Annotated in this window: 55 protein-coding genes (1 of these 55 running past the window's edge); 50 read left to right on the top strand and 5 right to left on the bottom strand. The window is 37.9% G+C overall.

What is annotated here, in order from left to right; translation table 11 throughout:
- Positions 1–494 precede the first annotated feature (494 nt).
- Positions 495–635, bottom strand: a complete 141-nt coding sequence (locus KI343_RS11975; RefSeq protein ID WP_212926657.1) for a hypothetical protein — start codon at positions 633–635, stop codon at positions 495–497.
- Between the two features lie 575 nt (positions 636–1,210).
- Here KI343_RS11975 and KI343_RS11980 point away from each other — a divergent pair.
- The 10 genes from KI343_RS11980 to KI343_RS12025 all read left to right on the top strand — a co-directional run bounded on the left by KI343_RS11980 (position 1,211) and on the right by KI343_RS12025 (position 11,822).
- Positions 1,211–2,467: an ABC transporter substrate-binding protein gene (locus KI343_RS11980; protein WP_212926745.1), complete on the top strand. Its 1,257-nt coding sequence runs from the start codon at positions 1,211–1,213 to the stop codon at positions 2,465–2,467.
- A gap of 117 nt (positions 2,468–2,584) precedes the next feature.
- Positions 2,585–3,445 (top strand): carbohydrate ABC transporter permease, encoded by an 861-nt coding sequence (locus tag KI343_RS11985; protein ID WP_212926658.1) that lies wholly within the window; start codon positions 2,585–2,587, stop codon positions 3,443–3,445.
- Positions 3,445–4,263 (top strand): carbohydrate ABC transporter permease, encoded by an 819-nt coding sequence (locus KI343_RS11990; protein ID WP_212926659.1) that lies wholly within the window; start codon positions 3,445–3,447, stop codon positions 4,261–4,263. The genes KI343_RS11985 and KI343_RS11990 overlap by 1 nt, the downstream gene beginning before the upstream one ends.
- Before the next feature lie 41 nt (positions 4,264–4,304).
- The gene (locus KI343_RS11995; protein ID WP_212926660.1) at positions 4,305–5,357 is read left to right on the top strand and encodes a LacI family DNA-binding transcriptional regulator; all 1,053 of its coding nucleotides are present in this window, start codon (positions 4,305–4,307) and stop codon (positions 5,355–5,357) included.
- Between the two features lie 45 nt (positions 5,358–5,402).
- Positions 5,403–6,110: a ThuA domain-containing protein gene (locus KI343_RS12000; RefSeq protein ID WP_212926661.1), complete on the top strand. Its 708-nt coding sequence runs from the start codon at positions 5,403–5,405 to the stop codon at positions 6,108–6,110.
- 27 nt (positions 6,111–6,137) lie between these two features.
- Positions 6,138–7,166, top strand: coding sequence for a Gfo/Idh/MocA family protein (locus KI343_RS12005; protein WP_374705436.1), 1,029 nt, complete (start codon positions 6,138–6,140; stop codon positions 7,164–7,166).
- 6 nt (positions 7,167–7,172) lie between these two features.
- Complete coding sequence (locus KI343_RS12010; protein WP_212926662.1) at positions 7,173–8,210, top strand: Gfo/Idh/MocA family protein; 1,038 nt, start codon at positions 7,173–7,175, stop codon at positions 8,208–8,210.
- A gap of 129 nt (positions 8,211–8,339) precedes the next feature.
- Positions 8,340–9,308: a sugar phosphate isomerase/epimerase family protein gene (locus KI343_RS12015; protein WP_212926663.1), complete on the top strand. Its 969-nt coding sequence runs from the start codon at positions 8,340–8,342 to the stop codon at positions 9,306–9,308.
- A 150-nt stretch (positions 9,309–9,458) separates the two neighbouring features.
- A complete protein-coding gene (locus tag KI343_RS12020; protein ID WP_212926664.1) occupies positions 9,459–10,142 on the top strand; it encodes a YesL family protein in 684 nt (227 codons plus the stop codon).
- Positions 10,143–10,166: 24 nt separating this feature from the next.
- The gene (locus tag KI343_RS12025; protein ID WP_212926665.1) at positions 10,167–11,822 is read left to right on the top strand and encodes a glycoside hydrolase family 13 protein; all 1,656 of its coding nucleotides are present in this window, start codon (positions 10,167–10,169) and stop codon (positions 11,820–11,822) included.
- A 138-nt stretch (positions 11,823–11,960) separates the two neighbouring features.
- Here KI343_RS12025 and KI343_RS12030 read toward each other — a convergent pair whose 3' ends face one another.
- Positions 11,961–12,188 carry a hypothetical protein gene (locus KI343_RS12030; RefSeq protein ID WP_212926666.1) on the bottom strand — a complete coding sequence of 76 codons (228 nt, stop codon included), beginning with the start codon at positions 12,186–12,188 and terminating at the stop codon, positions 11,961–11,963.
- Between the two features lie 222 nt (positions 12,189–12,410).
- On the opposite strand from KI343_RS12030, the gene motA reads away from it, so the two are divergent.
- The 9 genes from motA to KI343_RS12075 all read left to right on the top strand — a co-directional run bounded on the left by motA (position 12,411) and on the right by KI343_RS12075 (position 21,395).
- Positions 12,411–13,196, top strand: a complete 786-nt coding sequence (gene motA / locus KI343_RS12035; RefSeq protein ID WP_212926667.1) for a flagellar motor stator protein MotA — start codon at positions 12,411–12,413, stop codon at positions 13,194–13,196.
- Positions 13,189–13,995 (top strand): flagellar motor protein MotB, encoded by an 807-nt coding sequence (gene motB, locus KI343_RS12040; protein ID WP_212926668.1) that lies wholly within the window; start codon positions 13,189–13,191, stop codon positions 13,993–13,995. The genes motA and motB overlap by 8 nt, the downstream gene beginning before the upstream one ends.
- 39 nt (positions 13,996–14,034) lie before the next feature.
- Positions 14,035–16,095 carry a chemotaxis protein CheA gene (locus KI343_RS12045; protein ID WP_212926669.1) on the top strand — a complete coding sequence of 687 codons (2,061 nt, stop codon included), beginning with the start codon at positions 14,035–14,037 and terminating at the stop codon, positions 16,093–16,095.
- A 28-nt stretch (positions 16,096–16,123) separates the two neighbouring features.
- On the top strand, positions 16,124–16,591 hold the full coding sequence (locus tag KI343_RS12050; RefSeq protein ID WP_212926670.1) for a chemotaxis protein CheW: 468 nt from the start codon (positions 16,124–16,126) through the stop codon (positions 16,589–16,591).
- A 331-nt stretch (positions 16,592–16,922) separates the two neighbouring features.
- Positions 16,923–17,660, top strand: a complete 738-nt coding sequence (locus tag KI343_RS12055) for a Cof-type HAD-IIB family hydrolase (RefSeq protein ID WP_212926671.1) — start codon at positions 16,923–16,925, stop codon at positions 17,658–17,660.
- 383 nt (positions 17,661–18,043) lie between these two features.
- The gene (locus KI343_RS12060; protein WP_212926672.1) at positions 18,044–18,226 is read left to right on the top strand and encodes a cold-shock protein; all 183 of its coding nucleotides are present in this window, start codon (positions 18,044–18,046) and stop codon (positions 18,224–18,226) included.
- 323 nt (positions 18,227–18,549) lie between these two features.
- Entirely contained in the window at positions 18,550–20,070 is a 1,521-nt protein-coding gene (gene adh / locus KI343_RS12065) for an aldehyde dehydrogenase (protein ID WP_212926673.1), read from the top strand.
- Positions 20,071–20,355: 285 nt separating this feature from the next.
- Complete coding sequence (locus tag KI343_RS12070) at positions 20,356–20,721, top strand: DUF779 domain-containing protein (protein WP_212926674.1); 366 nt, start codon at positions 20,356–20,358, stop codon at positions 20,719–20,721.
- A 218-nt stretch (positions 20,722–20,939) separates the two neighbouring features.
- Positions 20,940–21,395, top strand: a complete 456-nt coding sequence (locus KI343_RS12075; protein WP_212926675.1) for an IDEAL domain-containing protein — start codon at positions 20,940–20,942, stop codon at positions 21,393–21,395.
- Positions 21,396–21,691: 296 nt separating this feature from the next.
- Here the strand turns inward: KI343_RS12075 and KI343_RS12080 are convergent, their stop codons facing one another.
- Together KI343_RS12080 and KI343_RS12085 are read right to left on the bottom strand one after the other, a co-directional pair.
- The gene (locus KI343_RS12080; RefSeq protein ID WP_212926676.1) at positions 21,692–23,683 is read right to left on the bottom strand and encodes a penicillin-binding transpeptidase domain-containing protein; all 1,992 of its coding nucleotides are present in this window, start codon (positions 23,681–23,683) and stop codon (positions 21,692–21,694) included.
- A gap of 274 nt (positions 23,684–23,957) precedes the next feature.
- Positions 23,958–24,920 carry an LCP family glycopolymer transferase gene (locus KI343_RS12085; protein WP_306432571.1) on the bottom strand — a complete coding sequence of 321 codons (963 nt, stop codon included), beginning with the start codon at positions 24,918–24,920 and terminating at the stop codon, positions 23,958–23,960.
- Positions 24,921–25,466: 546 nt separating this feature from the next.
- On the opposite strand from KI343_RS12085, the gene KI343_RS12090 reads away from it, so the two are divergent.
- Positions 25,467–25,622 (top strand): hypothetical protein, encoded by a 156-nt coding sequence (locus tag KI343_RS12090; protein WP_212926678.1) that lies wholly within the window; start codon positions 25,467–25,469, stop codon positions 25,620–25,622.
- A gap of 150 nt (positions 25,623–25,772) precedes the next feature.
- On the opposite strand, the gene KI343_RS12095 is transcribed toward KI343_RS12090, so the two are convergent.
- On the bottom strand, positions 25,773–26,435 hold the full coding sequence (locus KI343_RS12095; protein WP_212926679.1) for a YigZ family protein: 663 nt from the start codon (positions 26,433–26,435) through the stop codon (positions 25,773–25,775).
- A gap of 128 nt (positions 26,436–26,563) precedes the next feature.
- On the opposite strand from KI343_RS12095, the gene KI343_RS12100 reads away from it, so the two are divergent.
- From KI343_RS12100 to uvrA, 30 genes are all read left to right on the top strand, one after another.
- Complete coding sequence (locus KI343_RS12100; protein ID WP_280530135.1) at positions 26,564–27,697, top strand: sensor histidine kinase; 1,134 nt, start codon at positions 26,564–26,566, stop codon at positions 27,695–27,697.
- Positions 27,698–28,262: 565 nt separating this feature from the next.
- Positions 28,263–28,955, top strand: a complete 693-nt coding sequence (locus tag KI343_RS12105; protein WP_212926680.1) for a response regulator — start codon at positions 28,263–28,265, stop codon at positions 28,953–28,955.
- 320 nt (positions 28,956–29,275) lie between these two features.
- Entirely contained in the window at positions 29,276–30,118 is an 843-nt protein-coding gene (locus KI343_RS12110; RefSeq protein WP_212926681.1) for a DegV family protein, read from the top strand.
- 143 nt (positions 30,119–30,261) lie between these two features.
- A complete protein-coding gene (locus KI343_RS12115) occupies positions 30,262–31,677 on the top strand; it encodes an ATP-dependent helicase ComFA (RefSeq protein WP_244856901.1) in 1,416 nt (471 codons plus the stop codon).
- Positions 31,674–32,348, top strand: a complete 675-nt coding sequence (locus KI343_RS12120) for a ComFC family protein (RefSeq protein ID WP_212926682.1) — start codon at positions 31,674–31,676, stop codon at positions 32,346–32,348. The genes KI343_RS12115 and KI343_RS12120 overlap by 4 nt, the downstream gene beginning before the upstream one ends.
- A 295-nt stretch (positions 32,349–32,643) precedes the next feature.
- Positions 32,644–33,246, top strand: coding sequence for a hypothetical protein (locus KI343_RS12125; RefSeq protein ID WP_212926683.1), 603 nt, complete (start codon positions 32,644–32,646; stop codon positions 33,244–33,246).
- Positions 33,247–33,769: 523 nt separating this feature from the next.
- A complete protein-coding gene (locus KI343_RS12130) occupies positions 33,770–34,192 on the top strand; it encodes a TIGR03826 family flagellar region protein (RefSeq protein ID WP_212926684.1) in 423 nt (140 codons plus the stop codon).
- Between the two features lie 65 nt (positions 34,193–34,257).
- Positions 34,258–34,521, top strand: coding sequence for a flagellar biosynthesis anti-sigma factor FlgM (gene flgM, locus KI343_RS12135; protein WP_212926685.1), 264 nt, complete (start codon positions 34,258–34,260; stop codon positions 34,519–34,521).
- Between the two features lie 28 nt (positions 34,522–34,549).
- Positions 34,550–35,032, top strand: a complete 483-nt coding sequence (locus KI343_RS12140) for a flagellar protein FlgN (protein WP_212926686.1) — start codon at positions 34,550–34,552, stop codon at positions 35,030–35,032.
- A 20-nt stretch (positions 35,033–35,052) separates the two neighbouring features.
- Positions 35,053–36,525, top strand: coding sequence for a flagellar hook-associated protein FlgK (flgK, locus tag KI343_RS12145; RefSeq protein ID WP_212926687.1), 1,473 nt, complete (start codon positions 35,053–35,055; stop codon positions 36,523–36,525).
- 9 nt (positions 36,526–36,534) lie between these two features.
- Positions 36,535–37,416, top strand: coding sequence for a flagellar hook-associated protein FlgL (gene flgL / locus KI343_RS12150; protein WP_212926688.1), 882 nt, complete (start codon positions 36,535–36,537; stop codon positions 37,414–37,416).
- Positions 37,417–37,591: 175 nt separating this feature from the next.
- On the top strand, positions 37,592–38,155 hold the full coding sequence (locus tag KI343_RS12155) for a DUF6470 family protein (protein WP_212926689.1): 564 nt from the start codon (positions 37,592–37,594) through the stop codon (positions 38,153–38,155).
- A 17-nt stretch (positions 38,156–38,172) separates the two neighbouring features.
- On the top strand, positions 38,173–38,619 hold the full coding sequence (gene fliW, locus KI343_RS12160) for a flagellar assembly protein FliW (RefSeq protein WP_212926690.1): 447 nt from the start codon (positions 38,173–38,175) through the stop codon (positions 38,617–38,619).
- Positions 38,619–38,843, top strand: coding sequence for a carbon storage regulator CsrA (gene csrA, locus KI343_RS12165; protein ID WP_212926691.1), 225 nt, complete (start codon positions 38,619–38,621; stop codon positions 38,841–38,843). The genes fliW and csrA overlap by 1 nt, the downstream gene beginning before the upstream one ends.
- 106 nt (positions 38,844–38,949) lie before the next feature.
- Positions 38,950–39,309: a flagellar protein FlaG gene (flaG, locus tag KI343_RS12170; protein ID WP_212926692.1), complete on the top strand. Its 360-nt coding sequence runs from the start codon at positions 38,950–38,952 to the stop codon at positions 39,307–39,309.
- Between the two features lie 12 nt (positions 39,310–39,321).
- On the top strand, positions 39,322–40,878 hold the full coding sequence (fliD, locus tag KI343_RS12175; RefSeq protein WP_212926693.1) for a flagellar filament capping protein FliD: 1,557 nt from the start codon (positions 39,322–39,324) through the stop codon (positions 40,876–40,878).
- Between the two features lie 22 nt (positions 40,879–40,900).
- Complete coding sequence (fliS, locus tag KI343_RS12180) at positions 40,901–41,302, top strand: flagellar export chaperone FliS (RefSeq protein ID WP_212926694.1); 402 nt, start codon at positions 40,901–40,903, stop codon at positions 41,300–41,302.
- Positions 41,302–41,655 (top strand): flagellar protein FliT, encoded by a 354-nt coding sequence (gene fliT, locus KI343_RS12185; protein WP_212926695.1) that lies wholly within the window; start codon positions 41,302–41,304, stop codon positions 41,653–41,655. Before fliS ends, fliT begins: the two co-directional genes overlap by 1 nt.
- 412 nt (positions 41,656–42,067) lie before the next feature.
- Positions 42,068–42,619, top strand: coding sequence for a ribosome hibernation-promoting factor, HPF/YfiA family (hpf, locus tag KI343_RS12190; protein WP_212926696.1), 552 nt, complete (start codon positions 42,068–42,070; stop codon positions 42,617–42,619).
- Between the two features lie 418 nt (positions 42,620–43,037).
- A complete protein-coding gene (locus tag KI343_RS12195) occupies positions 43,038–43,187 on the top strand; it encodes a hypothetical protein (RefSeq protein WP_212926697.1) in 150 nt (49 codons plus the stop codon).
- 296 nt (positions 43,188–43,483) lie between these two features.
- Positions 43,484–46,000, top strand: a complete 2,517-nt coding sequence (gene secA / locus KI343_RS12200; protein ID WP_212926698.1) for a preprotein translocase subunit SecA — start codon at positions 43,484–43,486, stop codon at positions 45,998–46,000.
- Positions 46,001–46,122: 122 nt separating this feature from the next.
- Positions 46,123–47,224, top strand: a protein-coding gene (gene prfB / locus KI343_RS12205) for a peptide chain release factor 2 (RefSeq protein ID WP_212926699.1) whose coding sequence is annotated in 2 segments (ribosomal slippage) — positions 46,123–46,194 and positions 46,196–47,224 — 1,101 coding nt in all. Because the reading frame shifts where the segments join, the coding sequence is not laid out codon by codon here.
- 96 nt (positions 47,225–47,320) lie between these two features.
- Positions 47,321–47,632, top strand: coding sequence for a c-type cytochrome (locus KI343_RS12210; RefSeq protein WP_212926700.1), 312 nt, complete (start codon positions 47,321–47,323; stop codon positions 47,630–47,632).
- 672 nt (positions 47,633–48,304) lie between these two features.
- Complete coding sequence (gene ftsE, locus KI343_RS12215) at positions 48,305–48,991, top strand: cell division ATP-binding protein FtsE (protein ID WP_212926701.1); 687 nt, start codon at positions 48,305–48,307, stop codon at positions 48,989–48,991.
- Positions 48,981–49,874 (top strand): permease-like cell division protein FtsX, encoded by an 894-nt coding sequence (ftsX, locus tag KI343_RS12220; RefSeq protein ID WP_212926702.1) that lies wholly within the window; start codon positions 48,981–48,983, stop codon positions 49,872–49,874. The genes ftsE and ftsX overlap by 11 nt, the downstream gene beginning before the upstream one ends.
- A gap of 93 nt (positions 49,875–49,967) precedes the next feature.
- Positions 49,968–51,494 (top strand): murein hydrolase activator EnvC family protein, encoded by a 1,527-nt coding sequence (locus tag KI343_RS12225; protein WP_212926703.1) that lies wholly within the window; start codon positions 49,968–49,970, stop codon positions 51,492–51,494.
- A gap of 372 nt (positions 51,495–51,866) precedes the next feature.
- The gene (locus KI343_RS12230) at positions 51,867–53,342 is read left to right on the top strand and encodes a S41 family peptidase (protein ID WP_212926749.1); all 1,476 of its coding nucleotides are present in this window, start codon (positions 51,867–51,869) and stop codon (positions 53,340–53,342) included.
- A 161-nt stretch (positions 53,343–53,503) separates the two neighbouring features.
- Positions 53,504–54,700: a PDZ domain-containing protein gene (locus tag KI343_RS12235; RefSeq protein WP_244856902.1), complete on the top strand. Its 1,197-nt coding sequence runs from the start codon at positions 53,504–53,506 to the stop codon at positions 54,698–54,700.
- 292 nt (positions 54,701–54,992) lie between these two features.
- Positions 54,993–56,975 carry an excinuclease ABC subunit UvrB gene (uvrB, locus tag KI343_RS12240; protein ID WP_212926705.1) on the top strand — a complete coding sequence of 661 codons (1,983 nt, stop codon included), beginning with the start codon at positions 54,993–54,995 and terminating at the stop codon, positions 56,973–56,975.
- 7 nt (positions 56,976–56,982) lie between these two features.
- A protein-coding gene (gene uvrA / locus KI343_RS12245; RefSeq protein ID WP_212926706.1) for an excinuclease ABC subunit UvrA crosses the window boundary here: on the top strand, positions 56,983–57,671 show its start. Its footprint extends 2,185 nt past the window's final position; the window shows 689 of its 2,874 coding nt (coding positions 1–689); it begins with the start codon at positions 56,983–56,985; the stop codon falls past the right edge of the window.

The raw sequence follows: 57,671 nt of genomic DNA on the forward strand, positions 1-57,671 counted from the left end.
TGGTTCATAGGCCAAGACCCAACTATGGAAAAAAGCGTTGGCCTTACCACCAAGGCTACCATGCCCACTACTCCATGTAAAACCGGTGCACTTCCTGGGAATTTACACATACTTATTGACAGTACCTTAAAGTCGCTCCAAACTAGAAAAAAGCGCTCCACTTCAGGCTAAAGTCGCTCCAAAAAAGAGAAAAGCGCTCCATCCGGAGGGAAAGGCGCTCCAAAAAGGAGAAAAGCGCTCCGTCCAGAGTGGAAGCCGCTCCGAAATAGAAAGAAGCGCTCCGTCCAGAGTGGAAGCCGCTCCGAAATAGAAAGAAGCGCTCCGTCCAGAGTGGAAGCCGCTCCAAAAAGAAGAAAAGCGCTCCACCCCAGTTCAAAGCCGCTCCAAAATAGAAAAAAGCGCTCCGCCCCAGGCCAAAGCCGCTCCAAAATTAAGAAACACGCTCCATCTCTGCCAGAAGTCGCCCCAAGAGAAACTCACTCCAACCGACTATTCTATTCTTCTTTTTCTTCAGCTTCTTCTGCAAGTCTACTTGCAATCCATCGTTTAGCTGTCTCTTCATCAATCTCATATTCTTTTCCTGCCCGTAGTAATTCACCGTGATAGGCTGTTTGAACGTTCATTTTTACTTTCATTATGATTCTCCTTTGGTAAAGTTGTCTACTTATATCATATCATACTGGAATTGTTCAATTATATATTTTGGTTTTGACCCGAAATATTAAAATAAAATCCAATGGAAAAAGCAAAGGAACCTATACTATACTTTTATCCATTGGATAAGGTGAAGTAAATTTATCGTCTCTGTTTTAAAATAGTAAATCCATAAGCGGGTAATAAATCTTTTTAATTCTTTAATAAATATAGAAAGTAGTGGTCTAACTATGTATCAAAACGTATAAAAGTAGCAAGTTGCAAGAAAACATTTGCATATATAGCGCAACAAAAATTAGGAATAAAGAGGCTTATATAATATTGTTTTATCAATCTTTTAAGAAGTTTATTAAAAAACACTTGTCCTATTTTAAAATAAATGCTACTATTAATCATGAAATCAATGCAAACGTTTGCTTAAAAAGTTGCATGCATTTCATAGTAATAGTTTTATATTTTTTATGTATGTTGAAAGCGCTTTATTAGGCTTTCGAAAATTACACAGGGGGTGCAGGGGTTGAATAAATCATTTTTGAAAAAAGGGTTTATTGCAAGTATGTTAACAGGGGTATTGGTTTTGGGAGCGTGTTCATCAGGAGACGGTAATGATGAAGCGGCAGATGGACAGACTGTCGTAGATATTTTTCAATTCAAAGTGGAGTTCAAGGATCAATTTGAGCAAATTGTACAGGACTTTGAAGAAGAAAATCCGGATATTAAAATTAATGTGCAGACTGTAGGCGGTGGAAATGATTATGGGGCAGCATTGAAATCCTCCTTCGCAGCAGGAAATGAACCAGATATCTTTAATGTAGGAGGTCCTTCAGATGTTGATGAATACCGTGACTACTTAGCGGATTTATCAGATACAGAAGCGGCTTCCCAAGCTTTGGAAGGTACATTGGATGGAGTAGAGCAGCAGAATGGCGAAATCCTTGGACTGCCATATAATCAGGAAGGTTACGGATACATTTACAATAAAGAGATATTTGAACAGGCTGGGGTAGACGCTGAAAGTATTTCAACGTATGAAGATTTAGAAGAAGCATTTGCGACGATAGATAGCCAGAAAGAAGAGTTAGGAATTGATGCAGTCATTGCACTTCCTGCAAAAGAGTTGTGGGTTATGGGTAATCACTTAGGAAACACTTTTTTTGCATCTGATTTTGATAACAGTATTGTCGAAGCTTATGAGGCAGATACAATTCCACTGGAAAGGAGTCAAGAATTAAAGCGGATGCTGGATTTACAAAATGAGTATTCCGTTCAGCCGGTACTCAGTTTAGATTATTCACAGCAAGTAGAGCAACTATTTTCCACAGGACGTGTAGCAGTAATTCAGCAAGGTAACTGGGTATACCCGACAATTGAGCAAATGGATGCAGAGTTTGCAGAAAATAATATTGGCATGATTCCGATCCCAGTTGATGGATTAGAAGGACATCTTCCAGTAGGTGTACCAAATTACTGGGGTGTGAATAAACAGTCCGATGAGGAAGTACAAGAGGCAGCAAAACAGTTCCTGGATTGGATGTATACATCGGATACTGGAAAAGATTTCGTTTTAAACGAATTTAAATTTATTCCGGCATATGATGGATACGATGAAGAACAGATTGCTGATCCGCTTTCTAAGGAAGTTTACAAATACTCTCAGGAAGGAAACACTATTGGCTGGGTATTTTTAGGAACACCTAACGGATGGCAAGAACATGTTTTAGGCGCAGAAATGCAGCGTTATTTAAGTGGGGATGCTTCGTGGGATGAAGCGATGGAAAGTGCCATTTCACAATGGGAAAGCGCCAGAAAATAAGTCATAGAAAAGGAGATGCTTTAAAGAGCAGAAAATATTTCTTTAGAGCAACTCCTTCTATTCTAAAAACGACCTTATTTACAGTTTATAAGATGAAGAGAGCATGGTGATGCAGGTATGAAAAACAAAAGTCTATCCTTTTGGCTATTTATGACGCCAACGTTAGTAGCATTGGCATTAGTCGTATTTGTTCCTTTTGTATATGGTTTTATTTATTCCTTCTCAGATTGGAATGGATTGCACGCCACCGAATTTTTAGGGTTGGATCATTATGTGAATTTGATTCAAAGCGAAAATTTTCTAAGTGCGATATGGTTTACAATTAAATTTGCTGTTGTATCCATTGTACTGGTTAATGTAATTGGGCTTGGGCTTGCGTTATTAGTAACGCAGCATTTAAAGGTCAGTAATTTATTCCGGACTGTATTCTTTATGCCAAACTTAATTGGTGGATTGATTTTAGGTTTCATTTGGCAATTTATCTTTGTTAGTGCATTTGACAGTGCAGGTCGTTTGCTTGGCTGGGAATTCTTGCAAGGGTGGCTGGCTGATCCGACAACGGGCTTTTGGGGCTTGGTCATTCTAAATGCGTGGCAATATAGCGGTTATATTATGATTATTTACATTGCATACTTAGAGGCGGTTCCTAAAGAATTAATAGAAGCGGCAGATATTGATGGAGCGAATCCTTTTCAACGTTTTTGGAAGGTGACATTTCCGCTTGTTGCTCCGGCATTTACCATTAGCATGTTTTTAACTCTGTCGAATGCATTTAAAATGTATGACCAAAACCTTGCTTTAACAGGCGGTGGACCTTTTAAATCAACGGAAATGATTGCCATGGATATTTATAACACGGCCTTTAGTGAAAATAATATGGCCTTTGCCCAGGCAAAAGCAGTTGTCTTCTTTATACTTGTTGCGGCAGTAGCATTAACACAAGTTTACTATAACAAAAAAAGGGAGGTTGATTTATAATGAAGCAAAAGAAGCGGAATCGTCTAATATTAACGATAACAGGAATCTTTTTAACTTTGTTATGGATATCTCCTTTCTATTTAATGTTTACAAACGCATTTAAAATGAAGAGCGATATATTTACCAATATTATCGGTTTACCGAAAGAATGGACATTTGAAAATTTCCAGCAGGCATTTATTGATCTAGATTTTGTTAACTCTTTTATGAATTCGGTTATTGTTTCTGTTTTAAGTGTTGGATTATTGATTATTTTCTCATCGATGGCTGGTTATGCATTGGCGCGTAATACAAGTAAATTAAGTGGAGTCATCTTTTTAATATTTGTCGCGGCCATGCTGATACCGTTCCAATCGGTTATGATTCCGCTTGTTTCTATCTTTGGACAAGCTGACATGCTTAATCGCTCAGGACTAATCTTTATGTATTTAGGATTTGGAGCAAGTTTATCCATATTCCTATATCATGGTGCGATGACAGGGATCTCAAAATCCTTGGATGAAGCAGCAATTATCGACGGTGCCAACCGTTGGCAATTATTCTGGAAAATTATCTTCCCTATGTTGAAACCAATTTCTGTTACAGTAATGATTTTAAACTTGATTTGGATTTGGAATGATTATCTTCTACCGTCACTTGTATTAAATGCGGAAGAAGCAACGATTCCGCTTAAAATGTTCTTTTTCTTTGGTCAATATACAAAACAATGGCATTTAGCGCTAGCTGGACTAGCTATTGCTGTTATCCCGGTTATTATCATATATTTCTTTGCGCAAAAGCATATTATCAAAGGGGTGTCAGAAGGTGCTGTTAAATAGTGACATCGAAGCATCCTATTAAAAGAAAGGGAGGCTTTCTGATGGCAATTACCATTAAAGATGTAGCAAAAGCTGCAAAGGTATCACCTTCAACCGTTTCGAGAGTGATATCTGACAGCAACCATATTAGTGAAAAAACAAAGAAAAAAGTTCGTGAGGTAATGGAGGAGCTTGGTTATCATATTAACTTAAATGCAAGAGGACTTGTCCAGCAATCGACAAAAACGCTTGGTATTGTATTAAAATATTCGGAAAATGTTGCATGGAAATGGGTGAATCCTTTTGTATCAGAAGTTTTACAGGGAATTGGCTCTCACTGTCATGAACATGGTTACAGTATCATGATTACAACAGGAAATACTGAAGAAGAAATCTACGCGGATACTGTCAAAATGGTTCAAGGAAAACAAGTTGATGGGATAATTGTTCTCTATGCAAAAGAGGGGGATAGGGTAGTGCCATTCCTTCTTGAAGCAGAAATTCCGTTTGCGGTAATCGGAAAACCAGTTGACCGTATCAATGAGGTCATGTATGTGGATAACGACAATGTCCAGGCTGCCAAAGATGCGACGGAGTTTTTATTGAGTAAGCATCATCAAAAAATTGGATTTATTGGGGACAATCCAACTTTCCAAGTTATTCAGGACCGTGTAGATGGATACTTTAAAGCGCTGGAATGGAAAGGCTTTCCGAGAGATGAGGGCTACGTTAAGTTTATCCGGGACCCAGAAGATGAAGGTGCTGTATTAGATGAATTTCTTAAGATGAAAAATCCGCCGACAGCACTTATCATTTCTTCCCCGCTACAAGGTGTCGGTATTTTAAAAAGCATGCAGGAAAACCATTTACATGTACCAGAAGATATGAGCCTAATCGTTTTTAATAAAACATTAATTACGGATCTTTCTATTCCGAAGCTCACAGCAGTTGATACACAGACATATCAGCTGGGGTATGAAGCGTCCAGAGGCGTAGTCGAGTTGATTAATAATCCGGATACCTTTAAGCGGAGTGTGATTATCCCGACAAAGATTGAATTAGGTGAATCACATCGCAGTCTAAAGTCTGCTAAACCGGAATTCGTGAAAAAATAAATTAGCCATAGGTTAAAAATCGGAAATAGGTAAGGAGCATGCACAATGAATATAGTAGTATGGAATGAAAATCGTCACGAAAAAACAAATGAAACAGTAGCATCCATTTATCCAAATGGAATCCACGGAGCAATCGCCGGCTTTTTAACAGAAACGGGGCATGATGTTACCACAGCAACTTTAGATGAACCGGAACATGGATTATCCGAAGAATTATTAAATAATACAGATGTACTTGTCTGGTGGGGACATATGGCACATGATGAAGTACAGGATGACATCGTAGAAAGAGTAAAACAGCGCGTGTTAGACGGTATGGGGTTAATCGTTCTTCATTCCGGGCACTTTTCAAAAATCTTTAAATCCTTGATGGGGACAGGCTGTGATTTGAAATGGCGTGAATCCGATGATACAGAACGTGTATGGAATGTTGATCCAACGCATCCAATTGCCAAAGGAATCAGTGAGTATTTTGAAATTGAAAAAGAGGAAATGTACGGGGAACATTTTGATATCCCAACGCCAGAAGAATTAATCTTTGTCAGCTGGTTTACTGGCGGAGAAGTATTCCGCAGCGGAGCTACCTTTAAGCGTGGTCGAGGAAGAATATTCTATTTCCGTCCTGGCCATGAAACGTACCCGACCTATCATCAGGCAGAGGTGCAGCAAGTCATTAAAAATGCAGTGGAATGGGCGAAAAATCAAGATACACCAAAACATACGTATGGCAATGTAGAGCCAATTGAAAAATAAGAATAATAGATAGAGAGGGAGATAATTATGACTTTAAATATTGCAGTTATCGGATGCGGAAGTATTGCAAAGCATCGCCATTTACCAGAATATGCACAGAACGAACAGGTGAATATTGCAGCCGTTTGTGACATTGTTCCAGAACGTGCAGAAGCAGCAGCGGATAAATATCATGCAAAAGCATATACGGATTATAAAACCCTTCTAAAAGAAGAAAACATTGATGCGGTCAGCGTCTGTCTGCCAAATTACTTACATGCTCCTGTCAGCATTGATGCATTAAATGCAGGTGTACATGTACTTTGTGAAAAACCGATGGCAACCTCTGCAGAAGAAGCAGATAGTATGATTGAAGCTGCCGAACGAAATGGGAAAAAACTGATGATTGGACATAATCAGCGTTTTGTTGCCTCCCATCAAAAAGCAAGAGAATTGATTGCATCAGGTGATATTGGAAAGGTTTACAGCTTCCGTGCCACGTTTGGGCATGGCGGTCCTGAAGGGTGGAGTGCTGACGGGAAAGACAGCTGGTTCTTTAAAAAGGATGAAGCATTTATTGGGGCAATGGGTGATTTAGGCGTACATAAAGCGGATTTAATCCGTTATATCTTGCAAGAGGAAATGGTCGAAGTCGGTGCATTTGTGGAAACCAGTGCAAAAGAAAATGCAGATGTAGATGATAATGCAACACTCATTCTCAAATCTGAAAAAGGTACGATTGGCACATTGGCAGCCAGCTGGGCATACACAGCAAAAGAAGATAATTCAACTATCATTTATGGAGAGAAAGCAACCCTTCGCTTGGAAGATCACCCAACCTATTCCTTAGTAGCACAATATGCAAATGGAGAAGTTGTAAAGTATGAACTTGGTGCGATCCAATCTAATGATGAAGGCGGACAGACTACGACACATGTGATTGATCATTTTATCGAATCGATTCAAAATGATACAACGCCGTTAATTGATGGGGAAGAAGGCAAGAAATCACTGGAAATTATTCTGGGAGCCTTAGAATCTGTCGAAACAAAAAGAATCTATTCATTGGAGAAGTGACGAATCATGGAACGATTAAAAATGGGATTGATAGGTGTCGGCGGGATTGCCGAGAACCGGCATATCCCCGCCTATCAAGCATGGAGTGAGCATGTGGAGATAACAGCACTACAGGATGTTAACCTTGTCCGTGCGAAAGAAGTAGCTGAAAAATATGCGATTCCAAACGTGTTTGAAGATTATTTGGAACTATTCAAGCATGTTGATGCAGTAACGATTTGTACACCAAATAAATTCCACGAAGCAATTGCAGTGGCCGCTTTAAACCAGGGTGTTCATGTCTTGTGTGAAAAACCGATGGCCATGAATGCAGATGAAGGCAGGCGAATGATAGAAGCAGCAGAAAAAAATAATCGCATCCTGATGATTGGCTATCACTATCGATTTATGGAGGCTGTTGCTCTGGCAAAAAAATCAATGGAAGAAGTGGGGAACCCCATTGTGACACGAGTCCAGGCTCTACGCCAAAGAAAAGTTCCGGGCTGGGGTGTATTTATTAATAAACAGCTTCAAGGCGGAGGAAGCTTGATTGATTGGGGATGTCATTTGCTTGACGCTTCATTGTGGCTAGTTTCTCCATCAAAACCTGTAGAAGTGAATGCACAAACCTATCAGTGCTTAAGTAAACAGCCTGAACAGGTAAATGACTGGGGAAGTTATGACCATGAAGCCATCGATGTAGATGATCATGTGAGCGCTTATATCCGTTTTGATGACCAGAGCACCCTTCTATTTGAATGTTCCTGGGCAGCTAATATAAAGGAAGATCATACGCATATTTCCATATCAGGGGAAAAAGGCGGGTTAAGTGTCTTTCCCTATGAAGTCTATCAGCCTAAATACGGCAGAATGATGGAAACGAATACAGATTTGAAGGAAGACGATCAGCAGGCAGGTATATTTCAAGCAAAGAATTTTATTGATGCCTGTCTAGGAAAAGAAAAACTAAAACATAATCCAAACGATGCGTTACAAGTAACAAAAGTAATCGATGCCATTTATGAAAGCAGTGAGCATGGAAAAAGTATTTTTCTCGAAGCTTAACTGACAGTAAGTCCCCGTTTCAAGCATTCCTAAGCCACTAAGAAGAATAAGTGGGGTCACTGCCAGTATAAGCCCGATTGGCCACAGAAGGAAGTTTCACTTTATAAACTAAGGGGAGGTAAACGGATTATGAAGCTAGGCGTATTTACCGTTTTGTTTGCAGAAAAGAAGTTTGAAGACATGCTTGATTATGTAAAAGATGCCGGATTGGATGCAGTGGAAATTGGTACAGGCGGAAATCCCGGTACGGCACATTGCCAGATTGATGAGCTGTTAGAAAATAGTGAAAAACGAAAAGAATTTAAGGATAAGATTGAATCTCGCGGATTAACCATCAGCGCATTCAGCTGCCACGATAATCCTATTTCACCGAATAAAGCACATGCCAAAGCAAGTCACGATGCTTTTGTGAAAACAGTTCGTTTGGCAGAAATGCTGGATGTTCCTGTAGTAAATACTTTCTCGGGAACGCCGGGATCCCATGAGGATTCCAAATATCCAAATTGGCCGGTAACTCCTTGGCCAACCGAATACTCCGATATTTTAAAATGGCAATGGGAAGAAAAGCTGATTCCATATTGGAAAGAACAGGGACAGTTTGCGAAAGACCATGGTGTTAAAGTTGGTTTGGAGCTGCATGCCGGTTTTCTTGTGCATACACCACATACGATGCTAAAACTTCGTGAAGCTACCAATGATGCGATTGGTGCAAATCTGGACCCAAGTCACTTATGGTGGCAGGGAATTGATCCAGTAGCGGCCATTAAGATATTAGGAAAAGCTGGAGCAATCCATCATTTCCACGCAAAGGATACGTATATTGATCAGGATAACGTCAATATGTACGGATTAACGGACATGCAGCCATATGGGGAGGTACAGACACGCGCCTGGAGCTTCCGTTCAGTAGGATATGGTCATAGTATTCAAGAATGGTCGAATATCGTCAGTGCGCTCCGAACCTATGGCTACGATTATGTCATCAGTATTGAACATGAAGACCCGATCATGTCCATTGAGGAAGGTTTCCATGCAGCTGTGAAAAACTTAAAGCAGGTTAATATGAAAGAAGCTCCAGCTACTATGTGGTGGGCATAATACAGCGATTTTTACATGGTTGGAACCGGAATATATTCTAAACCGGTGAATAGAATATATTTCCGGTTCTGTTTTTTACACGGGTATTTCAGAAGCGAAAATTGGGTTTTCATTAGATTGATAGAAATAAAGCTTGAGGGGGAAGAAAGAATGAAAATAACAGGCGCAATAGGAGGAGTTTATTCGGCGTGTGAGTGGGTCATGCGTTTTGCACTATTAAATGTTGTTTGGCTAGCTGTAAATTCCCCTGTTCTTTTAGTTGTATGGAGTATGTGGAGAGCTGCTTCGGTACAAGAAATAATCCTACTTAGCATTCCCCTTCTTGGCTTATTTCCAACCTTATTTTATCCTGCGACGGCCGGCTTATTTGCGGTGGTTCGTGACTGGATTATGACAGCGGAAAAAGAAAGCATGGTCAAGGAATTTTTTAGCTATGCCAAAGAAAACTATCAAAAAAGCCTGCTAGCGGGAAGCATACTTGGGGTGATATGGACGATAACAATCGTTAATTATGTTATTGTCAGTCAATCAAGTACAATCCTGGCTGTTGTTTTCCTATTCTTTGCTTTTTTGTTGTTAGTCGTTACTGTGTTGTTTTTATCAATTTTAGTTCATTATCAGCTCTCAAGCATTGAATTATTAAAAAAGACCTTGTTATATACATTTGGCTGTCCTTTCTTAGCAATAACGATATTGATAAGCGTCATTATCATTTTTCTGATGGGATTGCGTTTTCCGTTTTTAATGGTGTTTTTTAGCTGGTCCTTATTGGCATTCATCACATTTTCTGCTTTTTACAGAACCTTTTTACGTTTAAGAGAAAAGCAGGCATAATCAGTTAGGAAAGGAAGACGAAAGATGAAAAGAATATGGTGGAAAGAAGCAGTAGCTTATCAAATCTACCCAAGAAGTTTTATGGATTCAAATGGAGATGGAATAGGCGATATTCAAGGTATTATTTCCAAATTAGATTATTTAAAGGATTTAGGAATTGATGTCATTTGGATATGTCCGATCTATCAATCTCCTAATGACGATAATGGCTACGACATAAGTGACTACCAAGCAATTGCAGAAGAATTTGGGACGATGGCGGATTTTGATGAGCTGCTGGAAAAAGTACATCAAAAAGGCATGCGCTTGATTATGGATTTAGTGATTAATCATACCTCTGATGAACATCCTTGGTTTATTGAATCGAAATCCTCGAAGGATAATCCATATCGAGACTATTATATTTGGCATCCAGGGAAAAAGAATGGAAAAGAGCCAAATAATTGGGAGTCTATCTTCGGCGGGTCTGCTTGGAAATATGATAAGCAAACAAAGGAATATTTTATGCATATTTTTTCGGAAAAACAGCCTGATTTAAATTGGGAAAATAAAGCAGTTCGCAAAGATTTATATAAAATGGTAAATTGGTGGCTGGATAAAGGGATTGACGGTTTTCGTGTGGACGCAATTTCGCATATAAAAAAGAAGCCGGGATTCCCCGACCTGCCCAATCCAACAAAGAAACGATATGTACCGTCCTTTGATGGCCATATGAATCAAGACGGTATACATGAATTTCTACAAGAGTTTAAAAAAGAAACATTGGATCATTATGATATTATGACAGTCGGAGAAGCCAATGGTGTGAAGCTCACGCAGGCAGATGACTGGGTTGGTGAGAAGCATGGTGTATTTGATATGATTTTTCAGTTTGATCATTTAGACCTCTGGGGACGTGAAACAGGTAGCGGCCTTGATTTAGAGAAGTTAAAAAATGTGTTTACCACATGGCAGAAAGGCTTAGAAAAAGTGGGTTGGAATGCATTATTTTTAGAAAATCATGATCAGCCGCGCTCTGTTTCCAGCTGGGGAGATACGGAAAATCACCATGCGGCTTCTGCAAAGGCATTTGCGACTTTATATTTTCTGATGCAAGGAACACCATTTATCTATCAGGGACAGGAAATAGGGATGACCAACGTTCCTTTTGAGTCTATTGATGAATATGATGCTGTCGATGCAAAAAACTTCTATCAAGAGCAATTGGAAGAAGGGGTACCGGAAGAAGAGATTCTTGCTGTACTAGCGAATACAAGCCGAGATCATTCACGTACGCCCATGCACTGGACCAACAAAGAAAATGCTGGATTTACAACAGGGAAGCCCTGGATAAAAGTGAATCCAAATTATACGACGATCAATGTAGAAGCGCAGCAAAATAACCCGGAATCTATCTTCCATTTTTATAAAAAACTGATCGCGTTGCGGAAACAAGAACAGGGGCTGATATACGGCACATATGATATCGTCATGGAAGAGCATCCTCAAATTTATGCTTATACCAGAACATATCAAGAAAAACAGTGGCTTGTACTGGTGAACGTTTTTGCGGAAGAAACGACGTATACACTCCCGGAAGAATTTCAAGGGAAAGAATTAAAACTGCTGGTAAATAATTATGATAGAAAAGAGAAAGAAAAGCTGCAAGCCTATCAAACGGTTGTTTATCAAGTGGTGTAAGAAGAACAGGAGGAGGCTGATGGCCACCTCCTGTTTCTTTCACTAGAATGACAGTCTTTCTGTCTTGGCTAAGCCCCCAACAGACTCTCCATGAATAAATACTTGGAAATTTTAATAGACAGAGGGGGTGTAAACAGTTTAAAAATCCTCTGCCTTCTTTATTTCACGTCTATCCTCAAATAATTTCCATAACCTATTCCATCTTTTCCTAAATATAATCTTCTGGAAGCTCTTTATACCGATTCCATTGGCAGTTCCATAGAACCATTGATGAGCGATTTCGTGAGCAACTGTAGTCTTTGAATCTCCTGATTTCCCTCCTATGTCATAAATACTGCCAACAGGGACTATATCGAGATCTTCCATGGAATTTGTTCCCATCACATAACGATTTGTTTAAAAGAGTAGTAGTCTGCAAGGGTCCCATTTGTTGATTTTCATAGGATGGGAATGGTTGTCGCAATAGTGCGGAAAATCGATTAGTAAACTTATTTTGAAATTCTACTAAAATTACCTAATGATAACCTAAATAAATTTTGTATTTAACCGATATTAGAAGAAGGTACAAAGGAAAGCAGGAGGATACGTATGGATAAAACATCAGTAATCGGATTATTATTAGGAATAATTGCTGTAGGCGTAGGGATGGTTTTAAAAGGTGTAGGTTTAGAGGCACTAATTAACCCCGCAGCAATTTTAATTATTCTTGTCGGAACTGTAGCTGCAGTCACGATTGCATTTCCTGGAAATGTGTTAAAAAAAGTTCCGGCATTATTTAAAAAATTGTTCTTCGAAGAGAAACAGACAGATTCCAAGGAGCTAATTGCCTTATTTATGGATTGGGCAGACCAAACGCGTAAGGAGGGTCTCCTTTCTTTAGAAAATCAAGTGAATGAAGTAAATGATCCATTTCTTTCGTCGGGATTACAATTAGCGATCGACGGGCAATCTCCTGACTTTATCAAAGATGTCATGATTGAAAAAATTGAGGCAATGGAGCAGCGTCATGAGGATGGAGCTGCCATTTTTACGCAAGCTGGTACATATGCTCCGACGCTAGGGGTACTCGGAGCTGTAATCGGATTGATTGCGGCACTTGGTGATATGTCCGATATTGAAGCTTTGGGACATGCCATATCAGCAGCTTTTGTTGCGACATTGTTGGGGATATTCACAGGGTATGTCTTATGGCATCCATTTGCTAATAAACTACGTGAAAAATCAAAACAGGAAGTACAGCAAAAAGAATTGATTGTGGAAGGAATTCTCTCCATTACCACAGGAGACTCTCGATTAATTGTGCAAGAAAAGCTAGGGTCTTTACTTTCTTCCAAAGAGTTAGCAGAACTGCAGGCGAGGGATAGCGATGGCTAGAAGAAAAAAGAAAAGACAAAAACAATCACATGTAGATGAATCTTGGCTGCTTCCATATTCTGATTTACTAACTTTACTAGTAGCATTATTTATTGTTTTATTCGCTTCAAGTGATATCAATGTTCAAAAATATTTCGAGCTTGCGACAGTATTTCGAGATGAATTATCAGCAGGTTCAGGAACGGGCATCTTAGATTATGAGTCAGAACCTATTCCCCCAAGTACAAACGAGGGGCGAGATGACGGGGATTATGTGGAAGAAGGAACGGATGATGAAGTGAATCCAGAAGGGTTGGAGGGAGAACAGGAATTACTTAAACTCCAAGAGGTTCAGGAAGAAATTAACGCTTATATCGAAGAAGCAGGACTTACAGAAGAATTTGGGACAGAGTTGACAGGAGAAGGGTTACTTATCACGATGCGAAATGATATCCTTTTTGATTCAGGAAGTGCAGTAGTGAAACAAGAGGGAAGGCAAGTTGCAGAAGATGTCTCCCGAATCTTAGAAACAGATCCGCCTCACCAAGTAGTTATAAGCGGTCACGCAGATGATGTGCCTATTCATAATGCTAATTTTGAATCAAATTGGGAGCTCAGTGTGACCCGTGCTTTAAACTTTATGAAAATCATCACGGAGAATAACGAACTGGATCCGACACTGTTTAGTGTAAAAGGGCATGGAGAATTTGATCCTGCTTATTCAAACGATACAGAAGAAAATAGAGCTAAGAATAGGCGCGTAGAGGTATTGATTTTACCTAATTACGAAATTAATGTACAAGAAGAAAATAATGAGTAATAGAAAGCAGATAGGATATAGAATAGAGGGGAAAATCGTATGGATACGCAACAATATTTGGACATTTTCTTAGATGAAAGCCAAGAACATTTACAGTCAATTAACGATTTCTTATTAAAACTAGAAGAGGATTCTTCTAATCTTGCGTATGTACAAGAGATTTTTCGTTCCGCACATACGCTTAAAGGAATGGCTGCAACAATGGGGTATGATGATATTGCTTCATTAACCCATAAAATGGAAAATGTATTGGATTTAATTCGTAACAAAGAATTAGTGACAAACACAAAAATAATAGATATTCTATTTCTTGCAATTGATGACTTGGAAGATATGGTTGATTCCATACGAAATGGCGGAGATGGAAAAAAAGATGTTAGTGAACTTGTGAAGAAGCTAGAAGCAATTGAAAGCGGCGAAGAGGTTACCGAATTGGCTGCAGTTGTAGAAGAAGCAGCTGAAACAAGTAAGCATTTTATGGCATCTGATTTAGATGAATTTCAGCTTACGGTCGTTCATCAGGCAGAAGAGCAAGGCATGTTTCCGTATGAGCTGCAGGTTACTTTTGAATCAAACTGCATTTTAAAAGGTGCCAGGGCTTTTATGGTTTTTGAAGTATTAGAGAATGCAGGTGAAATTATTCGTACCTCTCCAACTGTTGAAGAAATTGAAGAGGGATCATTTGAATCAGGATTCTCTCTATTGTTTCTATCGGAGCAAAAGTCTGAACAATTAATTGAAGCAGTAAAAAGTGTTTCAGAAGTTGAAGATGTAAAAGCTCGTATAATCAATACAGATGAAAATAATAGGAACAACCAGAAACAGACAGAAACAGATGAACGAAGCCTTTCTGTTCCAGAAATGAAAGCAGAAGCACCTGTAGAAAAGAACCGTTCTGAAGCAAACAAATCTGGAAAAAATGAATCAGAAAAAGATAATGGGAAGAAAACAACATCTAAAAATATCCGAGTAAATCTTGATAAAATTGATGATCTATTAAACTTGTTTGAAGAGGTTGTTATTGATCGAAGTCGTTTAGAAGTGCTTGTTTCTTCGATGGATAATAGTGATTTAAGAGAAACTGTAGAGCATCTAAGCCGGGTAAGCTCAGATATGCAATCTCTTATCCTGGCAATGCGCATGGTTCCGATTGAACAAGTATTCAATCGTTTTCCAAGAATGATCCGCCAATTATCAAAGGATTTAAATAAAAAGATTGCCTTGGAAATAAAAGGTGCAGAGACAGAAGTCGACCGGACCGTTATTGATGAAATTGGTGATCCACTTGTCCACCTGATTCGCAATTCATGTGATCATGGAATTGAACATCCAGAAGATCGTATTGCGAACAATAAGCCAGAAGAAGGTAAGTTGATATTACGTGCTTATCATAGCGGAAACTATGTTTTTGTCGAAATTGAAGATGACGGTGCAGGAATTAACCGTGAAAAAGTATCGAAAAAAGCGATTGAAAATAATATTATCACACCACAAGAAGCGGAGGAACTAACAGATGACCAAGTTGCTGCGTTAATCATGAGCTCTGGATTTAGTACAGCAGATACTATTTCTGACGTATCTGGACGTGGTGTTGGATTGGATGTGGTGAAAAATAAAATTGAAGCTTTAGGTGGTAAAATATCTGTTACAACAGCGCCGGGACAGGGAAGTACCTTTTCCATCCAGCTTCCTTTAACATTATCGATTATTACAACCATGCTTGTGCATATTCAAAAAGAAACATTTGCAATTCCGCTAACCTCTATTTTGGAAACAATCATGTTGCCGAAAGAAAAGATTATGAGTGCGCATGGAACAGAGGTTATTGATTACCGAGGAAAAATTATACCTATTTTATCTTTAGGAAAAGTATTAAAAGTTCCTGGAAGTGACGTGGAAATGGATCGTTATGCAACGGTAATCATCAAAAAAGGCGACAAATTAATAGGACTTATCGTAGACGAATTAATTGGTCAGCAAGAGGTCGTCTTAAAATCACTTGGTAATTATCTGGGAGAAGTTTTTGCTGTCTCAGGTGCAACCATTTTAGGTGACGGAGAAGTAGCTTTAATTATTGATCCGAATGCGTTAATTGATTAAATGAAGACATTAAAAGGGGGGAGACGCATTGGTTACAGATAAACATATTCTATTTACATTAAAAGACCAAACCTTTGCTGTACACGTACAACAAATTGTTTCTATCGAACGCGGATTAACTTTAACAAAGGTACCTCGTACACCTGACTTTATGAAGGGTGTTACAGAAATGCGTGGAATAATGACACCGATTATTGATTTACGTGAGAGACTGGAACTTGGCAGCGTTGAATTAACAGACCAGACGAGAACGCTCGTGGTTCAAGTTGATGGCATGCAAATTGGTATGCTTGTTGATCAGGCAACAGAGGTGAAGGATATTCCCGCTTCATTGATGAAGGATGCACCGAGACTTGTGGGGGAAATAAAAGATACATTTCTATTAGGTGTAGCAACAATTGATGATGAACTTATTTTATTATTGGATTTAGAGCAAATCATTCAGTTTACAGAGAAGAACCAGCTTCAGGAAATAATCAAAGAGCTTGATGAATAATTAAGAACAGTGTAAATAAGAACACTTAATTAGATAATATCTGATTAAGTGTTTGTTTTTTAGAGTTTTTTTGAACAAGTACTTATAGGGGAAATGTAGAGTATTTCCTGGGAAATATAATCGGGGTTTTTGTAGAAATACTTGGCCTTTTATCGTATTTTAAAATTGCACGAGAAAAGTACTTCTTGTGCCAGCAAATGATGTCTTTTTTTGCGCTTCTCGTATTATCTAGTAAGAAAGAGAAAGAATGCTTTTATGTGTTTTATTAGTAAAGGAGGGAGTATTTCTATTATAATTAAATAAGGATAAAAGAGAAATGAGGATGAACAATATGACAAAATCAATTAAGCTAATCGCCTTGGATATGGATGGGACATTATTAAATCCAGAATTGGAGGTATCGAAACGTAACAAAGAGGCAATTCAAGAAGCTTTAAATCAAGGGATTCAAGTTGTTTTGAGTACGGGACGAGCTTTTTCCACCTGTTATCCCTATGCAAAAGAATTAAATTTACAAACCTTCTTAATTACTGCCAATGGCGGTGAAATCTGGACAGTAGAAAAAGAATTACTCCGCCGACAGCTGCTTGCTACTGATGTCGTAGAGAAACTTTATCAAATTACAGAAGAGATAGGAATCCGCAGATGGATGATTTCTACTGAAAAAGTATTTCAAGACGATGAATTCGTGAATGTAAAAGATCACCAATGGTTAAAATTCGGATGTGCTTCAGAGGACCTGGATAAACTCAATGAGGTTAAAAGAAGATTAACCCAATTTGATGGACTGGAATTGACAAACTCCCTGCCGACAAATATTGAAATTAATCCAAAGGGAGTTAGTAAAGCAAATGCATTAGACTTTCTTTGTGAGCGTACTGGGATTTCGATGGAGGAAGTTATGGCAGTTGGCGATAGCTTAAATGATATAAAAATGATCCAGCAAGCTGGGGTTGGGGTTGCCATGGGCAATGCGCAAGATAAAATAAAAGAAGTAGCAAACACAGTGACAGCTAGTAACTTAGAAGATGGCGTTGGTAAAGCAATTGAAAAGTTTGCATTGAAATAACGATCTCACGGTCAAAAGATTATTCAAAAGAAAAGGAATCAGACAGAAGGAAAATAAACGCTGTTTGATTCCTTTTGTTATTGTACAAAACGATTTCACTCCCGTTAGTTACTTCCTTGTAAAAGATCTTTCATTAATATTTTCAAAGAAACTGCATAAAATAAAAAGAGGAAGCAAAATGTATTCTGAAATACAGTATAGAAAAGAAAAAGAAGTACAAGCTATAGGATGGAACGAAATAAATTGGAATAAGAATAGGTATACATACATGCTCTTTTTACGTTAAAACCCATTATAAAAAAGAAAGAAAAGTCTTTATGCTCAGAAGTTTCACTCCTACAGAAATTAGCGTATACTGTATAATTAGGAAGGGAGATGCTATAATGTCTTTTTCTCGTGGACCAAAAGAGCCGGTACAAGAGGTTGAAACAAATGTATGGTCATGTACTAAAGAAGATTGTCAAGGATGGATGAGAGAATCATTTAGTTTTGAAGATGAACCGAAATGTCCTTTATGCCAATCTGAAATGGAAAAGGAAATTCGCGTAATTCCTGAATTGAAGTAAATAGTATCTCAATCATTTGCTCCTGAATGAGGCTTCTACATAAAAATGTAGGAGCTTTTTTCAATGCAGAGGAAATGATAGAATGATTTCCATGTGAATAGCAATATATATAAAGAGATAATCCCAGCTTCGACCCCGAACTATAGAGCTAACACGATGCTTTATTTCCATTATGTATTTTTGTACCGGGCAATGCCTAAAAGAATTAAAATTAAATAGTTCAAATTATTGTAAAAGTAAAACAATATTTGCTATACTGTGGTTGCGAATAAAATTTTCTTAACGCGGTTTTGCAAGCGTTTACAAAAGGAGGAGGAATTAACATGAGATATGCTAATCCAAATACAGAAGGTGCTATTGTAAATTATGAGAAACGCTATGATAATTTCATTGGGGGAAAATATCAACCGCCGATTAAAGGGAACTATTTTGAGAATACAACCCCAATTACGGGAGAAGTCTTTTGTGAAATTGCCCGTTCAACCCAAGAAGATGTAGAAGCAGCTGTCGATGCAGCGCACGCAGCTAAAGATGCATGGGGAAAAACATCTGTAGCAGAGCGCTCAGTTATTCTAAATCGTATTGCAGATCGTATGGAAGAAAATTTAGAGAAGTTAGCGGTAGCAGAAAGCTGGGAGAATGGGAAAGCTGTACGCGAGACATTAGCGGCGGATATTCCGCTAGCAATTGATCATTTCCGTTATTTTGCTGGGGTTATCCGTGCGCAGGAAGGGCATCTAAGTCAAATAGATAATGATACAGTTGCCTACCATTTTCATGAGCCATTAGGGGTTGTTGGTCAAATTATTCCTTGGAACTTCCCGATTTTAATGGCAACTTGGAAACTTGCTCCTGCATTAGCGGCAGGAAACTGTGTTGTACTCAAACCCGCTGAGCAAACTCCAGCATCGATTCATGTCCTCCTTGATTTAATTAAGGATTTACTGCCAGATGGTGTGGTAAACATTGTAAATGGCTTTGGAGTAGAAGCTGGGAAGCCACTGGCGACAAATAGCCGTATTGCGAAAATTGCCTTCACCGGAGAGACGACAACTGGGCGTCTTATTATGCAATATGCATCTGAAAATATTATTCCAGTAACACTTGAATTAGGCGGGAAATCTCCGAATATTTTCTTTGAAGATGTTCTAGCTAAAGATGACCGTTTTGTAGATAAGGCAGTTGAAGGAATGGTTATGTTTGCCTTGAACCAAGGGGAGGTTTGTACTTGCCCGTCTCGTGCTCTTGTCCATGAATCTATTTATGATCGTTTTATGGAAAAAGCAATTGAACGCGTGAAACAAATTAAAATTGGTCACCCGCTCGATACAGAGACAATGATGGGAGCGCAGGCTTCTGAAGAACAACATGAGAAAATTAAATCTTATCTTGATATTGGTAAACAGGAAGGCGCGGAAGTTCTGGTTGGCGGAGATGTCAATCAGCTTGATAGAGAGCTGGCATCAGGATACTATGTACAGCCAACAATCTTTAAAGGCGATAACAAAATGCGTATCTTCCAAGAAGAAATTTTTGGTCCTGTTTTATCCGTAACTACGTTTAAAGATGAGGAAGAGGCATTAGAAATTGCGAATGATACGCTTTATGGATTAGGTTCAGGGATTTGGACACGTGATATGAATACAGCATATCGTTTTGGGCGTGGTATTCAAGCTGGCCGTGTATGGACAAATTGCTATCACCAATACCCAGCCCATGCAGCATTTGGTGGATATAAAAAATCAGGAATTGGAAGAGAAAATCATTTAATGATGTTGGATCATTATCAACAAACGAAGAATTTACTGGTGAGCTATAGTGACGGTCCAGCCGGATTATTTTAAAGATAAAGAGAGCTGAACGTTTAAAGCATGAAATTAAGTTCATTTTAAATTTCCTTATACAGGTAGTTAACGAATAGCAATGTAGGCGGGAGAGTAGTTATACTTTCCCTGCCTCACTCAAAGATTCACTAATATTATAAAGCAGTCCATATTAATGGAAGGGAGAACACCTCGTACCGTGATTTTCTGGGGTTGCGATTATTCTCCCTATCCAACACGGTTGGCTGCTTTTTGCATCCGCATTAAAATTATCTTTATCTGTTGTTAAGTTAAGGAGGTTTTTCCATGGTAAACCGAGTTGTCGCCACGCAAGAAGCTCAGGAATTGATGGGAAAGTTAAAAGATATTCATGGCCCGCTGATGTTTCATCAATCAGGAGGCTGTTGTGATGGGAGCTCGCCAATGTGCTATCCACTTGGGGAATTTAAAACAGGTGATTCGGATGTTTTACTAGGTAATCTTCCAGGCAATATCCCATTTTATATTTCAAAGGATCAATACGCGTATTGGAAGCATACACAACTTATTATTGATGTCGTCAACGGCCGCGGCGGGATGTTTTCTCTGGAAGGCCCAGAGGGTAAGCGATTTTTAACACGATCAAGAGTATTTTCAGATGAGGAAATAGAAAAATTGAAGTCCGCTTTATAAAATAGCGATTAAATTTTTTGATAATTTAAATTTTAGCTTGAATTTTCCCGCTACATCGGATAAAATAAATTAACAGAAAATTTAGATGTTCCTTTTTCATGGTGTAAATGTCCGTAACTTCCGCTTCCGAATAGACAGAAGATAAAATTATCTGCGTGGAGGTGATGGATGCGAACACCCTGGTTTACAACTTTCATTTTATACGGGGGGTGGATAAAATGGTTACTGTTAAGATGTTAAAGCCTTATTATGTAAAGACGGAAGAAAAGTATATTCGGATTATTTTGGCGTACCAGTACTTCTCAATCATTATTAATAAGAAAGTATATCAATTTATCCCTGTTAAATCGACGGAAGTCCGCTTAAACAGAAAGTCCAAACAAATTGAAAATGTAGAAGACGTCTTTGCATTTCAAAATGGAAAAGAGGTATTAACGATTTCCATGTCACAATTGATTTCCATTCCCGAATTCTTAAAAATGCTTCATCGGATTGCGGAATCCTATTATTTGCCAGAGGATACAGAAACAATTTCTGAGCAGCAACAAGCATTCAATCAATTGATTAACGGACTAGAATACGAAAATCTTAGACGATTAATTGATATGGCTATTGATCACGGGGATAAAGAGAAGTTTTTAGAGTTAACAAATATATTGAAAAGTAAGCGATAAGGTGATCCTATAAAATATCAGCTGTTTGGCAGAACCTGCTAGATGGCTTTTTTGCTTGTTAGGAAATTATAAAATTTTGTTGGGTGGAGCGCATTCCCTTGATTTGGAGCGGCTCCTGGCTTGTATGGAGCGAATTCCTCTGATTTGGAGCGGATTTCGGCTTGGGTGGAGCGAATTCCTCTGATTTGGAGCGGCTCCCGGCTTGTATGGAGCGCTTTTGTTCCTTTCTGTGTGATTAAAAAACGGGTTTGAACATTAATCTATGCTCAAACCCGTTTTTGGCTGTTAAGAAACTTCTATTTTATATCCATTAAGATCTTTGTTGCTTTTTCTACCGCAGAACTGCGATCATGATTTTTAGTGCCTTCTACCATAAGGGAAATAATGACATCTTGATCATCCGTTGGATAGCCGACGAACCAGCTGTTTTCATCTCCGCTATCTTCATTTGTTAATTTTAGCTCTGCCGTTCCTGTTTTACCGGAGATAGGAAAATCAGCTTCTTGAGCAGCTTTACCAGTTCCTTCTGTGATGACTTTGCGCAGGGACTCTTGAATTTCACCTGCTTGCTCTTTTGTAACTAAACCTTCTTTCCAGACTTGTCCTTTATCTTCATCTGTTAGCAATATTGGTTGAATCATGTCCCCATCATTTAGAAAGGCTGAATAACTAGCAGCAAGATGCAATGCGCTCATTTCAATTTCACCTTGCCCATAACTGGTATGTGCAAGTAAAGTACCATCTTCTAAGTTATCTGAGTTAGAGATGTGAGAATCTGAAATTGGATAGGTATATGGAAATTCTTCTCCAATTCCAAATGAATGCAATCCATCAACAAATGCATCTCCGCCCATTTCAACAGCTTTCATTGCAAAATAAATATTATCCGAACGAATTAATGCGTCATCTAAATCAACTGGTCCATTGGAGGTTGATACGCGTGTTACTTTATACTCTTCCCAACGCTTTCCTTCGATTTCAATACCTTCATCATATACAATCGTTCCATTCTTCAGTCCGATTGCTCCTGTGATCGGTTTGATAACAGATCCTGGCGCAAAAGTGGAAGAGAAACGATTAAGAAGTGGTTGCAGTTCATCTTCTTCCATATCGCTCCAGAGGTTTGATGATGTTCCATAAAGAATATCATTTGGATCAAAAGATGGGCTACTTACTAAAGCTAGTGTCTCTCCGGTTTTTGGATCAATGACTGTTGCGTTACCCGGATCCCCATCAAACCCTTGGAAAACTTTATCTTGAATATTAATATCGATAGTTACAGTAATATTTTGTCCGTCCTCTGCTTCTTTTTCAGCCAGAACGATATTTTCTCCATCTTCTTTTGTTACTTGAATTGTCGCACCTTTTTTACCGCGGAGCTCTTCTTCAAACAAGCTTTCTAACCCACGTGCCCCGATTTTGTCAGATGCTGTGTATTCTGTTGAATCAAGTTCCTCTAAATCCTCTGCATTCACTGTACGAAGATATCCTACCAGATGGGCAGCAATTTCTCCCTCTGGATAAATCCTCCCACTTACTTCACGGTAAGAGACGCCTTCTATGGCATTTAATTGTTGTACTGTATCTGCGTTGTCTGGATGGATCGTCTTGAGTGGAACAAATAAATTATCTTCTACCCATTCCGCTTCTAGACTAGCATTAACAGAGTCTACTGACATTCCAAGTAAACGGGCGATTTCCTCACGTTTCGCTTCACTCTCTCCTAATTCACTAGGAATCACACCAAATTCATAAACGGTATCATTAATTGCAAGCGGCATTTGGTTTTTATCTAGGATTTCTCCCCTTACAGGCTGGTTGGTAGAAATTTGAATTTCTCCGCCATCAGCTAGTTCAGGGAATATAAAACCAGCATCCCAATTAATTCCCCAGGTATCTTTTTCATCTTCTTTTTCAATTAAAGTGAGTGTTGCTTCATAATCAAATGAAATTTCACCAGCCATGGTATTCATACTTACGGAGAAGGGGATAGTTGCTACTCCTTCATCATAGGCCTTGGCTATTTCTTCATCTTCTAATTCTTGTATATTCATTTCAATATCGGAAGCAGAAATATCAGCGTATAATTTTTCTAAGCGTAAGGAAGAATCTTCTTCACTATATTTATCTTTAGCCTCTGGAGAGAATAAATTGTACATCGATTCATAGTCGCTTTCTGCTAATGCTTCTGCATATTGATTTAACGTATCATTCGGGTTGGCTTGTTCTTTGGAGCACCCAGCTAACAGGGCAATAAAAAGAATAAGCCATAAGCTTTTTTTCCACATTTTTTGACCCCCAATAAATATTATCTGCCTGCGTAAAATTATAACATGTTCCAAAAACTGTAAGGAAAACTGGATAGTAAGTAATAGAACTTTTAAAATATATTTATCTCGTCGGTAAAACGCTTTTGAAAAAGTTCCTCTAATTGTGTGAAAAAACGCCACGCTGTATATGCCAGGTGACGTTTTGTTTTCAAGTCAGGAAAGTAGCTGACCATTTTTCTGAAGCTGGCTTATGCCTATTTTTTATCCAAGATTCTTCAGTAATGCAATTTAATTATTTCTGTTCCATATGCTCTGTAATGGTTGACTGGATACGGTTGATTTCCTCATCGGGTACAACATAGTACCAAACTCCGTTAATTGTTTGACCGTCCCCTGAGATTTCCATTGTTTCTACATTTTTTCTTGTTCCACTATAATCCGTGAATAGTGTTTGTAATCGATTCATATCTAAATCTGTTTGTACATTATTTCCTAAAATATCTAGGATGTTACCAGCTTTAGTAATGCTTGAGAAACTAGCTGCTTCATTCATTGCAGCAACAATTACTTCGCGCTGACGTTCGTTCCTTCCCATGTCACCGCGGCTATCTTGTTTTCTCATACGGATATAAGAAAGAGCTTCTTCGCCGTTTAAGTTAATGTTACCTTCATTAAATGTATGGCCATCTTGAGAAAATGCTGTGCTGTTTTGAACGGTAACACCGCCTAAAGCGTCAATACCTTGTTGGAATCCTTCCATATTCACACGTACATAGGAGTGAATCGGCAAGTTAAATGTATTTTCTACGGTCTCAATAGCTAACTCCGTACCGCCGCCAGGTTGAGCAGCTTCCCCGAAAGCATAGGCGTGGTTAATTTTATCCATACCTCGGTTCGGGATATTTACGTAAGTATCTCGAGGAATACTTAACATAACCATGGAGTCCGTTCTTGAATTTAAGGACAGCAGAATCATCGTATCAGATCGGCCGACATCTCCGTCACGTTCGTCAACACCAAGTAATAAGATGTTAACAGCATCGGAATCTTTATACAGACGATTGATTTCTTCCTGACGTTCAGGATTATTATCTCGTTCCAGTGGACTGTGCATCGTTTCTACGACTTTACCGATTTGGTTCCAAACGAAGAAAGCTCCGCCTCCAATAACCAATATTAAAAATAGAATTATTCCACCAACAATAAATGGCCATCTTTTTTTCTTTTTACGGTTTTTATTATCTATTCTAGACACCAAAATTTTCTCCTCTATTCTTCTTTAATTTCAACAAATTTTTACTAATTGTCAGGAAAAATAAATCTGTAATAGATTATATCGAAATTTAGGTTAATAGTCTATGCTTTAGAATAATTTTGCATGCTAATGATGAAGATGATGGAGTTATTAATAGAAAAATCTACAATGATACGCAGTAGGATTGCATCAGGGAAACCTCCGTAATTTTCCCACAGAATGGAGTTAGAGTGAAGAGATCATTATATCTGTTTCATTTATTATTGAAATTTGTCGAACACTAGAGATTTCGATGACGCATTCACTGGTTGAAGAAATAATCAAAAACAAAATACGGTTTTAATTATATCTAATAGCTATCAATCTATAAAATAGATAGAAGTTTATCAGACTGAAATAAAAAAATTATCAAAAAAAGTAGACAACGGTTGTGATTTTATATAGAATAACGTTTAGTGAGAAAATTTATCTAGGAAAACAACATTCGACATTTACGTTTTGATGTAAACGTTCTTATTACAAAAATTATTCAAAGGCGGTAGACGAATGGTTGAGGAGCAAAAGCAGTATCAAAAAATCTTGAAAAGAGTTATTCATGATACGGAGAACCAAAAAATTAATTCAATGGATGAAATAATTCAATTACTTATTAAAGAGTTGTCGTCAAACACGGATGTAAAGAAGTCCATTAAATCGTTTTAATTTAAAAAGCTCTGTTAGATTGTTTATTCATCTAACAGAGCTTTCGTTTGTACAAGATCCAATTTACAAGTACAAAGGTAAAAGGGACCGCTCTGTGTTCATTCGATTCAGAAATAGATTCCGCTAACTGTTCTTATCAAATCATATATATCATTTATCAGCTGAAGAAGGTGTATCGTCAACTTCTATTTCTACATATTTTTGATCCAGCAATTCGATTTCTGCTTGTGCACTTGTTAAGTCTACGATCCAGTTCTGAAAGGCATCTATTTCTTCTGTTTTTACATAAATAATAAACGCCACGTTCTCAAGATAATGGATATCTTCTAAAATGTATTGGGATTGCTGGCGAATTTCATTTTCCAGTTTCCCTAATAGCGGATATTCTACGGTTATTGATATTCCTTGCATCAGCTCTCTGCGAACAATCCCGGTAGTTTTGATACCTTGTGTTGTTGCTGATCCATAGGCACGAATAAGGCCGCCAGCCCCCAGTTTGATTCCGCCGAAATATCTTGTCACGACAACGGCAGTATCTTTTAATCCTTTTTTCTTTAATACTTCTAAAATTGGAACACCCGCAGTTCCGCTTGGTTCGCCATCATCATTTGCTTTTTGGATATGGTCTGTTTCGCCTATAATGTATGCAGAGCAATTATGGGTAGCGTCCCGATGCTCTTTTTTGATAGCTTGAATAAATTCTTGTGCTTCCATTTCTGATTCGACTCGTTTAACATTCGCAATAAAGCGGGATTTTTGAATGATTATTTCATCCACTCCCTGCTGTTTTACAGTATAATACATAGATAACATAATATATTTTCACCTCAATTAATTCGCTGTGTATATGCTTGGAATGGGTTTACCATTAAAGTTTGATATGATCCTTATAAAATCTGGGAAAGTTACGAACAATTATAACATAGGTTGGTGAATTTCTGATGGCAATAAGATTAAGTGATAAAGCTATAGACGAAATTATAGAAAACATGATCCAGATGATTGATCAAAGTAAAAATCAAGCATTTGAAATTACCGAAGAAGGAAGAAAGGAATATGAATATCTTTCTGAGGAATTAGAATCTACGAAGAAAAAAGTCAAAGCGTATATTGTGCGCGGAGACGAATTAGAAAAGAATGTAAAAAGCTACCGACAACAGCTCGCAGTAGTGAGCAAAGAATTTGGAAAATACTCCGAGGATGAAGTGCGTAAAGTCTATGAAAAAACACATGAACTTCAAACCAAATTTGTGATCATGCGTGAAGAAGAAAAGTTATTAAGAAAGCGGCGTGATGAAATAGAGATTAGATTGACAAGTCTCTCCCATGTTTTGGAGCGAGGGGAAGATCTTGTCGGAAAAATTTCTATCATTTTTAACTTTTTACAGGATGATTTTAAGCAAGTAAATGAACTGATTGAAGATGCCAGAGAAAAACAAGAATTTGGGTTGAAAATTATTGAAGCGCAAGAAGAAGAAAGAAAAAAACTTTCGCGGGAGATTCATGATGGACCAGCTCAAATGCTGGCTAATGTACTTTTACGCTCAGATATTCTCGACTATGTCATAAAAAAAGGGAAAGCGGAGGAAATTTCTGAGGAGATTAAATCATTGCGGAAAAACGTTCGCTCATCTTTAAGGGAAGTGCGCAGAATAATATACGATTTACGACCAATGGCTTTAGATGACTTAGGGGTTGTTCCAACGATACGAAAATATGTTGACAGGTTAACAGAGTATCACGATATACATGTTGAGTTTATCGTGTTTGGGAAAGAAAAAAGATTTAATTCAAAATATGAAGTTGCTTTATTCCGGTTAATGCAAGAAGCTACTCAAAATGCGATTAAACATAGTGAAGCTTCGGAAATTAAGGTGAAGTTAGAAATAATGAAAAATAGATTGATACTGATTGTAGCAGATAACGGCAAAGGTTTTAACTTAGAAGAAAGAAGTGATGGTTCATTTGGTTTAATCGGGATGAAAGAGCGTGTTGAAATCCTTGATGGGAACCTCAATATTTCTACTGGTAAAGGAAAAGGAACCACAATTACAATAAATGTTCCATATTCTTAAACTTATGTATATAATAAGATATAGATATTGTAGGAAATAGTTGCTTCTTGTAGAAAAGCAGAAAAACTTGAAATTAAGAGAAAGGCTATGGGGATAAGGAGAGAAAAGTTGTAATTAAGGAACATATATAAGACATTAAATATGTACATAAAAAGCTTAACATTTTCATGACGATGTGCTTATGTTAAGCAAAGTAAGCGATTAAAAAGTTAATATTTTGAGCTGAAATGAGACAGTAGCAACGATATGTACTACAATAGACTTATTTATTAATAAAACTATCTATCTATTAATGATTAAGAAAACACATACGTGTTCAAAAGTGATGATAAAAAAGGACCAAGAAGTTCAAGGCAATGCGGGATTCCAGTAATGGAACGTATGCAGTTATATAGGTGAGCTTCAGACAAGCAAGCTAACGAACTTTAGACAGGATATAATGACTTTTATGTTTCCCGCGCGCCGTGGGCAATAAGTTTCTTTTTCTGATGGGTCATTTTTAGCGGACTTTTGGACATCCTCTATAATTCAATTAGTATGATTACCTAGAAAAGGAGAATTATATATGGACGAGCAAAAAGAAGTAAGCATTGTATTAATTGACGATCACAAGTTATTTCGTGAAGGTGTCAAACGAATTTTAGAATTTGAGTCAGCATTTAAAGTAGTTGCCGAGGGAGATGACGGTTCTGATGCTGCTGACCTTGTAAGAGATAATAATCCAGACGTTGTGTTAATGGATATTAATATGCCTAAAATTAATGGTGTGCAGGCGACTGCTGATTTATTAAGACAATTTCCAAATACAAAAATCATTATTTTATCTATTCATGATGATGAAAATTACGTGACGCATGCCTTGAAATCAGGAGCACAAGGATACTTATTAAAAGAAATGGATGCAGAAGCACTTGTGGAAGCAATTAAAGTAGTAAGCAGCGGCGGATCTTATTTACATCCTCGTATTACGCATAATTTAGTAAAAGAGTACCGTCGTTTAGCACGAGAAAATACTTCTAGTTTTGCAAATAGAAACGTAGAGCACCGCAAACCACTGCATCTATTAACAAGACGTGAATGCCAAGTACTTCAGTTGTTAGCAGAAGGGAAGAGCAATCGTGCAGTAGCGGAATCGCTCTATATTAGTGAAAAAACAGTTAAAAACCATGTGAGTAATATTCTGCAGAAAATGAACGTTAATGATCGTACCCAAGCAGTTGTATGTGCTATTCGAAAAGGTTGGGTAGAAGTTGTTTAATCTATAATATATATATAAAGCGCCCCGGTTTAGACTATTATCTCTATCGAGGTGCTTTTTGTTCTTACCGACCTAGAAACGTAATACATTTGCAGCAGATTATTAAAAGTACGATGCCCTGGTAAAAGGAGTTGCAATGCTGCCGGCGGGGAGGCGAAAAAAGCATTCGATTTTTAGCGGAGTTTCGTGTAGAATAATGAAAAGTAATGATGCGTAATTTAGAAAGAAGACAGTGATAGGAAAAAAGGTGGAATGCTTTACTTCCGCATTTTCATACTGTTATGGATTAGAATGTCATAGATGTAAAGGAGAAATCGTTTATGAAGATTGCTGTCATGTCAGATAGTACAGCGTACATTTCAAAAGAAGACCGCGAGAAATATGGAATTCATATGGTCCCATTAAGCGTGAATTTTAATGAGGCTTCTTACCGTGAAGAGTTAGATATTACGACTGAAGAATTTTATCAGAAACTGGCAAGTGAAAAAGATTTGCCAAGTACCTCACAGCCATCTATCGGGGAGATTACAAAAAAACTGGAAGAATTAGCGGAAGACTATGATGCTGTTATTTCTGTTCATTTATCCAGCGGCATTAGCGGTACATACCAAACAATGGTAAGTACGGGAGAAATGGTAGAAGGAATTGATGTTTATGCCTATGATTCGGAAATAAGCTGTATGGTACAAGGATTTTATGCAATAGAGGCAGCGAAAATGGCTGCTGATGGACAATCTCCAGAAGCTATTTTAACAAGACTGGATGAGATGAAAAAAACAGTCCGTGCTTATTTCATGGTCGATGATTTAGCGAATCTGCAACGAGGCGGCAGATTATCAAATGCTCAAGCAATACTCGGCAGTCTCTTGCAAGTAAAACCTATTCTCCATTTTGAAAATAAGTTAATCGTTCCATTTGAAAAAATCCGGACAAAGAAAAAAGCGATATCCCGCATCCTTGGTTTATTAGAAGACGATGTAACTGCAGGTAAGAATCTGCGTGTGGTATTTATCCATGCGAATAACCTGGCATATGCCGAAAAATTAGAAGCAGAATTTAAACAAAAACATCCAGAAATGGAAACATCGATTAGTTATTTTGGTCCAGTAATTGGGACTCACCTTGGAGAAGGCGCCATTGGTGTTGGTTGGTACGAAAAATAAAAGAAAACTTCATTCAGCGGAGAAATCCTGCACTGGATGAAGTTTTACTATATATAGCCTAATGAAGCTTGAAAATGTGACTTTATCAAAACAATCGTTCTACTAAAAGACGTAAATCTAAATTTTTTCATGGAGGTGTTTGTTTGAATATTGATAAACGTATTTTAATGTCCCCTGCATTCCTCGCGCAAGCTTTATCTGGTAAACGATTATTAGAAGAGGAAGTCCCTATCCCTCAGAAATGTTTCGATGTTCTCCGTTCTACGAAGCAATTGATTCCTACTCCTGCAATAGAAAATCAAAAAGGTTCCGTTAAATGTATACGATGCGGCAATGTAGCGCTGCAATATTTCTCCGAATATCCTTGTGGAGTTTGTCAGCAAAACCATAAATATTGCCGAAACTGTATACAAATGGGGAGAGTAAGTGAATGTAAACCGTTGTACACATGGGGCGGAGCAGCAGTAAATTGGCCCAGACATTCTCAACCATTAACCTGGACGGGAAATTTAACAACTGCTCAAAGGAAAGCAGCCGCTCAATTACAGGAGGCCGTTGAAGAAAAAATTCCCGCCTATTTATGTTGGGCAGTTTGTGGAGCCGGCAAAACGGAAATGCTTTTCCCGCCACTTACCTCTGCTTTAAAACGTGGTTATCGGATAGCTTTAGCTTCCCCCCGCGTAGATGTAATTCGCGAGCTGTTACCGAGGATGGGACAAGCTTTTCAAGGCGTATCCATCGAAGCTCTTTACGGAGGAAGCGAGCATCGGACAGGTATGGCGCAATTGATACTAGCAACCACACACCAGCTCATGCGTTATCATCAAGCGTTTGATGTATTAATTATTGATGAAGTCGACGCCTTTCCTTATTACTTGGATAAAAGCCTAATGTATGCTGCCAAGCAGGCTGTTAAGAAGCAATCCACCACTTTATACCTCACAGCCACCCCGCGTAAGAATTTCAGGCTGCAAATGAAGCTGGGAAAATTACCACATGTATTTGTGCCTCTGCGTTACCATGGACATCTCTTACCTGTTCCTAAATTTAAACTTGCTTTTCGTCTTACGAATCAACTTGCAAACCAAAAACTTCCCAATGCTTTTCGGCAATGGCTGATTCATAGACAAAATCCAAAGCGGCAATTACTCCTTTTTGTGCCGAAGATTGCGATGATAAAGGAATTAAAAGGGGTGATTACCTCATTGTTAATGGAAGTGGACGCTATTTCTGCTCCCGACCAATTAGAAGCTGTTTATGCAGCGGATGAAGAAAGAGAAGTGAAAATTAATCAATTTCGCCAAAAGGAACTGCATGTCCTTATTACTACGACCATATTGGAAAGAGGGGTGACTTTTCCTTCCGTTGATGTAGCTGTATTGAATGCCGGACATGACGTGTTTAATGAAGCAGCTCTCGTTCAAATTGCTGGACGGGCAGGCAGAAGCGCCGATGATCCAACAGGAGAAGTGGTCTTTTTCCATGATGGGAAAACAGATGCAATGGAAAAGGCAAGGCAAATGATTGTAGAAATGAATGCTAGGGGGAGGAAGATTTGAATTTTTGTTTATACTGCCATGTACAATTAGAAAGATCATTAACTTGGACTAACTGGCTGACTGTGGAAGATAACGACGTATTATGCTCCTCCTGCGCTGATAAACTGGAACGGATTTCTGGAGAACGATGCGAGGTATGCAGCCGGGCATGGAGCTCAGCGCTCTGTTTAGACTGCCAGCAGTGGAGACAACTAGGGGAAAATATAGAAAGAAATTATTCTATTTTCTATTATAATGATACAATACGTGAAATGATCAGCCAGTGGAAATTTCGGGGAGATTATGTGTTAAGAGAAATTTTTCGAAATGACCTCAAAGATACTTTTGAAAAAGAGTTTGCAGGCAATTCTTCTATGGCAATTGTCCCTATCCCATTAAGTGAAAGCAGAATGCATGAAAGAGGATTTAATCAGTCGCTTGCTCTAGCAGAGATGCTGGATGCTCCTGTAAAACAAGTATTAGGAAGGAAAAGCGATGAAAAGCAGGCAAAGAAAAATCGCGAGGCGCGTTTGAGGAGGAATAATCCTTTCTTTATTACAGAACCGCTAAAGCAAGCGGTCCTGATTATTGATGATATTTATACAACAGGTACAACTGTGCGGCAAGCAGCACAGCAGCTAAAGCTTCACGGCTGCCCGGCTGTGTACGCCTTAACGTTAGCACGGAGTTAGAAGTGCAGGCTTAAACAGGTGGAAAATAAAACTGCTTCCAAAACAGGGAAACGATTTGTTATAATAAATGTAATCTAAAGCGCAGGAAAATATACCACCAATCGCGGAGTTTTTTCCCACACAAGAAAATACAAGTCATTGAAGTTGAACCAGTAGTTTCATTCGTGATATAGCAGCGATTCCGCCACCCTTGACCTTGTTTGTATGGATGAAGCATGTTCAAATGTTAAAAATGGAGGCTGGTCGTATTCCAGGCATAGTGGGAAAAAACTATATTATTCAAAGGAGAGAATGAATGAAAAGAGTATCTATGATATTAATAATAGGATTATCGACATTGGCTTTCGTTGCTTGCAGCCAAATTGATACAAATGCAAACACTATTTCAGCAGGTGAATTAACAGAGAGGGAAGACGCCATACTTTCAATCACTTCAGATAAATCATTTGTGTTTGATTTCAGTATAGATAGTGAATATAAAGAAGTAGCTGTATGGATTGAAAAATATGAATTAGGTAATTTGGTCGATGATCGTTTAGGGTATATGACAACAGAGGCTGAGCAAAGTGGCTCCATTATTTTTACACTTTTAGAGAACGTTAGTGAAGATAATAATATATTTAATATTGGAGTTGGCACTGATGAGAGCTTGACCTCAGTAAATGTGCCGGATAAAAAATCAAATGAAATAGAGAATATGACAAGTGTGTGGGGGAATATTCCAAAAAACAAAGCTTTAAACGATGGTGAAGTAGTATTAGCAGATATTTCTTATTCTCAAGATGAAAATGGAATACATTCACTAACAACAGATTTTTATGAAGATCCCGCGGCCCATATGAATGAGCTTGAAGAATATGACGTTGCTTATTTACTTAAGGCTGAATTTATCAAGTAAATGCCAGTAAAAATTAGAAAATCTTAAAACGTAATATAAAACACTGTAAATGGGCTGGGCTGTTGCACAATTGTTTAAGTAATTGTGCAACAGCTCATTCTTCTTTTTAAGAAGCAGTTGAACCACTAGAAAGGCCCCCTTGATTTGGTCTAACTGGCTGCCAATAGAAGAGGACGCGGTTTTATGTTTATCCTGTGCTAATAACCTGCACAGCAATTAAAACTTCAGGGTTGACCTGCAGTGTATTCGTTAACATTAGCGAGAGGGTAAAGGCTTATTGCAAGGAAGTCTCCCCAAATCAATACACGATTTGCTATAATAAAGGTAATCTTCCTTCCAGTGACAGCATAAAGAATAATGAAATTCAGGGATTAATTTTGCTTTTACTATTAACAAATGCGGAGATGTTGACGATGATATAAACAAGCAAAATCATTTCGTGAAAAAATAAGTCCTAATATAAAGAGTTTCATTATAATAAAATAATTTTGAGAACGTTGTTTAGTGGAAAGGGGAAACAAACATGGGAGAACTAGCAAATTGCGAACGCTGTAATCGTGTGTTTGTAAAGCAACTTCGAGATATATGTAGAGATTGTTATAAAAAAGAAGAAGAAGACTTTCGAACCGTATACCATTTTTTAAGGAAACGTAATAATCGAACTGCTACAATGGCGCAAATTGTAGAAGAAACATGTGTAGAAGAAAGTCTTATTCAAAAGTTTGTTCGAGAAAGAAGACTTCAGCCAGCAGATTTTCCGAATTTATCCTATCCATGTGAGAGGTGCCAACAGCCTATTAACCAAGGAACCATTTGTGAGCACTGTCAGCAGCAGCTGAAGGAAGACTTGTTGAAGCATGAAGCGGTCGAATCTGCACACCAAAAAGTGTTAGATGCAGAAAGAGAAAGAACGTATTACACAAAAGGGCATTGGAATAAAAGTTAATGTATATCGAACAAAAGTGATGCAGGATGTAGTCAATTCACTCATTACTAGTAAGGGGTGTAAAAATGAAAATTAACGGACCGAATCCAACGAATTTTAATCCATATAAACAGGCATTTAAGAAAAGCCAGGAGATCGAGTCGGAATCATATAAGAAAGACAGTATTGAAATATCGCACGAAGCGAAGAAATTACAAAAACAAGATCAGCCAGATCAAAAGCGGGCAGAATATGTGAATGAAATAAAGCAGAAGATTGATGCAAATCAATACAAAATAGATTATGAGAAACTAGCTCAAAAAATGCGTGATTTCTGGACTGGAAAGTAAGTGTATCACGGTCAAAGGAGGAAAATGTGTGACCATTCAATTGACCCAGGCAATGAATGATTTAACGGCAACGCATAAAGAATTGCTGGAATTATCCAAGCAAAAAACAGAGGCACTAACGAATAACAAATTAGACGAATTTCAAGCATTGCTTCTACAACAACCAAAACTTGTCCGTAAGCTGGAGGCTCAAGAGGCGAAAAGGCAGGAAATTGTAGAATCATGGAATGAACGGCAGTCTCCTTCAGCAAATGATCTGACAATTACAGAGATCTTAAATAGATTAGATGAAGAAGAACAAAAAACGGTAGAAGCTTCAGCTATTGCTTTGACCGATGCGATTACTGATTTAAAAAGACAAGAACAACTAAATAAAGCATTACTAGAAGAATCAATGAAGTTTGTGCAGCTTTCCATGGAATTAATCAATCCATCTATGCAATCGATGAACTATGGAGCAGCGTCTTCCGGAAAGATGCCCAATCGATCTCTTTTTGATTCAAAGGCGTAAATAAAGGAGAGAAGTTTTTCATGAGTACTTTTCGAGGACTAGAAATGTCACGTCAGGCATTGAGTACACAGCAAAGTGCCTTATATACAACAGGCCATAATATTTCCAACGCAAATACACCAGGGTTTTCAAGACAACGCGTAAATATGCAAGCGATGAATGGCTATCCGACACCAGGGATGAATAGCCCGCACATGCCAGGTCAATCTGGTACAGGTGTAGAAATTGGTTCCGTACAGCGTATCCGCAATCAATTTTTAGATACACAATTTCGATCAGAGAATGCATCTGTCGGCTATTGGTCACAACGAACAGCAGCTCTTTCAAGAATGGAAAATCTATTAAACGAACCGAGTGAATCAGGATTATCTGCTTCCATCAATGACTTTTGGCAATCATTACAGGAATTGGGCGCAAATCCAACTAATAATGGGGCGCGCGCTGTTGTTCTGGAGCGTGGGAAAGCATTGGGAGACACATTTAATCACTTAGCATCCTCTATGGAGACAATTCGGTCTGATTTACAAAAAGAGACGGAGAATACCATCGATAGAGCAAATGCAATGATTGATCAGCTTGGCGCATTAAATGATCAAATTAAAAAGTTAGAAACGCATGGTTATAATGCGAACGATTTATATGATAAAAGAGATCTTATTTTAGATGATTTATCTGAAATTGTGAATATAGAAGTAACATACAATACAGGCCACATACCATCTAATCAGCAAGGTGAGGGAGTGGCAACTGTAAAAGTACTTGCTGAAAATGGCGATACAGCGACACTGGTAAATGGCTTAACTGGTGAAATGAAGAAGATAGATCAACCACAATATACTGAAATAGATGGAGTGAAAGCTATCGAAAGTATACATGTGGGAGGCGTAGATATTAAAGCTTCTAAGGGGGCACTTCAAAGCTATGTACATGCTTCAGGCTATGTAGAGGGCGGAGAAGTAAAAGGAGATTATCCAGAGGTGCTTGCAAAGCTTGATAAATTAGCTTATGCCATTGTGACGAGCTTTAATGAAGTTCATGAAACAGGTGACGGTACGAAGGTTCCTTTCTTTGAGGAATTAGAGGAAGAAAAAGGTACTGCTTCCAAGATGGCAGTTGCCTTAGACGATTATTCGGACATTATTGTTTCCTCTAATGGCAATACAGGAAGCGGAGATATCGCAAGGGAATTATCCAATCTATTTACAAGCGCGAACGACAAATTAGATGATGTATCTGTAAATGGCTATTTAGAATCAATTATAGGGGAACTCGGGGTGGATGCCCAGCATGCATTAACCATGCTGGATAGTACATCTACGCTGCAACATCAGGTGAACAATCAGCGGCAATCTATTAGCGCAGTATCTTTAGATGAAGAAATGACAAATATGATTAAATTCCAGCATGCTTATAATGCAGCTGCCCGAGGGATGACTGCAATGGATGAATTAATAGATACAATTATTAACCGAATGGGATTAGTAGGAAGGTAGGTCAGAGAAATGCGTGTAACACAAAGTATGCTCTCCAATAATTTATTACGTAATCTAACGAGCAGCAGTGGACAAATGAATAAATATATGGACCAGCTTTACACTGGCAAAAAGATAACAAAACCTTCAGATGATCCAATGATTGCGATGAAAGGTGTTTCCTACCGTTCGGAATTAGCGCGAATTGAACAATTTGAGCGAAATTCCTCGGAAGCAAATAGCTGGTTAGATAACACGGATGCTTCGATTGATCAGGCAAATCATGCGATGCAGCGATTAAGAGAACTTGCTGTCAAGGCAAGCAATGGAACGAATAGCAAGGATGAATATCAGAGTATTGTTCAAGAAGCAAAACAATTGAAAGAGCATCTTGTTGAAATTGCAAACACCAATGTGAACGGGAAATATATTTTTAATGGTACCAATTCAGACACAGCTCCAGTTACAACAAACGAAAATGGGGACATTACAGCTGATTTTGCCGATGATGACGTACTTATTGAAGTTTCTAACGGAATCACGGTAAAAGCTAATATAAATGGGTCTACCGTCTTTGGAGAAAATGGAGGCCTGTTCAAAGCCGTAGATAACTTTATTAATCGTCTGGACAGTGAAGAAGATATTGAAAAAAGTATCGGTGAATTAGATACTTCCATCGAAAGCATTGTTGATTCACGTGCAGAAATCGGAGCTCGTATGAACCGGCTGGAACTTGTGGAGAATCGCTTAGCCGATCAAAAAATCGTTACCACAAAGACTTTATCGGATAATGAAGATGTTGATTTTGCAGAGGCAATTACCAACCTAATTACACAAGAAAGTTTACATCGGGCAGCACTTTCAGCAGGTTCTCGGATTATCCAGCCTTCTTTAGTTGATTTTTTACGTTAATGAAGAAAAGCGCATGACGGCTCGGGTCAGCTTTAGCATTTAGGGTGAGGATAACTGCTGTATCCTTAGCCAGCGAATGAATCGTAAAAAGCAACCTTTTTTACGAATCAAACCCTGCTCCTTCCTTTGGCGCAGGGTTTTTTAAAGACAAATGGAATAGAGGAAGAATATAAAGATGGAGATTCCACAAATTCGAATGAACGCCCAGCAGGCAAAAATTCAAATACATACTACGCCAGCACAATTACATATTTCTCAACCAAGTGGGGAGTTAACGATAAGGCAGCCGCATGCAGATGTGACGATGCGCACTAAGCAAGGAAAGCTTAGCATCGATCAAAGCCAAGCTTGGGAAGATATGAATTTATTAAGTGCCAAAAAGAGTATTGCAAAGAATGCGCAGGCTGGAAAGCAAGCGGCTATGCAGGCAACTGCCAAAAAAGCACGTCAAGGTAATGAATTAATGCGCATTGAAAAGAATACAGACCCAATAAAGTCACAAGCAATAGAAAATGGATTTTCTTCGCAAAAAAGATTAGGACTTACGTTTATACCATCTACCTTTTCAGTAAAGACTGATTATGAACCATCCACATTAGATATTCAAGTTCAAACGCATCGGCCAATTATTGAAGGACGCGTAAATAAACCGGTCATACAATATACCCCAGGGTCTATGGAAACCAGTCTTTCTCAACGGGCAGCATTAGATATAGAAGTCGTCAATATGAAAATATAATACGAGGAGTGTGTTCCATGAAGGTGAGATCTACATATTTAGGTGAAATCGCTATTGATGAATCGAAAATAATTCATTTTCCATCTGGCATTCCAGGTTTTTCTGAATCAAAACAATTCGTTTTACTAGAATTGCCGGATAACCAAATCTTTCACATCTTACAATCGGTAGATGATGAAAAATTAGCTTTTATTATTACAGATCCGTATCATTTTTACCAAAATTATTCTTTTGAGTTAGAGCCATCTATCTTAGAGTATTTAAAGATAAAGGACCGAAATGATATTGCGGTATACACGATTGTCACTGTCCAAAAACCTTTTACTGCCAGTACGATAAATTTAAAAGCGCCGATTATCATACATATGAAGGGGAATTTAGCAAAGCAAATTGTCCTTCAAAACGAAGCCTATTCTTCAAGAGTACCAATCAGTCAACCTCTCCGTGAAAAGGGGGAGAAATAATGCTTGTACTTTCCAGAAAAAGAAATGAAGCAATTCAAATTGGAGACGACATTGAAGTAGAAGTAATTGCCATTGAAGGAGATCAAGTGAAGTTAGGTATTCGTGCCCCTAAATCAGTAGATATCTACCGACAAGAAATCTATGTCGATATCAAGAATCAAAATAACCAAGCGGCACAAATAGATCAGAATCTCCTTGACTTTTTAAAGGATAGCAAGCTATAGCTGAAGGATAAAAATGAATTTTACGGAGAGAAAACATCTAATCGGGGCCTTTACATTCTTTAAATGACACCGATATAAAAGATAAACGATAGAGGAGTGTAACATAATGGTTGTAAATAAAGCTGGAGTTCAGGATACTTCATTTATCCCTCATTCCATTAGAGCTGTTACATCACCCGCTGCTTTACAATCGGATTCAACAGAGAATGAAACAGTTTTGAAAGATGAGAATAGAGCAGTGAGCAAAGAGCAAGTTGAAGAAATAATTGATAAGATGAATGATTTTTTGGAGCCTGTCAGAAGGAATGTAAAGTTTGAAATGCATGAAAAGCTGGAAAAATACTATGTTACCGTTGTGGATGCGGACAAAAATGAAATCATCCGAGAAATACCTCCAAAGAAAATGTTAGATATGTATGCAGAAATGGCTGAATATATGGGGCTATTAATCAATGAGAAAGTATAGAGGTGAGTAGAAATGCGAATAGGTGGACTAGCAAGTGGAATTGATACAGAATCGATTATTAAGGATTTAATGAATGCGGAAAGACTCCCTCTAAATAAATTACAGCAAGATCGAACAAAATTAGAGTGGAAGCGGGATGCTTTCCGAGATGTTAATAAATTATTACTGGATTTAGACCAGAAGAAAATTTTAAATATGAAGTTAAGTGATACGTATAACAAGAAAATCGTCACTTCTACACAAGAAGGAGCTGTTCGTGCTACTGGGAGTGCAGGGGCGAGTAATGGGACGTATCGGATTGAAGTGAAGCAATTAGCGACTTCTGCGATTAATGTTGGAGAAAAACTAAACACAAAGGATGATCTTAAGTTTAACCCTGATGAGACTTTAGCAAGCCAAGGGTTTACTGGACCAATTAAATTTAGAACATATGGAAAAGATGACTCATATGGGGGAGACGGTAAGAATTTCCGAGAGCATAGATATGAAATAGAGGAAGGCGATAAACTCTCTGACGTTATCAAAAGGATTAACGATGATAAAGATAGTCCCGTTCGTATGACCTATGATGAAAATTCAGATAGAGTTATTTTAGAGGCTACAAGAACAGGGGTTTATAATCCTGGTGGACAAGAGATTGAATTTGAGGATAAAGACGGAGGTAATTTCTTTAAACGATTAGGGCTACATCAAAAACCAGAAGAAATAAAAGATGAAGATGGGGTGAGATTGGGAGAACATGGTGCCCGAAACGCAGAATTCACCTATAACAACGCCTATACAGTAAATACACAAGACAACCATTACCAACTAAATGGTGTTACATTCCAGTTCCTAGATGAAACGAAAGGAACTGCAACCTTAAACATAACAAACGACATCGATAATACAGTTGATAAAATCAAAGAGTTTGTAGAAGCGTATAACGAAATTGTAGAAGCTATCTCAGGTTCCCAGCGTGAAGAAGTGCATCGTGATTTTCCTCCGTTGACGGAAGAACAAAAAGCAGATATGTCTGACCGGGAAATTGAATTATGGGAAGAAAAAGCGAAAAGCGGTATGCTAAAAGGAGAAACTGCGTTAACCAGTGGATTAGCAAATATGCGCAGCAGCTGGTATAGTACGGTGAAAAATGATGGGCAATTCGCATCGTTAACGGAAATTGGTATTAGCACTTCTCCTGATTATATGGATGGCGGCAAGCTGATTATCGATGAAGATAAATTGCGTGAAGTTGTTGCGAATGATCCTGAAAGTGTGCAAAAGCTCTTCTCGAATAATACAAAAGATGATGGGCGCGGACTGATTAATCGTTTGGAGGATGCTGTGGAAGGTACGATTGCACAGGTCAATCAACGTGCTGGAAGAGCGACAGATGTGTCCTTAGACAGTTATGCATTAGGAAAAAGAATGAAAGAAATTAATGAACGGATTACCAATTTTGAACGTCGTTTAGGACAAGTTGAATCCCGCTACTGGAAGCAATTCTCTGAGATGGAGCGTGCTATTTCGATGATGAATGAGCAGTCTAATATGCTGATGTCAAACTTTAATCCAGGAGCAATGTAATAAAGGAAAGGAGGCAACGCAAATGTCTACAAAAAAAGCCTATCAGACCTACCAAAATAACGCAGTAAATACAGCATCAGGTGGAGAGCTGACTTTAATGCTCTATAATGGCTGCATTAAATTTATTAAACAAGCAATGAAAGATATGGATAATAACGATTTTGCTGCAAAAAATACGAATATCCAAAAAGCACAAAAGATTATTCATGAATTAATGGTAACCTTAGACCCGAAAATAGAGATTTCTAATCAAATTCTTCCGCTATATGACTATATGCAAAGGGTTCTAACGGAAGCAAATATAAAGAATGATAAAGAAAAGTTAGAAGAAGTACTCGGTTATGCAGAAGAATTTAGGGACGTTTGGAAGCAAGTAATTCTTAAGGATCGGCAACAAAAGTATAAGCAAGGTGCTTCTATCTAATGAACCGTCTATTACCCATTTACCAATTAACAGAATCGATGAAACTATTATTATTACAGGACATTACCTTAAATAATCGAGAAGAAATAATCCGTTTATTCCATGAAAAAATGGAAGAGCGTGGAAAGCTTTTGGAAGCGATGGTTCCTCCGTATACAGAGGAAGAAGATGAGCTAGGTCGAATTGTTGTACAAATGAATCAAGAAATTGAAAAGAAGATGAACCGTTTATTTATGGACTTGAAAAATGAAATGAAACAAGTACAGCAACAGAAGAAATCGACAACAAGCTATTCCAATCCATATAAAAATGTTCAGGGATTGGATGGTATGTTTTTGGATCAAAAAAAATAACAGTTTAATCAGCCATAAAAAAGAGATCATTTGTTTTTACAAATCTAATGCTCTTTTTTATGGTTCTTTTTTAAAACAAAGATTATTGGGTCAAAACCAAAATATATGTTACTTACGTCTAGCTAGCGGAGGAAAAACACGTAGACTCCTGCGGGAAAGCGTAGTGTTTTTCCGTAGCGGTTGCTCATAACAAATTCAATATAATTTGTCATCCATAGATTTTGGTGAAGAGCCAGATTATTATCTACCTAATTTGAATTATGTTAAAAATATTTGGAGTTCTAAAACCTTTATGAATAAGGGGATACAGCTGTTTAACAGAAAGCGCTTTCGTTGATTGGAAGTTTAGACAAGAGAAGTTGGTGGAATAGTGCTATAATATAGTTATAAAAGTTTAAAGGAGGACACTTACATGAAGTTTAACATTAGAGGCGAAAATATTGAGGTTACTAGCGCTATTCGAGAGTATGTCGAGAAAAAGATTAGCAAACTAGAAAGATACTTTGATTCCGCTCCGATTAGCGATGTACATGTAAATTTAAGTGTCTATAATGATGAACAGCGAATTGAAGTCACCATTCCAATGACAAATTTATTACTTCGCGCAGAGGTACAGCACATTGATTTGTATGCGGCTGTAGACTTAGTAGTAGATAAATTAGAAAGACAAATTCGCAAACATAAAACGAAAATCAATCGTAAATTCAGACAAAATGGTTCTCCAAAACATGCTTTTGCTGAGTTAGAAAAAGAAGCAAGATTAGCAACTGAAGAAGATAATGAACTTGAAATCGTACGTACAAAACGTTTTAATTTAAAACCGATGGATTCCGAAGAAGCAATTTTACAGATGGATATGCTAGGACATGCTTTCTTCGTATTTACAAATGATCAATCTGGTGAAACAAATGTAGTTTATAAACGCCGTGACGGGAAATACGGGTTAATCGAACCGCATGTTTAAAAGGAAAAGAAAATATATTTTCATAAATAAAATTAGCAGTATATCGTGTTGGAGCGGTATACTGCTTTTTATTTTGCCCTATTGATAAAAATAAGTAGGTTTAGGTATAACTTTCACTGCTTCTTCCTTGCTGATTTTTCATCTTTTTGAAATTTAAAATAGGAAGCAAAAGAAAGTATATAGCCGAATTTAAGAGAAATAGGGCATTTTTATTTGCGGACCTTAAGATTTGTCGAATAAAATAGCAAACTGCAGTTTTGGAGGCCGATTTTGCGAAAAATAGCTCAGTTTGTCCGGACAAACTGCAGTTTACCCGGACAAACTGCGAGTTTAGTCCAACAAACTACCTTTTTGATGATTCGCAAGAGAAAAAACGATATGGTATAAATAATTTAGAAAGTAAAAGGGGGGCAGTCAGATGCAATATACCAATGAAAGGTTATTAAATGAATTAGAACAGCGTGTGCGCCAACATGAGCAAACGATCCAGCAGTTATTGCGCATTGTAGCCAATCTAAACAAAAACCTCGTACAACTATCCTCTGAACAGAAAGAAAAAGTATATTAGTAGTATACCCATATTGGTACTACTCTACGTAAGACCACCCCCGCAAGTCCACTTCATTTGGAGCTGAAATAATCATTTCAGTTCCTTTTTTTCTATAAAATCGAACATGTAAAGAGAAGAAGAAAACGGATGATGTAAGTTGTCATAACAGTTTAGGAAGTGTTATGATACTTATATTGACTATTGTTTATAAGAAATGAAATATCTATGGGTTACTTACAATATTACCTATTGCTTATTGTTGGTTTTAGTAAATAGAAGCAATTGAAGTTTCAATTAACTGAGGAGCGTTCATGATGGCAGGAATTTTAACGAAAATTTTTGGTGATGGAAACCAAAAACAAGTGAAGCGTATTGAAAAACAGGTAGATCAAATCGAAGCATTAGAGCCTGAAATAGAAAAGCTTTCAGATACAGAGCTACAAAAGAAAACCGATGAATTCAAACAACGCATTGCTGATGGAGAAGAACTCGATAATCTTCTTGTTGAGGCATATGCCGTTGTCCGGGAAGCGTCGAAGCGAGTGCTAGGCATGCGGCCATTCCGTACCCAATTAATTGGTGCGATAGCCCTGCATAATGGGAATATTTCCGAAATGAAAACAGGGGAAGGTAAAACGTTGGCTTCCACCATGCCAGCATATCTTAATGCACTTACTGGAGAAGGCGTGCATATTATTACGGTCAACGATTACTTAGCTGATCGTGATGCAAAGGTAAATGGGGAACTGTTCGATTTTCTTGGCCTGACAGTGGGATTGAACCACAATGGTCTTCCAAAAGAGGAAAAACGCGCAGCTTACCAGGCTGATATCACTTACGGAACAAATAATGAATTCGGTTTTGACTATTTAAGAGATAATATGGTGCTGTACAAAGAACAAATGGTGCAACGCCCACTAAATTATGCAATTATTGATGAGGTAGACTCCATATTGATTGATGAGGCTCGTACGCCATTAATCATTTCAGGATCAGCAAAGAAATCTGCTGCCCTCTATCAGCAGGCAGACCGATTTGTCCGTACGTTACAGCAAGAAACGGACTTTACGTATGATGAAAAAACGAAAGCAGTACAGTTGACAGAACAAGGGATCGATAAAGCAGAAAAAGCTTTTAACATTGACAACTTGTTTGATTTAACGCATGTTTCTTTAACGCATCATATTAATCAAGCTTTAAAAGCACATGTATCCATGCATAAGGACACAGATTATATGGTGGAGGAAGGCGAAGTTATCATTATCGACCAGTTTACTGGACGTAAGATGAAAGGCCGCCGTTATAGTGATGGCTTGCACCAGGCTATTGAAGCAAAAGAGAATTTGCAAATTCAAAATGAGAGCATGACTCTTGCTTCAATCACGTTCCAAAACTATTTTCGGATGTATAAGAAATTAGCTGGGATGACAGGTACAGCGAAAACAGAGGAAGAAGAATTTAGAAGCATCTATAACATGGATGTTATTGCGATTCCTACAAATGAACCGATTCAAAGAGAAGACCGTGCAGATCAAATTTTCAAATCCATGGATGGTAAATTTAAAGCTGTGGTGAACAATATTAAAGAGCGGCATGAAAAAGGACAGCCTGTTTTAGTTGGTACAGTAGCAGTGGAAACTTCTGAATTAATTTCACAGTTGCTGAAACGTGCTGGCGTAAAACATGAAGTATTAAATGCGAAAAATCACTTTAGAGAAGCGGAAATTATAGAGAATGCTGGTCAAAAAGGTGCCGTAACGATTGCCACCAATATGGCTGGCCGTGGTACGGATATTAAATTGGGCGAAGGTGTGAAAGAACTTGGCGGGTTAGCTGTCATTGGGACAGAGCGACATGAATCTCGACGCATTGATAATCAGCTTCGCGGTCGTTCAGGCCGTCAAGGCGACCCTGGTATGTCACAATTTTTCTTATCAATGGAAGACGAGCTGATGCGTCGTTTCGGATCGGATAATCTGAAAACGATGATGGAAAGACTTGGCATGGATGATACACAGCCGATTGAAAGTAAAATGGTTTCCCGCGCGGTAGAATCCGCTCAAAAACGTGTAGAAGGTAACAACTATGATGCACGTAAGACAATCCTTGCCTACGATGACGTGCTTCGTGAACAACGCGAAATTATTTATAAACAGCGTTTTGAAGTCATTGATTCTGATAGCAATCTTCGTGAAATTATTACAAATATGATTCAATCTACCGTGGAGAGAATTGTTGCTACCCATACGCAGGATAATGATGAAGATAAATGGAATCTGGACGCTATTATTGAATATGTAGAAGGAAACTTATTAGAACAAGGTGATATTACCAAAGAGGAATTGCATGATAAAGAAACAAATGAAATTACGGATATCATCATGGAAAAGGTAAATCGCCGCTATGATGCAAAAGAGGAAGAACTTACATCGGAGCAATTCGCAGAGTTTGAAAAAGTTATTTTACTGCGCACGGTTGATTCGAAATGGATGGATCATATTGACCAAATGGATCAGTTACGTCAAGGAATTCATTTGCGTGCCTATGGACAAAACGATCCATTGCGTGAATACCAAATGGAAGGCTTCACCATGTTTGAAGAAATGATTGCAAGTATTGAAGAAGAAGTTTCTAAATATGTGATGAAAGCACAAATTCGTGAAAACCTGCAGCGCCAAGAGGTGGTAAAAAATACACAAGCTGTTTCTGGCGGTGGAGAAGAACAGAAGAAAAAATCGAAAAAACCTATCGTGAAAAACAATACTGTAGGACGAAATGATCCTTGCCCATGTGGAAGCGGGAAAAAATATAAAAACTGTCATGGTAAATAATTAAGCATGTAATAATAAATAACTGGATGAAGGAACACTGCAATACAATTTCTAAAAAGAGTTTGTATACAGTACTTTATCCAGTTATTCGAGTGAAAGTAATCAATAGGAGGAAATTATATATGGAATTAAGCGAAATCAAACAAGAGCTAGAAAAAATAACTTCACGTGTTGAAGAGTTTAGGGGGTCTCTTTGACCTCGATCAGAAGAAAGCGCGCATTGCAGAATTAGAAGCACTCATGTCTGATCCTTCATTTTGGGATAACCAAAACCAAGCGCAAACAGTTATTCAAGAATCCAATGCATTAAAAAGTTATGTGGAGTCTTTTGAAAGTATTCAAGAAACGTTGGATAATCTCGAGGTGTCCTATGAGCTTGTGAAAGAAGAAAATGACCAGGAATTATTTGAGGACTTGCAATCAGAGCTTCAGGAATTTAAGGAAAAAGTGAACAAATTTGAGTTACAGCTTTTATTGAGTGAGCCTTATGATGCGAATAATGCTATTTTAGAATTGCATCCTGGAGCAGGCGGAACAGAATCCCAGGATTGGGCAAGTATGCTGTTGCGTATGTACCAGCGCTGGGCAGAGAGTTATTCCTTTTCAGTGGAAACAATTGACTATCTTCCTGGAGAAGAAGCTGGTGTGAAAAGCGTTACTTTATTAATTAAAGGTCATAATGCGTATGGTTATTTAAAAGCTGAAAAAGGTGTTCATCGACTTGTTCGTATTTCACCTTTTGATTCATCCGGAAGACGGCATACATCGTTTGTATCTTGTGATGTTACACCGGAGATGAGTGATGATGTGGATATCGATATTAAAACAGAGGATTTAAAAATTGATACGTATCGTGCTAGCGGTGCGGGTGGTCAGCATGTCAATACCACCGATTCTGCTGTGCGAATCACACACCTTCCGACAAATACTATTGTTACATGTCAGAATGAACGTTCCCAAATCAAAAACCGAGAACAAGCGATGAAGATGTTAAAATCAAAACTTTATCAAATGGAGATCGAGAAGCAACAACAAGAACTAGATGATATTCGTGGAGAACAAAAGGAAATTGGCTGGGGTAGCCAAATCCGTTCATACGTTTTCCATCCGTACTCAATGGTTAAAGATCACAGAACAAATGTAGAAACCGGAAATACGCAGGCTGTTATGGATGGCGACTTAGATATGTTTATTGATGGATATCTTCGTTCCCAAATGAAGTAATGTCAAATTGTCCGATTTTGTTCAAAATGGTTAGCGCGTAAATGGATATAAAGACGGTATACTATTAGTAATAATCAAAGGGGAAGGAGTGAAAGAATGAAAAAAGGAATGATTGCTCTATTCTTCGGTATGGTGCTTGTTCTTGGAGCTTGTGGAAATGCGGATGACATTCGGAATGCGGATGAAGATCTGGAAGCTGGAGAACAAGTATTTCGAAATAATTGTGCTTCTTGTCATGGTGCTGATCTTTCAGGGAATGGAGGTCCTTCACTCGTAGATGTTGGATCGAAATATTCCCAGGAGGAAATTGCGGATATTGTTCAAAATGGTATTGGCGGAATGCAGCCACAGCAGCATGTAGAAGGGGAAGACCTAGAAGAATTAACTTCCTGGTTATCGAAACAATAATGTCTAGCAGGCGTTTGCCGAGTTGCAAGCGTCTGTTGACTTTTTTCTCCAATTTTTGTAGTCTAAATGGTCCTCTTATTCATTGCACCTTTATCAGGTTAAACTGCTGACTGCTTGGATTTTAAGAAATCTATTATTTACTTCGCACTTTGCACTTTTGTTTTTGATGTTAAGAAAACATAGATTAAAAGAAAGCAAGCATGCTCCTGGAAGAATTTACTTCGTTTTTTTCACTCCTATGCCATAAATAGGTGTAACATTCATTGGCAAAAACTTCTTTAAATAAATGTGTAAACAAACTTTATGCTATCAACATTCTTGTCTATTTATTACAAGGTTTGTCGAATTGAAATGAAAATGTAATATGATTTTTTCATCAAAAAATACGCAAAGATGTTATAATTACTTTTGTTCCGTATTAGAAAAACTGCCGATTCGCTAAAAAATGCGAGAATACAGGCTTTTCTAAGTTTAATCTATTATTTGGAACCGAACGGGCACGAAAAAGATAAATAAAGATAGAAATTTGTATAAATAAAAAAATATCGCAATTTATAATAGAAAGATATGACGAAAAATGTCTCTTCCGGTAATACATGGAAGAAGAGCATTTATACCGAAGCAGTTAATGACATAAGCTGAAAATAATAAATTAAATTAGGTGGTCATGAAATGATAACAATGGAGAATGTATCCAAAACATATAGTAATGGTGTAACGGCACTTAACGACATAAGTATTCATATTGAGCGTGGTGAATTTGTTTATTTGGTTGGTCAAAGTGGAGCTGGTAAATCATCCTTTATTCGTTTGATTTATCGTGAAGTGAAGCCGACAAAAGGGAAAATTATAATTAATGATATGGATTTAAGTAAATTAAAAGAAAGACAAGTCCCTTATTTAAGAAGAGAAATCGGAGTCGTCTTCCAAGATTTTAAACTTCTGCAAAAACTTACAGTCTATGAAAATGTAGCTTTTGCATTAGAAGTAACTGAAACATCTCCAAAAATGATTAAGAACAGAGTGATGGATGTTTTAAAGCTGGTAGGCATAGAACATAAAGCACAAATGATTCCGAGTGAATTATCTGGGGGAGAACAGCAACGTGTAGCTATTGCCCGGGCCATTGTAAATAACCCCAAGGTGGTTATAGCGGATGAACCAACGGGAAACTTGGACCCAGATACTTCATGGGAGATTATGAAAGTTTTAGAAGAAATTAATTCAAAAGGTACAACCATAATCATGGCAACTCACAGTAAACATATTGTTAATACAATTAAACGCCGTGTCATTGCACTTGAGGATGGAGTTATTGTACGAGATCAACAGCGAGGTGACTACGGCTATGAAGTATAGAACATTGTTAAGACATGTACGTGAAGGTACAAAAAATATTTTTCGGAATGGCTGGATGACATTTGCTTCGATTGCAGCCGTAACAACGACATTAATTCTTGTTGCAGTCTTCTTAGCGCTTGTCTTGAACCTTGACCAAATGGCGAGAAACATTGAACAAGATGTCCAAATTAGTACAATGATTGACCTTACAGCTGATGAAGAACAAATTGTCCAGCTTGGTGAAGAGATTGAGCAAATAGATGGTGTAAAAGAGGTACAATTCTCTTCCAATGATAATGAGTTAAGTAAATTGATTGAGAGTATGGGTGATGAAGGACAAGCGTGGACAATGTTTGAACAGGATAACCCACTAAATCATGTGTATATTGTAGAAGCTATTGAACCTGAAAACACAGAAGCCGTTGCCAACCAAATCGAAGAACTGGAAAATGTCGAGAAAGTACATTATGGAAAAGAAGTTGTCGAGCAGCTTTTCCAATTTAATAACTATGCGAGAGCGATTGGACTTGCATTAATTATAGCTCTCGTGTTTACAGCGATTTTCCTTATTTCCAATACAATTAAAATTACTATTATTGCCAGAAGCACAGAAATTGGAATTCAAAAATTGGTAGGAGCAACGAATTCATTTATTCGCTGGCCATTCTTTGTGGAAGGGGCATTGTTGGGTATTCTCGGATCCATCGTACCAATAGCTGTTATATTAGGCGGTTACTACTATGTATATCATAATTTTGTAGACGTAATTACATTCCGATTTGTAGAATTATTGCCATTTGATCCATTTGCATGGCAGCTATCTGGAATGGTCCTTCTAATTGGAGCGTTAATTGGCGTTTGGGGAAGCGTAATGAGCGTACGGAAATTCTTAAAAGTTTAAAAAAATAGGCATGTTCAAAAAGGCGCTGTTATAGTTGCCTTTTTGAATATCCTCTAAAAAGCAGAAACAAAATGGGAAGGGGAACTACTACATATGAAAAGCTTGAGAGCATTAACCGCCGCAAGTCTCGTTACATTGCTCGCAGTGATGACACCAATACATTCTGTTTCAGCAGAGTCTGTTAAAGATGTAGAAGAAGAAATTAATGAGCTGGAAAAAGAAAAATCTGACCTGGAAACAGAAAAAGAGGAAGCCAAGAAAAAGCAACAGGATTCTGAAGGAAAGTTAGAATCAAACCAAAAAGAGCAGGATGAAGTGGAAAATCAGATTAACGCGATGGATGAAGAATTAAATCAAACGCAAGCTGATATTACTGCAAAAGAAAATGAAATTGAACAAACAAATCAAGAAATCGAAAATCTTACAAATGAAATTGAGACGTTGTCAAATCGTATTGAAGAGCTAACGGGAGAAATTGAGGAATTAGAGGATCGAATTGAAACGAGAGATAAACTTATTAAAGAACGTCTTCGCACTATTCAACAAAATGGCGGAGAAATTCAGTACGTAGAAGTAATCTTTGGTTCACAAAGCTTCAGTGAATTTATTTCTCGAAGTACTGCGGTAAACACGATCATGGAACAAGATAGATCGATTATGGATGAGCAGGCAAATGATAAGGCGCAGTTAGAAGAAGACACGGAAGAACTTGAAGCTAGTAAAGTTGAAGTGGAAGAAAATAAGGTTGCTGTAGAAGAGAATAAAGCAACGCTTGAGAGTCAGCATGATGAATTGCTAGCTTTACAAGATCAGCTTGACGACCAAATATCTAATAAGGAAACCTTATTGGCTGATCTAGAAACGGAATATACTGAGCTGGAAGAAATAAAACTAAGTGCAGCAGAAGAACAAGAGCTGCTTGATGCCCAAGCCAAAGCGAAGGAAATAGCGTTGGAATCCGCTCAAAGTAAGAAAACAGAACTTGAAGAGAAGGAAGCAGAAGAAGCAGCACGTGCTCAGGCAGAAGCTGAAGCAGAGAAGCAGCGTAAAGCGGAGGAAGAAACTCAAAAAGATACAGAGAGCCAAGGGAAAGAAGAACCGGCAGAGAGTAAAGAGCAAACAGATAATGAGTCTGAAAGCAGCGAATCCTCCGATGATCAGAATAGTAGTAGCGAAGAGGATGTTCAAGTGGCATCCGTGCCAAGTAATAATTCCGGTTTTATTCGCCCATCTTCTGGTCCGCAAAGTTCTCCATTTAGTCCCGGCCGCAGTCACCCAATTTATGGCGATGTCAGACCCCATAATGGAATGGACATCGCACAAACTGGAGAAGCGGATAAAGTGATTCGTGCTGCAGCGGACGGTGTGGTTGCCTTTGCGGGTACAATGAGTGGTTATGGTAATACAATTATGATTACACATAAAATAGACGGGCAAGATTATACAACCTTATATGGTCATTTAGCCAGCTTTACTGTATCGAGTGGTCAAACAGTAAGCCAAGGAGATCAGATTGCTGTTATGGGAAGTACCGGTGATTCCACAGGTTTACACTTGCATTTTGAAATTCATCCAGGTGGTTACCGTAATCCTGTAGACCCAGCAGGTTATATTAATTAAAAGAATAATAGAATAATAAAATTTTTAAAACGAGAAATCCGAACTAGTATTCAAACTTTCTTCTAATAGAATTTGAATTAGTTCGGATTTCTCGTTCATGAATGTACTTCTATTTCCGTTTCACATAAAAAAGTTCATAATAAGGGGAGGTCCGTTCGTCATTATGTTTGTGTAAAATTATAGTCATTCCCTTCATAACATGATATGCTTTTCTTATTAGAAAATAAATAGAAAAGATTTCTATCCATTAATGATTTTTTTCCGAGAGCGGTTATAATGATAGTAAAAGAAAATCAGATTGTCTTGATTTTATATATTAATTAAACTTCAAAGGTGAGAGGAAAGCTTTTGAAGCAAGAAAGAGGTGTAGGAATGAAGCTTAACCAAACCAAAATAATATTGATATTTATAGGTGCTTTACTTATTGGACTGCTGGGTGGCTTTGGCGGCGTAAAGTTAGCTCAAAATCTAGAGGGCAGCTCTCCTTTGGAAATAACAAATACCACAAAAAATTCATCCAGTGATGACTCAGAAAATGCTTCCGAATTACCAGCTGATTTGAATAAGATTTCACAGACATTTGATTTAATAAAATCGAACTATATAGAAGATGTGGACGATAAGGAGTTAATTGAAGGTGCGGTAGAAGGAATGTTGTCCACGTTAGAAGATCCGCACACTTCCTACTTAGATAGTGAAATGATGCAGCAGTTTAATGAACAGATTGAGTCATCCTTTGAAGGTATTGGGGCGGAAGTTAGTGAAGTAGATGGTTATATAACCATTATTTCACCAATGAAAGACTCTCCGGCAGAAAAAGCAGGATTGCGTCCAAATGACCAAGTATTAAGTGTAGATGGAGAAAGCCTGGAAGGATTAAATGTAAACGAGGCGGTTGCGAAAATTCGTGGAGAAAAAGGAAGCGAAGTTGTTTTGGAAATTCAACGATCAGGGGTTTCTGATTCATTCCAAGTAACTGTCCAACGTGATACTATTCCGGTTGAAACGGTCCATAGTGAAATTCACACGGAAGATGGCAAGGATACAGGCATTCTCCAAATTACAAACTTCTCTGAGCATACGGATGAAGAGTTTACAGAGCAATTGGCAGATTTAGAAGATAAGGGTATCGATGGTCTAGTTATTGATGTTCGCGGTAACCCAGGCGGGTTATTAGATGTTGCAGAAGATATCTTGAAGCATTTTGTTCCTAAAGATATGCCATATTTACAAATTGAGGATGCTAACGGAAAAAAAGAAGCGTTTCGATCTAATTTAGAAAAAGAAAAAGATTATCCAATTAGTGTATTAATTGATGAAGGAAGTGCTTCAGCATCTGAAATCGTCGCTGTAGCAATGAAAGAGTTAGAGTATGATATTGTTGGAGAGACAAGCTATGGTAAAGGAACGGTGCAACAAGCTATTCCATTAGGCGACGACAGCTCGATTAAAATAACAACTTTTAAATGGTTATCTCCGAATGGCGTATGGATTGATGGCGATGGAATTAAGCCAACGATTGAACAAAAACAAGCCGATTATTATTACGCTATTCCAATCCAAGTCACAGACGATGAGCCGCTCACTTTTGACCATACAAGTGAGGCAGTAGCTAATATGCAAGTCATGTTATCTGGCTTAGGATATGATACGGAAAGAACAGACGGCTACTTCAGTGAAGAAACAGAAAATGCTGTGGAAGCTTTTCAAGAAGATAATGATTTGGAAGTAACTGGTGAGGTAAATGAAGAAACAGGCGGATTAATCGAAACACAAATTATTGAAAAGATTCGCTCTGGAGAAGATGACAGGCAGTTAGAACGCTCGTTAGAAGAACTTTACCAATAGGAAAGAGATTTGTTCAATTATCCAATAAGGATGATTGAACAAATCTTATCTTGCAGGTTAGATAAAATGTTACGTATCAAGGGAAAAAATCGCGATTCTCAAAAAGAAATGCGAATGCGAGGTTTCGAAGAACGTAATTGCAAAGAGGGTGAAGAATTTTGGTGGAAGCATGGCTCATAGAACTAGCAAAAGGCATAGGCAAGTTTTTTTTAAATCCAGCATTTTATTGGTTTTTATTTATATTAACTGCAGCCAGTTATTTTCGTATTAAACGTGAGCGGTATGATTTTGGAATAAAAGTATATCCGAAGTTTATCGAATGGGGGAAAACATGGCTTGTCTCGCTTATTAGCGGCATACTGATATCTGCCGTCATTATTGGAGTGGGAATGGTATTTTCTTATGAGACATTACTTGTGTTAGCTTTTGCTTTTATCATATTAAGTATTAGCACACATTTTACGTTACTGTCTCCTAGTTATACAATTGGATTAACATTTTTAATTTTATTTTTTGCCCCTTATATTTTTGATATGCAAAGCTGGGTGGATTATTCATTACTCTATGAACGAAGTCTTCCAGCATTAGCAATATTAGCAGGTTTATTGTTATTTGTAGAATCTTTATTAATTAAACGTATTGAAAAACAAGTTACTTTTCCAAGGATTGAATTAAGTGACCGCGGCGTTTGGGTAGGAGAACAACAGATTAAGCGATTAGCAGTTGTTCCGCTTCTTATGCTTGTACCTGAAGGGTTAATCACTTCTTTTGCACCTTGGTGGCCATATTTCTCTATTGGGGAAACCTCTTTAGGTTTGGTTCTCATTCCCTTTTTAATTGGTTTTCATTATAAGGCACAAGGGCATTTTCACCAAGATGCTATATACAAGCTGGCCAAAGCAAATACATTTTTAGCAATTGGCATTTTAATTATAGCTGTTGGAGGAGTGGTTGTTCCATATCTCTCTTTAACTGCTATTATCTTAGCAATTATAGGAAAAGAATATATGAATTATAGATATAGAGAAGGCGACCGTTTACGCCGTCCATATTATCAGCCGCATCCAAAAGGGCTGCGGGTTATTGGGATCATACCAGGCAGTCCAGCGGAAAGGTTAGAAATTGAGCCTGGAGAGTCAATTTATCGGGTGCATGGAAGGAACGTACGTACAAGTCAAGCTTTTTATGAAGCTTTACAAGGAAGCGGAGCCTATATTAAAATGGAAATCTTTAATCATGACAATGAAGCTCGCTTTGTGCAATGTTCACTATATGAAGGAGAACATCATTCTCTGGGTTTCCAATTTGCAGAGGAGCCTTATAAAGCAAGAAGAGATAAAAAAAATAATGCGTCATAAACAAGAATGCTTGGAACGGTATTGTAAAATCGATCCAAGCATTCTTGTTCTATCATTGAATAGAAACGATGATTTAACACGAACTAAAAAGGCTATAATGATAATGGGAGATTTTTTTATAAAATTTAAAGTATGAGTCATCGATTTTCGTAAGACGAATAACGGCGGCGATGACTAAGATCATTTTTATTAAACGCATTTCTTTTTCTTGATAATAAGTCGAATGCTTGTTCGTTTTTATGAGAAAGTATATAATAGAAAGTAGCTATCTAAAAGAGACGGAGGAATTTGTATGAAGGAGCGTTTTGAATTAGTTTCTGCCTATGAGCCAGCGGGAGATCAGCCGGCTGCAATTAAAGAAATAACAGAAAAAATCCTTGCAGGGCAGCGGCATCAAACATTACTTGGGGCAACAGGTACTGGGAAGACTTTTACGATGTCAAATGTGGTGAAAGAAATTAATCGTCCAACACTTGTCATCGCTCATAATAAAACCTTGGCTGGACAGCTTTATAGTGAATTTAAAGAATTTTTTCCGAATAATGCTGTCGAATATTTTGTGAGCTACTATGATTATTATCAGCCAGAAGCTTACGTGCCTTCTACAGATACCTTTATTGAAAAAGATGCAAGTATAAATGATGAAATTGATAAATTACGCCACTCTGCCACATCTGCACTTTTTGAACGAAATGATGTGTTGATTGTAGCCAGTGTGTCATGTATATATGGTTTAGGTAATCCAGAAGAATATAGGAACCAAGTACTTTCTTTAAGACTTGGAATGGAGAAAGAAAGAAATCAGCTCTTAAGGGAATTAGTAGATATTCAATATGCAAGAAATGATATTAACTTTCAGCGCGGAACGTTTCGTGTGCGTGGCGACTCTGTCGAGATTATTCCGGCATCTCATGAGGAGCATTGTATTCGCGTAGAGTTTTTTGGGGATGAGATTGACCGGATCCGTGAGGTAGATGCCCTAACAGGAGAAATTATTGGAGACCGCGAACATGTCGCCATCTTTCCGGCATCTCACTTTGTTACCGGTGAAGAAAAAATGAAGATTGCGATTAAAAATATTGAAAAAGAATTAGAAGAGCAGTTAAAGAAATTAAATGACGCAGGAAAACTGCTAGAAGCACAACGTTTGGAACAACGTACGAATTATGACTTGGAAATGATGCGGGAAATGGGCTTTTGTTCTGGGATTGAAAACTATTCTCGCCATTTAACATTACGTGAAGCTGGTGCGACACCTTATACATTATTGGATTTCTTTCCTGAGGATTTTTTAGTTATTATTGATGAATCCCATGTGACGCTGCCGCAAATTCGGGGAATGTATAACGGAGACCAAGCAAGAAAACAAGTATTAGTTGATCACGGTTTTAGACTGCCTTCCGCGATGGATAATCGCCCTTTACGATTTGAAGAATTTGAAGAAAAGACAAATCAACTGGTTTATGTTTCTGCAACCCCAGGACCGTATGAGTTAGAGCATTCTCCAGAAATGACAGAGCAAATTATTCGGCCGACAGGTTTATTAGATCCGGAGATTGAGGTTCGTCCGATTGAAGGGCAAATTGATAATTTAATTGGTGAAATTCGTAAGAGGATGGATAAAAAAGAACGTGTTTTAATTACAACCTTAACGAAGAAAATGTCAGAGGATTTAACAGATTACTTAAAAGAAATCGGAATGAAGGTTGCTTATTTGCATTCCGAAATTAAAACACTTGAGCGGATAGAAATCATCCGTGACCTGCGTATTGGAAAATACGATGCTCTAATCGGAATTAACCTTCTACGAGAAGGACTGGATATTCCAGAAGTATCTTTAGTTTCCATTTTAGATGCCGATAAAGAAGGATTTTTACGTTCGGAGCGTTCATTAATTCAAACAATGGGCCGTGCAGCACGAAATGAGAATGGTAAAGTTATTATGTATGCTGATAAAATCACTGACTCCATGCAAAAAGCGATTGATGAAACAAATCGGCGTCGGACTGTACAGCAAGAATATAATGAGAAGCATGGCATTACACCGAAAACAATTAATAAAGAAGTAAGAGATGTTATTCAAGCAACCATTGCGGCTGAAGCACCAGAGGCTTATGAATCAGAAGCAAAGCAAATAAAGAAGATGACGAAAAAAGAAAAACAGAAGGTCGTCGAAAATATGGAAAAAGAAATGAAACAAGCAGCCAAAAATCTAGACTTCGAGAAAGCAGCAGAATTACGAGATGTTCTCTTGGAGCTTAAAGCGGAAGGATGAGTTTTTGATGCCAAGTAAATCTATAAAAATCCAAGGTGCCAGAGCACATAATTTAAAAAATATTGACGTGGAGATTCCTAAAAATAAATTAGTCGTTCTTACTGGGCTGTCTGGCTCCGGGAAATCGTCTCTCGCCTTCGATACCGTTTATGCAGAAGGACAACGCAGATATGTAGAATCTTTATCTGCGTATGCTAGACAATTTTTAGGGCAAATGGATAAGCCAGATGTCGATGTAATTGAAGGATTATCCCCGGCGATTTCCATCGATCAAAAAACAACCAGTAAAAATCCAAGGTCAACAGTAGGGACGGTTACGGAGATTTATGACTATTTACGTTTACTTTATGCACGTGTAGGGAAACCAACCTGTCCCAAACACGGTATTGAAATTAGTTCGCAGACGGTGCAGCAAATGGTCGATCGTGTGATGGAATACCCGGAAAGAACGAAAATGCAAATCCTAGCTCCTGTCGTATCAGGGAGAAAAGGAGAACATGTCAAAGTAATAGAAGACTTGAAAAAAGAAGGATATGTACGTGTTCGAATTGATGGTGAGATGCGGGAAGTTACGGATGATATTAAATTAGAGAAAAATAAAAAGCACTCTTTGGAAGTGGTTATTGACCGTATTGTGGTCAAAGAAGGAATAGAAACTCGTCTGAGCGATTCATTGGAATCCGCTCTTAAATTGGG

The sequence above is a fragment of the Oceanobacillus sp. J11TS1 genome (genome assembly GCF_018333215.1).
Lineage (GTDB): Bacteria > Bacillota > Bacilli > Bacillales > Amphibacillaceae > Oceanobacillus.

What these genes read in the sequence shown, in the direction of transcription:
- KI343_RS11975 (WP_212926657.1), bottom strand. Translation starts at nt 635, where the DNA reads ATGAAAGTAAAAATGAACGTTCAAACAGCCTATCACGGTGAATTACTA.
- KI343_RS11980 (WP_212926745.1), top strand. Translation starts at nt 1,211, where the DNA reads ATGTTAACAGGGGTATTGGTTTTGGGAGCGTGTTCATCAGGAGACGGT.
- KI343_RS11985 (WP_212926658.1), top strand. Translation starts at nt 2,585, where the DNA reads ATGAAAAACAAAAGTCTATCCTTTTGGCTATTTATGACGCCAACGTTA.
- KI343_RS11990 (WP_212926659.1), top strand. Translation starts at nt 3,445, where the DNA reads ATGAAGCAAAAGAAGCGGAATCGTCTAATATTAACGATAACAGGAATC.
- KI343_RS11995 (WP_212926660.1), top strand. Translation starts at nt 4,305, where the DNA reads ATGGCAATTACCATTAAAGATGTAGCAAAAGCTGCAAAGGTATCACCT.
- KI343_RS12000 (WP_212926661.1), top strand. Translation starts at nt 5,403, where the DNA reads ATGAATATAGTAGTATGGAATGAAAATCGTCACGAAAAAACAAATGAA.
- KI343_RS12005 (WP_374705436.1), top strand. Translation starts at nt 6,138, where the DNA reads ATGACTTTAAATATTGCAGTTATCGGATGCGGAAGTATTGCAAAGCAT.
- KI343_RS12010 (WP_212926662.1), top strand. Translation starts at nt 7,173, where the DNA reads ATGGAACGATTAAAAATGGGATTGATAGGTGTCGGCGGGATTGCCGAG.
- KI343_RS12015 (WP_212926663.1), top strand. Translation starts at nt 8,340, where the DNA reads ATGAAGCTAGGCGTATTTACCGTTTTGTTTGCAGAAAAGAAGTTTGAA.
- KI343_RS12020 (WP_212926664.1), top strand. Translation starts at nt 9,459, where the DNA reads ATGAAAATAACAGGCGCAATAGGAGGAGTTTATTCGGCGTGTGAGTGG.
- KI343_RS12025 (WP_212926665.1), top strand. Translation starts at nt 10,167, where the DNA reads ATGAAAAGAATATGGTGGAAAGAAGCAGTAGCTTATCAAATCTACCCA.
- KI343_RS12030 (WP_212926666.1), bottom strand. Translation starts at nt 12,188, where the DNA reads ATGGAAGATCTCGATATAGTCCCTGTTGGCAGTATTTATGACATAGGA.
- motA (WP_212926667.1), top strand. Translation starts at nt 12,411, where the DNA reads ATGGATAAAACATCAGTAATCGGATTATTATTAGGAATAATTGCTGTA.
- motB (WP_212926668.1), top strand. Translation starts at nt 13,189, where the DNA reads ATGGCTAGAAGAAAAAAGAAAAGACAAAAACAATCACATGTAGATGAA.
- KI343_RS12045 (WP_212926669.1), top strand. Translation starts at nt 14,035, where the DNA reads ATGGATACGCAACAATATTTGGACATTTTCTTAGATGAAAGCCAAGAA.
- KI343_RS12055 (WP_212926671.1), top strand. Translation starts at nt 16,923, where the DNA reads ATGACAAAATCAATTAAGCTAATCGCCTTGGATATGGATGGGACATTA.
- KI343_RS12060 (WP_212926672.1), top strand. Translation starts at nt 18,044, where the DNA reads ATGTCTTTTTCTCGTGGACCAAAAGAGCCGGTACAAGAGGTTGAAACA.
- adh (WP_212926673.1), top strand. Translation starts at nt 18,550, where the DNA reads ATGAGATATGCTAATCCAAATACAGAAGGTGCTATTGTAAATTATGAG.
- KI343_RS12070 (WP_212926674.1), top strand. Translation starts at nt 20,356, where the DNA reads ATGGTAAACCGAGTTGTCGCCACGCAAGAAGCTCAGGAATTGATGGGA.
- KI343_RS12075 (WP_212926675.1), top strand. Translation starts at nt 20,940, where the DNA reads ATGGTTACTGTTAAGATGTTAAAGCCTTATTATGTAAAGACGGAAGAA.
- KI343_RS12080 (WP_212926676.1), bottom strand. Translation starts at nt 23,683, where the DNA reads ATGTGGAAAAAAAGCTTATGGCTTATTCTTTTTATTGCCCTGTTAGCT.
- KI343_RS12090 (WP_212926678.1), top strand. Translation starts at nt 25,467, where the DNA reads ATGGTTGAGGAGCAAAAGCAGTATCAAAAAATCTTGAAAAGAGTTATT.
- KI343_RS12095 (WP_212926679.1), bottom strand. Translation starts at nt 26,435, where the DNA reads ATGTTATCTATGTATTATACTGTAAAACAGCAGGGAGTGGATGAAATA.
- KI343_RS12100 (WP_280530135.1), top strand. Translation starts at nt 26,564, where the DNA reads ATGGCAATAAGATTAAGTGATAAAGCTATAGACGAAATTATAGAAAAC.
- KI343_RS12105 (WP_212926680.1), top strand. Translation starts at nt 28,263, where the DNA reads ATGGACGAGCAAAAAGAAGTAAGCATTGTATTAATTGACGATCACAAG.
- KI343_RS12110 (WP_212926681.1), top strand. Translation starts at nt 29,276, where the DNA reads ATGAAGATTGCTGTCATGTCAGATAGTACAGCGTACATTTCAAAAGAA.
- KI343_RS12125 (WP_212926683.1), top strand. Translation starts at nt 32,644, where the DNA reads ATGAAAAGAGTATCTATGATATTAATAATAGGATTATCGACATTGGCT.
- KI343_RS12130 (WP_212926684.1), top strand. Translation starts at nt 33,770, where the DNA reads ATGGGAGAACTAGCAAATTGCGAACGCTGTAATCGTGTGTTTGTAAAG.
- flgM (WP_212926685.1), top strand. Translation starts at nt 34,258, where the DNA reads ATGAAAATTAACGGACCGAATCCAACGAATTTTAATCCATATAAACAG.
- flgK (WP_212926687.1), top strand. Translation starts at nt 35,053, where the DNA reads ATGAGTACTTTTCGAGGACTAGAAATGTCACGTCAGGCATTGAGTACA.
- flgL (WP_212926688.1), top strand. Translation starts at nt 36,535, where the DNA reads ATGCGTGTAACACAAAGTATGCTCTCCAATAATTTATTACGTAATCTA.
- KI343_RS12155 (WP_212926689.1), top strand. Translation starts at nt 37,592, where the DNA reads ATGGAGATTCCACAAATTCGAATGAACGCCCAGCAGGCAAAAATTCAA.
- fliW (WP_212926690.1), top strand. Translation starts at nt 38,173, where the DNA reads ATGAAGGTGAGATCTACATATTTAGGTGAAATCGCTATTGATGAATCG.
- csrA (WP_212926691.1), top strand. Translation starts at nt 38,619, where the DNA reads ATGCTTGTACTTTCCAGAAAAAGAAATGAAGCAATTCAAATTGGAGAC.
- flaG (WP_212926692.1), top strand. Translation starts at nt 38,950, where the DNA reads ATGGTTGTAAATAAAGCTGGAGTTCAGGATACTTCATTTATCCCTCAT.
- fliD (WP_212926693.1), top strand. Translation starts at nt 39,322, where the DNA reads ATGCGAATAGGTGGACTAGCAAGTGGAATTGATACAGAATCGATTATT.
- fliS (WP_212926694.1), top strand. Translation starts at nt 40,901, where the DNA reads ATGTCTACAAAAAAAGCCTATCAGACCTACCAAAATAACGCAGTAAAT.
- fliT (WP_212926695.1), top strand. Translation starts at nt 41,302, where the DNA reads ATGAACCGTCTATTACCCATTTACCAATTAACAGAATCGATGAAACTA.
- hpf (WP_212926696.1), top strand. Translation starts at nt 42,068, where the DNA reads ATGAAGTTTAACATTAGAGGCGAAAATATTGAGGTTACTAGCGCTATT.
- KI343_RS12195 (WP_212926697.1), top strand. Translation starts at nt 43,038, where the DNA reads ATGCAATATACCAATGAAAGGTTATTAAATGAATTAGAACAGCGTGTG.
- secA (WP_212926698.1), top strand. Translation starts at nt 43,484, where the DNA reads ATGGCAGGAATTTTAACGAAAATTTTTGGTGATGGAAACCAAAAACAA.
- KI343_RS12210 (WP_212926700.1), top strand. Translation starts at nt 47,321, where the DNA reads ATGAAAAAAGGAATGATTGCTCTATTCTTCGGTATGGTGCTTGTTCTT.
- ftsE (WP_212926701.1), top strand. Translation starts at nt 48,305, where the DNA reads ATGATAACAATGGAGAATGTATCCAAAACATATAGTAATGGTGTAACG.
- ftsX (WP_212926702.1), top strand. Translation starts at nt 48,981, where the DNA reads ATGAAGTATAGAACATTGTTAAGACATGTACGTGAAGGTACAAAAAAT.
- KI343_RS12225 (WP_212926703.1), top strand. Translation starts at nt 49,968, where the DNA reads ATGAAAAGCTTGAGAGCATTAACCGCCGCAAGTCTCGTTACATTGCTC.
- KI343_RS12230 (WP_212926749.1), top strand. Translation starts at nt 51,867, where the DNA reads ATGAAGCTTAACCAAACCAAAATAATATTGATATTTATAGGTGCTTTA.
- uvrB (WP_212926705.1), top strand. Translation starts at nt 54,993, where the DNA reads ATGAAGGAGCGTTTTGAATTAGTTTCTGCCTATGAGCCAGCGGGAGAT.